The organism is Nonomuraea sp. NPDC004702 (assembly GCF_053601695.1).
In genome coordinates this window covers 109,942-151,756 of sequence record NZ_JBSGCE010000024.1, presented here as the reverse complement: position 1 = coordinate 151,756, position 41,815 = coordinate 109,942, and the positions used below count along the sequence as shown (strand labels likewise).

At 73.1% G+C, this 41,815-nt stretch carries 32 protein-coding genes (1 of these 32 cut by a window edge); 15 read left to right on the top strand and 17 right to left on the bottom strand.

The window, feature by feature from the left end:
- Nucleotides 1-208: 208 nt before the first annotated feature.
- The 4 genes from ACWEJ6_RS28020 to ACWEJ6_RS28005 all read right to left on the bottom strand — a co-directional run bounded on the left by ACWEJ6_RS28020 (nt 209) and on the right by ACWEJ6_RS28005 (nt 5,314).
- Nucleotides 209-1,156 (bottom strand): C40 family peptidase, encoded by a 948-nt coding sequence (locus ACWEJ6_RS28020; RefSeq protein ID WP_387678553.1) that lies wholly within the window; start codon nt 1,154-1,156, stop codon nt 209-211.
- A gap of 234 nt (nt 1,157-1,390) precedes the next feature.
- Nucleotides 1,391-1,879, bottom strand: a complete 489-nt coding sequence (locus ACWEJ6_RS28015) for a universal stress protein (RefSeq protein ID WP_387678556.1) — start codon at nt 1,877-1,879, stop codon at nt 1,391-1,393.
- Nucleotides 1,880-1,910: 31 nt separating this feature from the next.
- On the bottom strand, nt 1,911-3,350 hold the full coding sequence (locus tag ACWEJ6_RS28010) for an MFS transporter (RefSeq protein WP_452427445.1): 1,440 nt from the start codon (nt 3,348-3,350) through the stop codon (nt 1,911-1,913).
- A 1,376-nt stretch (nt 3,351-4,726) separates the two neighbouring features.
- Nucleotides 4,727-5,314: a DUF4396 domain-containing protein gene (locus ACWEJ6_RS28005; RefSeq protein WP_452427443.1), complete on the bottom strand. Its 588-nt coding sequence runs from the start codon at nt 5,312-5,314 to the stop codon at nt 4,727-4,729.
- 345 nt (nt 5,315-5,659) lie between these two features.
- Here ACWEJ6_RS28005 and ACWEJ6_RS28000 point away from each other — a divergent pair, with 345 nt between their 5' ends.
- Entirely contained in the window at nt 5,660-6,265 is a 606-nt protein-coding gene (locus ACWEJ6_RS28000; RefSeq protein ID WP_452427441.1) for a MarC family protein, read from the top strand.
- Between the two features lie 38 nt (nt 6,266-6,303).
- Here ACWEJ6_RS28000 and ACWEJ6_RS27995 read toward each other — a convergent pair whose 3' ends face one another.
- The 3 genes from ACWEJ6_RS27995 to ACWEJ6_RS27985 are packed head-to-tail and all read right to left on the bottom strand — an operon-like array spanning nt 6,304 to nt 8,794.
- Nucleotides 6,304-7,254: a M56 family metallopeptidase gene (locus ACWEJ6_RS27995; protein WP_452427439.1), complete on the bottom strand. Its 951-nt coding sequence runs from the start codon at nt 7,252-7,254 to the stop codon at nt 6,304-6,306.
- A complete protein-coding gene (locus tag ACWEJ6_RS27990; protein ID WP_357972372.1) occupies nt 7,251-7,625 on the bottom strand; it encodes a BlaI/MecI/CopY family transcriptional regulator in 375 nt (124 codons plus the stop codon). Before ACWEJ6_RS27990 ends, ACWEJ6_RS27995 begins: the two co-directional genes overlap by 4 nt.
- Before the next feature lie 26 nt (nt 7,626-7,651).
- On the bottom strand, nt 7,652-8,794 hold the full coding sequence (locus ACWEJ6_RS27985) for an NAD(P)/FAD-dependent oxidoreductase (RefSeq protein WP_452427436.1): 1,143 nt from the start codon (nt 8,792-8,794) through the stop codon (nt 7,652-7,654).
- A 150-nt stretch (nt 8,795-8,944) separates the two neighbouring features.
- Here ACWEJ6_RS27985 and ACWEJ6_RS27980 point away from each other — a divergent pair, with 150 nt between their 5' ends.
- Nucleotides 8,945-9,154 (top strand): heavy-metal-associated domain-containing protein, encoded by a 210-nt coding sequence (locus ACWEJ6_RS27980; RefSeq protein ID WP_358301112.1) that lies wholly within the window; start codon nt 8,945-8,947, stop codon nt 9,152-9,154.
- Nucleotides 9,155-9,302: 148 nt separating this feature from the next.
- On the opposite strand, the gene ACWEJ6_RS27975 is transcribed toward ACWEJ6_RS27980, so the two are convergent.
- The 3 genes from ACWEJ6_RS27975 to ACWEJ6_RS27965 are packed head-to-tail and all read right to left on the bottom strand — an operon-like array spanning nt 9,303 to nt 16,560.
- A complete protein-coding gene (locus ACWEJ6_RS27975; protein WP_452427434.1) occupies nt 9,303-12,062 on the bottom strand; it encodes a hypothetical protein in 2,760 nt (919 codons plus the stop codon).
- A complete protein-coding gene (locus tag ACWEJ6_RS27970) occupies nt 12,059-15,235 on the bottom strand; it encodes a hypothetical protein (protein WP_452427432.1) in 3,177 nt (1,058 codons plus the stop codon). Before ACWEJ6_RS27970 ends, ACWEJ6_RS27975 begins: the two co-directional genes overlap by 4 nt.
- Nucleotides 15,232-16,560: an SWIM zinc finger family protein gene (locus ACWEJ6_RS27965; RefSeq protein ID WP_452427430.1), complete on the bottom strand. Its 1,329-nt coding sequence runs from the start codon at nt 16,558-16,560 to the stop codon at nt 15,232-15,234. Before ACWEJ6_RS27965 ends, ACWEJ6_RS27970 begins: the two co-directional genes overlap by 4 nt.
- 298 nt (nt 16,561-16,858) lie before the next feature.
- Between ACWEJ6_RS27965 and ACWEJ6_RS27960 the strand changes: the two genes are divergently transcribed.
- The gene (locus tag ACWEJ6_RS27960; RefSeq protein ID WP_452427428.1) at nt 16,859-18,544 is read left to right on the top strand and encodes a tetratricopeptide repeat protein; all 1,686 of its coding nucleotides are present in this window, start codon (nt 16,859-16,861) and stop codon (nt 18,542-18,544) included.
- 80 nt (nt 18,545-18,624) lie between these two features.
- Here the strand turns inward: ACWEJ6_RS27960 and ACWEJ6_RS27955 are convergent, their stop codons facing one another.
- Together ACWEJ6_RS27955 and ACWEJ6_RS27950 are read right to left on the bottom strand one after the other, a co-directional pair.
- Entirely contained in the window at nt 18,625-20,175 is a 1,551-nt protein-coding gene (locus tag ACWEJ6_RS27955; protein WP_452427426.1) for an alpha/beta hydrolase, read from the bottom strand.
- A 251-nt stretch (nt 20,176-20,426) separates the two neighbouring features.
- Nucleotides 20,427-23,615 carry an amidohydrolase family protein gene (locus ACWEJ6_RS27950; protein WP_452427424.1) on the bottom strand — a complete coding sequence of 1,063 codons (3,189 nt, stop codon included), beginning with the start codon at nt 23,613-23,615 and terminating at the stop codon, nt 20,427-20,429.
- Nucleotides 23,616-23,919: 304 nt separating this feature from the next.
- Here ACWEJ6_RS27950 and ACWEJ6_RS27945 point away from each other — a divergent pair, with 304 nt between their 5' ends.
- Nucleotides 23,920-24,360, top strand: a complete 441-nt coding sequence (locus ACWEJ6_RS27945) for a hypothetical protein (protein WP_452427422.1) — start codon at nt 23,920-23,922, stop codon at nt 24,358-24,360.
- A 17-nt stretch (nt 24,361-24,377) separates the two neighbouring features.
- Here the strand turns inward: ACWEJ6_RS27945 and ACWEJ6_RS27940 are convergent, their stop codons facing one another.
- Entirely contained in the window at nt 24,378-25,049 is a 672-nt protein-coding gene (locus ACWEJ6_RS27940) for a TetR/AcrR family transcriptional regulator (protein ID WP_387678590.1), read from the bottom strand.
- 266 nt (nt 25,050-25,315) lie between these two features.
- Between ACWEJ6_RS27940 and ACWEJ6_RS27935 the strand changes: the two genes are divergently transcribed.
- Together ACWEJ6_RS27935 and ACWEJ6_RS27930 are read left to right on the top strand one after the other, a co-directional pair.
- On the top strand, nt 25,316-26,539 hold the full coding sequence (locus ACWEJ6_RS27935) for an oxygenase MpaB family protein (RefSeq protein ID WP_452427420.1): 1,224 nt from the start codon (nt 25,316-25,318) through the stop codon (nt 26,537-26,539).
- 276 nt (nt 26,540-26,815) lie between these two features.
- Nucleotides 26,816-27,715 (top strand): aminoglycoside phosphotransferase family protein, encoded by a 900-nt coding sequence (locus ACWEJ6_RS27930; RefSeq protein WP_452427418.1) that lies wholly within the window; start codon nt 26,816-26,818, stop codon nt 27,713-27,715.
- 168 nt (nt 27,716-27,883) lie between these two features.
- On the opposite strand, the gene ACWEJ6_RS27925 is transcribed toward ACWEJ6_RS27930, so the two are convergent.
- From ACWEJ6_RS27925 to ACWEJ6_RS27915, 3 genes are read right to left on the bottom strand one after another with little or no spacing between them, the layout of a single operon-like run.
- Nucleotides 27,884-29,116 (bottom strand): epoxide hydrolase family protein, encoded by a 1,233-nt coding sequence (locus ACWEJ6_RS27925; protein ID WP_452427416.1) that lies wholly within the window; start codon nt 29,114-29,116, stop codon nt 27,884-27,886.
- A 13-nt stretch (nt 29,117-29,129) separates the two neighbouring features.
- Nucleotides 29,130-29,588, bottom strand: a complete 459-nt coding sequence (locus tag ACWEJ6_RS27920) for a MarR family winged helix-turn-helix transcriptional regulator (RefSeq protein ID WP_452427414.1) — start codon at nt 29,586-29,588, stop codon at nt 29,130-29,132.
- A 48-nt stretch (nt 29,589-29,636) separates the two neighbouring features.
- Complete coding sequence (locus ACWEJ6_RS27915; RefSeq protein ID WP_452427412.1) at nt 29,637-30,812, bottom strand: ROK family protein; 1,176 nt, start codon at nt 30,810-30,812, stop codon at nt 29,637-29,639.
- A 202-nt stretch (nt 30,813-31,014) separates the two neighbouring features.
- Here ACWEJ6_RS27915 and ACWEJ6_RS27910 point away from each other — a divergent pair, with 202 nt between their 5' ends.
- The 9 genes from ACWEJ6_RS27910 to ACWEJ6_RS27870 all read left to right on the top strand — a co-directional run bounded on the left by ACWEJ6_RS27910 (nt 31,015) and on the right by ACWEJ6_RS27870 (nt 41,415).
- On the top strand, nt 31,015-32,655 hold the full coding sequence (locus ACWEJ6_RS27910; RefSeq protein WP_452427410.1) for a beta-N-acetylhexosaminidase: 1,641 nt from the start codon (nt 31,015-31,017) through the stop codon (nt 32,653-32,655).
- Nucleotides 32,652-35,024 carry a phospholipase D-like domain-containing protein gene (locus ACWEJ6_RS27905; RefSeq protein WP_452427408.1) on the top strand — a complete coding sequence of 791 codons (2,373 nt, stop codon included), beginning with the start codon at nt 32,652-32,654 and terminating at the stop codon, nt 35,022-35,024. The genes ACWEJ6_RS27910 and ACWEJ6_RS27905 overlap by 4 nt, the downstream gene beginning before the upstream one ends.
- A 70-nt stretch (nt 35,025-35,094) precedes the next feature.
- Nucleotides 35,095-36,342, top strand: coding sequence for an ABC transporter substrate-binding protein (locus ACWEJ6_RS27900; protein ID WP_364336591.1), 1,248 nt, complete (start codon nt 35,095-35,097; stop codon nt 36,340-36,342).
- Between the two features lie 3 nt (nt 36,343-36,345).
- Nucleotides 36,346-37,278, top strand: a complete 933-nt coding sequence (locus ACWEJ6_RS27895) for a carbohydrate ABC transporter permease (RefSeq protein ID WP_452427406.1) — start codon at nt 36,346-36,348, stop codon at nt 37,276-37,278.
- Nucleotides 37,271-38,080, top strand: a complete 810-nt coding sequence (locus ACWEJ6_RS27890) for a carbohydrate ABC transporter permease (protein ID WP_387678612.1) — start codon at nt 37,271-37,273, stop codon at nt 38,078-38,080. The genes ACWEJ6_RS27895 and ACWEJ6_RS27890 overlap by 8 nt, the downstream gene beginning before the upstream one ends.
- Before the next feature lie 46 nt (nt 38,081-38,126).
- Entirely contained in the window at nt 38,127-39,875 is a 1,749-nt protein-coding gene (locus ACWEJ6_RS27885) for a bifunctional metallophosphatase/5'-nucleotidase (RefSeq protein WP_452427403.1), read from the top strand.
- Nucleotides 39,876-39,942: 67 nt separating this feature from the next.
- A complete protein-coding gene (locus ACWEJ6_RS27880) occupies nt 39,943-40,209 on the top strand; it encodes a hypothetical protein (RefSeq protein ID WP_452427401.1) in 267 nt (88 codons plus the stop codon).
- Nucleotides 40,210-40,230: 21 nt separating this feature from the next.
- On the top strand, nt 40,231-40,977 hold the full coding sequence (locus tag ACWEJ6_RS27875) for an alpha/beta fold hydrolase (RefSeq protein ID WP_452427399.1): 747 nt from the start codon (nt 40,231-40,233) through the stop codon (nt 40,975-40,977).
- A 24-nt stretch (nt 40,978-41,001) separates the two neighbouring features.
- On the top strand, nt 41,002-41,415 hold the full coding sequence (locus ACWEJ6_RS27870; RefSeq protein WP_452427397.1) for a hypothetical protein: 414 nt from the start codon (nt 41,002-41,004) through the stop codon (nt 41,413-41,415).
- Nucleotides 41,416-41,480: 65 nt separating this feature from the next.
- On the opposite strand, the gene gdhA is transcribed toward ACWEJ6_RS27870, so the two are convergent.
- Nucleotides 41,481-41,815: the 3' end of an NADP-specific glutamate dehydrogenase gene (gdhA, locus tag ACWEJ6_RS27865; RefSeq protein WP_387678624.1), read on the bottom strand. 1,009 nt of this gene lie beyond the right edge of the window; 335 of the gene's 1,344 nt are visible here — the last part of the coding sequence; its start codon lies off the right edge, out of view; its stop codon occupies nt 41,481-41,483.

Sequence of the window (41,815 nt, the reverse complement as noted above, 5' to 3'; positions counted from 1 at the left end):
CGCGCTCGGCCTGCTCAACCCGATGATCGCGGGGGCCGCGATGGCCTTCTCCAGCGTGTTCGTGGTCAGCAACAGCCTCCGGCTGCGCCGCTTCAAGTGAACAACGGCCTCAAGTGAAGAGGGCTCCGGGCACGACGCCCGGAGCCCTCTTCACGTGCCCGGCCTGTGCACAGCCGGAGCACCCCTGCTCGCCCGCTCGCCGGGCCGGTCAGGGGCGGACCGCGCCGAGCAGCCGGGTGCGCCAGTAGTCGTCGAGGTCGACCACCTTGACGACGTCACCGGTCTGGGGCGCGTGGACCATCTTCCCGTTGCCGGCGTACATGCCCATGTGGCCGAGCCCCTTGCTGAAGAGCAGGTCGCCGGGCTGCAACGCGTCGAGCGAGACGCGTCTGCTCGCGCCCCAGGCCCATTGCGTCCAGGTGGTGCGGGGCAGCTCGACGCCCGCGGTGCGCCAGGCGGCCTGGGTGAGGCCGGAGCAGTCGTAGGAGCTCGGGCCCTCGGCGCCGTACTGGTAGGGCTTGCCGACCTGGGCGAAGGCGAACTGCAACGCCAGGCGGGCGTTGCCGGAGGCCGAGCCGGTGTACCTGATGCCGGCGCTGTTCGGATCGCCCGCCCGGAAGGCGCCCAGCCTGCGCAGGAGCTTCGTCTGCGCCTTGACCAGCTTGTCGACCTTCGCCTTCTCCGCCCGCACCTTGTCGCGCGCCGCGTCGGCCTCGGCCAGGACGGTCCGGGCCTCGTCGCGCCGGGCGCGCAGGTCCTTGGTGGTCGCCTGGAACGCCGCCAGTTTCGCCGCTCTGGCCCGGGAGATCTGCTCCAGGGCGGCCATGCCGCTCAGCACCTCGTCGGGGGTGCCGTCGGCGACGAAGCGGCCCCAGGTCGTGAGCGGGCCCGACTGGTAGTCGCTGACCACCGCCGAGACGAGGTCTTTGCGTAACCCGTCCGCCTGGGCGTTCTTGCGCGCGACCTCGGCGTTGAGCGCGTCGTACTTCTGCTTGGCCTTCTTGTGCGCCTCGGTCGCCTGGTTGTACTGCTCGACCACCTCGTCGGCCCGCTCGTTCAGCTTCACCAGCCTGGCCTTGGCCTTGGCGGGTGACGGGTCGGCCGAGGCGACGCCCGGGATGGAGACCGCCGCGACCGCCGCAAGTGTCACGGCCACTGCCGCTCGCCCCAGCCTCGTCGCCACGACCACTACGATGCCTCCTCGTACGCCTCCATGCCTGAGGCGGAATAGTACCGAAGGTCGCCCTGCTTGTTGGCATTTCGTCCGTACTATCCGGCGTAACAGGCCGTCGTTCCGGCTCGTGTGGGGATACGCGCGCCACGTCCGGCGCGTTCACCGGAACGCCGAAACGCCCGGCTCCCGATGGGAGCCGGGCGTCTCTCGGCGACCTCAGCGGGCCGCGCGGTGCTCGGCGGCGCGACGGGCGTCGGCCAGCGGCTTGGACGGGACGATCAGCGTGGGGCGCGCGGTGGCGTGCATGACGTGGGTGGACGTGCTGCCCGACAGCAGCGCCCGCAGCCCCTGCCGGCCGCGCGAGCCCAGGACGATCAGCGAGGCGTCGGCCTCCTCGGCGGCGTCGACGATGGCGGCGGCGACGACCTCCTCCGGGACCGAGGCGACCCGCGGCTCGGCCCGCAGCCCGAGGGAGCGGGCGAGGTCGGCGCCCTCGGCGGCCAGCCGTTCCGAGGCGTCCATGGTCCTGGCGTCGATGTCCCGCAGGTCCTCCAGGGCGGGATGCCCTTCGAGGTGGGCGGCGAGGCTCTCCAGGGGCTGACGGGCGTACAGCACCACCGCGGACGCGCCGGGGAACAGCCGGGCGGCCTCCTCGACGGCGTGGCGGGCGTCGGGTGAACCGTCGTAGGCGATGAGGATGGACATGGGATCTCCTTCGGAGCTGTGAGCGTCGAGGTCAGCCGCGGGTGGCGGGGGTGGTCTCGGCGGTGTCGGCGGCCTCGGCGGGTGCGGCGCCCCGCGAGCGGAGCGTCAGCGCGGCGATCAGGGCGCCGGCGACCGCGATCCCGGCGGCTCCCACGAAGGCCGAGGAGAAGCCGTCGGTCAGCGCGGGCAGGTTCCCGAGCTGGGCGGCGCCGTTGGCGGCGGCGACGGCCGTCATGGCGGCCAGCCCGAGGGCCGAGCCGACCTGGTAGCTGGTGTTGACGATGCCGGAGGCCAGGCCGCCCTCCTCGGGACGGGCGGAGGAGATGGCGGTGCCGAGCGAGGGGATGAAGGCCAGCGACATGCCGAGCGCGGCCACCAGGCTGGCGGGCAGGACGTCGACCGCGAAGCTGCCCTCGGGGCTGATCAGCGACAGCCAGCCCATCCCGACGGCGAGCAGGACGAGGCCCGCCACCGTGACGGCCTTGGGGCCGAACCGGTTGATGGCGCGCGGCGCCAGGACGATCATGCCGAGCATGATGAGGACGGTCATCGGCACCAGGGCCGCGCCGCTGGGGAAGGCGCTGTAGCCGAGGACCTGCTGCAGGTAGAGGTTCAGGAAGAACCACATCGGGATCCAGGCCCCGCCGAGCAGGAGCTGGGTCAGGTTGGCGGCGGCGAGGTTCGGCGTACGGAAGATCGACAGCCTCATCAGCGGCTCGCGGCGGCGGGCCTGGATCGCCAGGAAAGCGATGAGCAGCGCGATCGCGGCGGCCAGCACGCCCCAGGTCTGGGCGGAGCCCCAGCCGACCTCGGGCGCCCGGACGATGGCGTAGACGGCCGCGCCCAGCCCGGCGGTGACGGTCAGCGCGCCGAGGATGTCGATGGAGCCGCGCTGGGACTGACCGGCGGGCATCAGCGGACGGGTGGCGAAGAGCGCAACGAGCGCGATCGGGATGTTGATGTAGAAGACCCAGGGCCAGCTCAGGTACTCGGTGATGACGCCGCCGAGGAACACGCCCGCGGTGCCGCCCGCCGGGGCGGCCGCGCCGTACAGGGCGAGGGCCTTGGTGAGCTCCTTGGGGTCGTGCCCGAACAGCATCATCAGCAGGGTCAGCGCGGACGGGGCGATCAGGGCCGCGCCGACGCCCTGGACGGCACGTCCGGTGAGCTCGACCCACACCTCGGGGGCGATGCCGGCGACGAGCGAGCCGGCGAGCAGGATGAGCCAGCCGGCGCCGAACAGCTTGCGTGCGCCGAACAGGTCCGAGAGCCGGCCGCCGAGCAGCAGGAGGCCGCCGAAGGCGACGACGTAGGCGTTGAAGACCCACGACAGGTTCTCCTGCGAGAAGCCGAGGTCTTCCTGGATGCGGGGGAGGGCCACGCCGATGATCGACGTGTCCATGATGACGATGAACTGGGCCGTGGCAATCAGGGCCAGGGCGGTCCATCGCCGGGGGGATGGTGCGGACATGAGCATTCTCCAGCGCTACGCCGTACCCCGGTGGGGATGCGGGCGGGTCTTTTGGGTTCCTCGTAAATACCGGTAGGGGGTATCTGGCGATGAACATACATACACCGGGGGGGTATCTGTCAAGTCCGCACGCCGGAGACCATCCAGGCGGCACCGCGTGACAGCGGGCCCACGTGCGCCGGCGATGCGGAAGGGCGACCGCGCGACGACAGCATTCCCGCAGCTCTGACGGCCTATGGCGAGGTGTCGGGGGGTGATGTGTCACGGGGCGGGGACGCGCAAGTGACACATGCACGGTGCTGGGTGTGCGGGACGTTCGGGGGCGAGGGCGTGCGGGGGTGGGGGTGGGCCGGGAGATGTGCCGGGCGGGGGTATGCGGCACGCGCAGAGGACCGGGTGCGCGGGTCAGGCGGCGATTTGCGGGATGTGTGGGGGCCCGGGGTATGGGGATGGGTCGCGCGGCATGCGGGGCGGGGGTATGCGCCACGCATAAGGGACTGGGTGTGCGGGCCGGGCCGCGCCTCCATACCTCACCCTCGCAGCCATATACCCCCCGGCCCCCGCACCCCGGCCCCCGCACCCCGGCCCCCGCACCCCGGCCCCCGCACCCCGGCCCCTGCGCTCCGGCCCCTGCGCTCCAGCCCACACCCGGCCCACACGCCGCGGCCCCCGCATGCCGGGGGTATGCGGAGCGCGCCAGGGGCTGCGGAGTGCGGGGGGTGGGGTATGCGGAGCGGGTCAGCGGGCCGGGGTGTGCAGGGGAGGGGTATGCGGTGTGCGTCACGGGGCTGGGGTGTGCGGGGAGGGGGTATGCGGGGTCCGTCAGGTGGCCTGGGGTGTGCGGGCTTGGCGTGCCCGGGGTGGGTGGGTGTGCGGGTTGACGCGTCGCGGGAGGCGTCGCGTCGGGGGATCGCCGCGCGATCTTGGCTCGACGTCGGGGGCGCCCCTTGCGGCGCAAGGAAATGCCCCGTTCATGGCGGCGAGCCGAGGGACACGCCGAGGTAGCCGTGCCCTCCTGGTTCGGGGGCGGATAGGCCCGCCATGGCGTCAGGGAATTGCCCGCTCATGGCGGTGAGCCGAGGGTATGCCCGGGGTGGCCCTGCCCACCCGGCTCGGCGTTGGTGGGCCTGCGATGGCGCGAGGGAGGGAGATGCCCGGTCGCGGCGGTGAGCTGGGCGTCGTGTCGGGGTTGCCGTGCTCTCCGGGTTCGGCGTCGGGGTCGGCCTGTGTGGGGGCCGGCCTGTGGGGTGGTCGGGGAGGGGCGGTCATGGGGGCGGGGCGGGGGTCTGTGAGCGGGCCCGCCTCTCGTCCGGGATCCGTCGGCGATCGCGGACGGCGGGCGGGTCGGCTCGTGTCGTGACTGGGGTGGTGTCCTGTCAGTGGCCCTGGTGGCCGTGATGGCCCTCGTGTCCCTGATGGCCTTCGTGGTCGTCGTGACCTTGGTGGCCGCCGTGGCCGCCGTGGCCCTGGTGGTACTGGTGGATCACGGCGTGACCCTTGCCGCGGGAGATCAGCCACTTGTTCACCGGCGTCGTCAGCAGGAACGCCACCAGCAGCGACCCGGCCAGCGCCACCCAGAACAGCCAGTTGCCCAGCCCGGCGTCCATGGCGCCCGGCACGGTCACCATCACGGTGTTGTCCAGCACCTCCATCACCGCGATCGAGATGGTGTCGGCCGCCAGCGCCACCTTCAGCGCCGACTTGAAGTCCACCCCGGCACGCAGGACGCCGCGCATGGTCAGCGCGTAGCCGAACACGAAGGCCAGCGCCACCGAGAGGATCACGGTGGTGAGGTTGGACAGGCCGAGCGCGGTGCCGATCACCATGCCGAGCACTTCGCCGATCGCGCATCCGGTCAGGCAGTGCAGGGTCGCCTGGGCGGCCATGGCCCACGTGGCGGCGGGCGGAGCGGCGTGCTGGTGCTCCGACGAGGAGGAGGGAGGATGATGTCCACTATGGTCCATGGTGATACTCCTTAGGTGGGGTGACCGATTTTAGGGGTATGGGGTATGCCGGTAAAGAGGGAGGTGAGCCTCCTGTCGACGGCATGGGGGCGAAGAGGGAGGTCGGGGACCGGATGGGCGCGGACGGTCAGCCTACTATTCTGAATAGTAGAGCAGAGCGGTCCGACGCCATCCGGACGCCTCGGGAATAGCCCGGCCGCCGCCCCCGTTCGGGCGGGCATGAACAGGCGGGAGCACGGCGGCGCGGTGTGGCTGCGCCGGCCCGTGCCCTGCCGCTCCACGGAGATCCGGCCCGGCCCCGCGCGCTGACGCGCGGGGAGCCCCTCCGTACCCGTGGAGCAGGTCATGTCGCTGTTCGTGCAGGCTTTCGTCACGCTGCTGGTCATCTTCGACCCGCTGGCGGCCATCCCGATCTTCCTCACCCTCACCAGGAGCCAGGACCCGGCGGGCCGCCGCCGTACGGCCAGGGTCTCCGTGCTGGTGGCGGCCGGCGTCGTCGCCGTGTTCGCGGTGCTCGGCAACGGGCTGCTCGACGCGCTCGGCATCTCCCTGCAGGCGCTGCAGGTGGCCGGCGGCGTGCTGCTCGCGCTCATCGCGCTCGACCTGCTCAAGGCCGACTGCGCCCGCAACCGGGCCAACGCCGGGAGCGGAGCGGTGGCCTTCGTCCCGCTCGGCACGCCGCTGCTCGCCGGGCCGGGGGCCATCGCGGCGACGATGCTCTACATGGAGAAGGCGGCCACCGCCGCGGCCGTGACGGCGGTCGTCCTGGCGCTGGCCGCGGCGCTGCTCCTGACGTGGCTCACGCTGCGCTTCTCCTCCGTGATCGGCCGGCTGCTCAAGGACAACGGGCTCAACCTGGTCACCCGGGTGATGGGACTGCTGGCCGCCGCCATGGCGGTGCAACTGGTCGCGGCGGCCGTGCAGCACTGGACGCGCTGGGGCGTCGCCTGACCCCGTCCGGCCACCTGGCTACTAAGGGAAGTAGTACGTCAGAGCGACAGCAGCGAGTGGCAGTGGTGGGCCAGGAACGAGCCGACCCCCGGCGCCAGCGCCACCGCCGCGGGCCCGCCGAGCAGCGCGCTGACCGCCAGCAGCCCGGTCAGCCGTTCGCGGCGGCCGAGCGGCTGCTCGGGGCCGAGCAGCCGGCGTACGCGGCTGAGCGCCGTCTCCCCGCCCGCCCCGAGCGTGAACGCGGGCGCGCGACCGGTGGCCAGGCTGACCAGCGCCGCGGCGATCTGGGCGCGCGGGTGGCGGCGGGCCGCGACGTCGTCGGCGAGCAGCTCGACCAGCCGCGCGATCTCGGTCCTGGCCCGCTCGAACAGCGGCACCCTGGGAAACGCCCGGACCAGGGCCTCGGCCCAGGCCAGCACCAGATGATGGCGGCCGCGCAGGTGCGCCCGCTCGTGCGCCAGCACGGCGGCGATCTGCTCCGGCGTCAGGGCCCGCAGCGCGCTCGTGGTGATGACCGTCTGAGCGCGCCGGCCCGGCACGCAGTACGCCAGCCGCTCGTCGTAGTCGATCACCACCACGCCCAGCTCGGCGTCGCGCCGCCCGAGCAGCCGCAACATGGCGGCGTGCCGGCGACGTTCCACGGCGGCCCGCACCAGCACCGTCACGCCGCACCAGAGCACCCTGGACAGCACCGCGCCGGCCGCCAGCATGGCCGCGAACCCCACCCGGGACACACTGGAGCCGTCGCCGAGCATGTCGGCGCACGCCTCGAACAACCCCGCCAGCCCATGGCCGACGATCTCGGCCGGCACGGCGAAGGCCAGCGCGGCGAGCACGGCCGAGGCCACCACGGACGCCGCTCCCGCCTGCCACAGCGCGATCGCCAGCCGCGGCGCCCGGTCGGACCACTTGGCGGCCCGCTGCCCCAGCACGGGCAGCCAGACGGCCGCCACCACCGTGTAACAGGCCAGGACGACGGCGGCGATCATGCGGGACGGCCCCGGTGCGGGTAGACCTGAAGGGCCGCCTCCAGCGCCGCGGCCTCCTCGGGGGTGAGCCGTTCGAGGAAGTGCACGAGGGTGGCGGCCTGGTTGCCGCTGCCCGCGAGCGCGCGGCGCATCAGGTCGGCGGTGTACGCCTCCTTGGAGGCGACCGGTTCGTAGACGTAGGCGCGACCGACGGCCTCGCGCCGGAGCATGCCCTTGGTGTGCAGCTTGTCCATCACGGTCATCACCGTGGTGTAGGCGATGGTCCGCCGCTGCTTGAGGTCTTCGAAGACGTCGCGGACCGAGGCGGGACGCCGCCTGGCCCACATCCAGTCCATGATCGTGGATTCGAGCTCGCCAAGGCCACGCATCATGCCGGTCATGCTACCCGCGGTCGTAGTCAGATCGCCTCGCCCGCGGCGATGGACCGCTTGAGCCTGATCAGGTCCTTCGGCGCGTTGACGGCGACCGCGCCGACCAGCACGCCGTCGCGGGCGAAGGCCACGGCGAAGCGGTCCTCCTCCGGGTCGCCGGCGACGACGCGCGCCTCGTCGGCCAGGTGGGGCAGGCCGGCCGTCTGGATGCGGGCGCCGTGCACGTGGGTGGCGAAGTTGGGCACGTCCGCGAACGGCTGCGCCTCGTCGGGCCCGGCCAGCAGGTTGCGGGCGGCCACCGCGCCCTGCTCGTTGGCGTTGGACCAGTGCTCGACGCGGATCAGGGCGTCGCCGTACAGGCGATGCGGCCAGCGGGCCACGTCGCCCGCCGCGACGACGTTCACCGAGCCGGTGGCGTACAGCGTCGGCTCGCACAGCACGCCGTCGTCCACGGCCAGGCCGCTGCCGTCCAGCCATTCGGTGTTGGGCGTCACGCCCATGCCGCCCACGACCAGGTCGGCGGACAGCACGCGGCCGTCGTCGAGCCGCACCTGGCCGCCGGTCACCTCGGTGACGCGCACACCGGTGACGAGTTCGACGCCGTTGCGCTCGTGGTGCCCGGCCAGCCAGCGCGCCGCCTGCGCGCCGAGGCCCGCGTGCATGGGGTGCGGGCCGGAGTCGACCAGGGTGACCTTGCGGCCGAGCTGCCTGGCCGTGGTCGCCACCTCGCCGCCGATGAACCCGCCGCCGATGACCAGCACGTGCTCGTGGCCGGAGTCCAGCTCGGCGCGCAGGGCCAGGGCGTCCTCAAGGGTGCGCAGGGTGTGCACGCCGTCGAGCCGCCTGGGACGGGCGCCGCTCGCGACGACCAGGCCGTCGTAGCCGAGCTCGGCGCCGTCGTCGAGGACGACCGTGCGGCTCCTGGCGTCCAGGCGTACCGCCCGCCTGCCGCGCAGCCAGTCGTCGCCGAGCTCTTCGGCGCCGGGGAGCGTGACGTCCTCGTCGCCGCGCAGGACGCTCTTGGACAGCGGCGGCCGGTTGTACGGCACGTGCGCCTCGGCGCCGACCAGCGTGAGCTCGCCGTCGAAGCCCTCCCGGCGCAGGGTCTGGACGGCCCGCAGCCCCGCCAGCGAGGCGCCGACCACAACGATCTTGTCAAGGGTTCTCATGCGAGGCAACGATACCGGGAGGGGGTATGGGTGCGGCAATGTGACGCGCGTCTCACATACCCCTCCGCGGTATGGCTTGCCTTTCCGCAAGATCGGGCGTACGTTCTCTTCCGACATACCCGGCCGGGGTATCACGAGAGGAGCGAGGCGATGAGCACGAAGACCTACACGGTGTCCGGAATGACCTGCGGCGGCTGCGCGGGCACCGTCAAGACCGAGATCGGCAAGGTCGCCGGGGTCTCCTCGGTCGACGTCGAGCTGGCCACGGGGCAGGTGACCGTCACCTCGACCGACGCCCTCGACGACACGAAGATCAGGGACGTCGTCGAAGAGGCGGGCTACGAGCTGGTGGCCGGCTGAGCCGTCAAGACCACCGAAGCGGCGCCGGGCCGACCCCGGCGCCGCTTCGGCATGCCCGGTGCTGACCCCACCGCCGGTTCGGCTTGGTCGGCGGGAGCGGCGCCGGGCCGGTTCAGGGCTTCCGGGGCAGGGCCGGTTCAGGGCCGGTTCAGGGCTCCCTGGTCAGCGCCTGGTGCAGGCCACGGCAGGCGCGGGTGAGCGCGGTCGAGCCGCGTCTGCCCGCGTGGGCGGCGACCTCCGGGATCTCGCCGCGCGCCCCGGCCCACATGGCGACGTCCGTGGCCAGCACGACGGCGTCGGTGTGCGCACGCCGGGCCCGCTCGCCCCCGCGCGGGAGGAAGACGGCCAGGAAGTGGCGCAGGATCGTCCACACCTCGGCGTGCGCGCCCTGCCGGGCGGCCAGTTCCAGTGACGGCAGGGCGAGGTCGGCCCCCACGCCGCCGCGGCGGCTCAGCATGCCCAGCGCACGGCCCGTCCCGGCGGCGGGCAGTGCGCCCTTGGCCGCCAGTTCGAGCAGCGGGGGCACCGCGTCGTCGCCCTCCGTGGTGAGCACGGAGGCCAGGACCAGGGCCGTGGCCGGACCGGACTCCCCGCCGGCCAGCGCCAGGCCGCGCAGGTCGTCGACTCCGGGCGGGACCGAGTAGTCGAGCAGGCAGAGCGCCAGATGGGCCGCCGCGAGCTCCCGGTGGTGGGGCATCTGGCGCGGCCAGAAGTCACGTGACCCGCGCCGGGAGAAGCCTCTCCCGGAGGGCGCGGCCAGCAGGGCGTCGACGCGGGCGAGGCCGGTGGGCTCGGCGGGCGGCCAGCTCACGGCGGCGATCCCGCGCCGGCCGGGGACCTGCTCGTGGGGCGCCGAGCCGAGGTCGGGGGTCCAGGTCACCTCGACCCGCGGCGGCGGGGGCGCGCCGCGCCCGAGCCGGCGGGCCACCGCGGCGGCCGCCTCCGAGCCGATGCCCCGCGCGCGCTCGGCCAGGTCGGGGGCCGGATCGGGGGGCAGCCGCAGCAGGGCCTGCGCCAGGTCGAACGGCAGCGGTTCGCGGCCGGAGCGCGCGCACCCGGCCAGGCGGGTGAGCAGGGTCTCGGGGTCGAGGTGGCCATCGGCGCGGGTGGGCGTGGCCAGCACGACCGGGGGCAGGGCGCCGGCCTTCGCGGCGCGCAGCAGCTCGTCGAGGCGGGACAGCAGGAAGGCGTGGGGGCCGGCGCATTCCTCCGGGCGGGGGAGGCGGTTCCACTCGGCGGGCGCCGGTCGGGCGCCGGGGGCGTAGAGATCGGTCTCGACGTCGTCCGTCCGCAGCAGCTGCTCCTGCACGTCGTCGGGCAGATCGTGCAGCGGGAGCATCGTGCGCAGGCCGGGGAGCAGCCGGAAGGCCGTGGCCGCGAGGTTCACCATGCCGTCGTACAGGGCCTGCCCGACGTCGCCGGGCGTGCTCCGGTACGGCGGCCACTCCCGCGGCGGACGCGAGCCGGGCGGCCCCGGATCCTCGCCCGGGTTGACCAGCTCCCTGGCCAGCGCGGTGCACCAGTCGCGCGGCGACTCCCACACCGGCATGTCGTAGAGCACCGGTCGCAGCTCCTCGCCGAACCGCCGGGCCAGCGTCTCACGCAGGGATCCGGGGTCCGCGTGGGCCTCCCGCACGACCGCCGCCAGCCACGCCTCGACGGCGATCCAGCCTGCCTCCGCCGGCGGGCCGGCCTCCGGGCCGCGGACCGGGAACGGGCCGGGCACGGTGGCCTCGGGCAGCCGGCCAGGGGTGAAGTCGCCGGTCCGGCCCGCGCCGAAGCGCTCGTGGAGCCGCCGGGCCGAGGCCGGGGGCAGCAGTTCGGCCCCCTCCAGGAGCGCTGTGGGGTCGGTGACGTGACCGGCGTGCTTGAGGGTGAGGGCGACCGCGCGGTCGCGCACCTCGTGGGAGGCGTGCCCGTACGCGTTGGTCAGCGCCCTGACGTGGTCGTTCACCCGTTCCGGGTGAGAGCCGAGGGCACGGTCGAGCCAGGTCAGGCCCTTCACCGCGAGCCCGGCCTCCGGGCGGAAGGTCATCGACTCGACGGCCTCGGCGACGTCCGCCGGGTCGAGCCGGGCCGCGCGCGCCTGCCGCCAGGCCAGTTCGGCCACCGGGCCCGGCGCGGTGGCCAGCAGCCGCAGGTAGTCGCGCAGCCGTCCGGCCGACTCCGCCGGCGTGGGCGCCACCAGCGTGTGCAGCCGGACGAAGAAGCGCAGGTCACGCGCGTCGCCGCCGAGCAGGAATCGGCGCACGCAGCCCGCGATGACCTGCTCGCGCGGCAGCGCGCGGCCGGTCAGGGCCAGCCAGTGGGACGGCTCGGGGGTGAGCTGCTCGTCGGCCAGCGCCCGGCCCGCGCCGGCCGCCTCGAAGATCCGCGGAAGCAGGTGGGGCGTCAGCGGGTCGTCAGCCACGGTCGCCGCCGACAACCAGGCCGCCACCAGCGGCTCGTGGTCGGGCGGGGGAACCGGGCCGTCGCGCAGCAGCGCCAGCGCCAGCGGCACGACCCGGTCGTCGGGACGGCGGACGCGGCGCGCGAGCCGGACCGCCAGATCGGCCCGCCAGGCCGCCGGGCGGCCGGAGACCGCCCTGACCAGCCGGTGCGGGCTCGGCGCGCCGGACGTTCCCGGGTCGAGGTCGCGCTTCATCAGCCAGGTGGCCGCGCCGGCCGGGCCGGGAACGGTCGCCGCGCCCACCATCATCAGCGCCTCGGAGTGACTGGTGGGCTGGTCGAAGGCGTTCCAGCGGGCGGCCAGCAGTCGCGGGCGCAGCTCGGCGAGCAGGCCCGGCAGCTCGGCGGCGACGGCGGCCCGCTCGGCGCCGGTGAGGCCCGGCAACCGGGAGGCCAGCCGCTCGGTGTCGCGGGCGAGCACGAGGCGCCTGATCTCGGCGCGGACGTCGTCGGCGGTCATGACGTGGCTCCGGTGAGCTGGGCGTGCAGGCGGCGGCAGGCGTGGGCGAAGCGGGTCGTCCGGCGGCCGCCCGCGAACTCGGCGACGACCGGGATCTCCCCGCGCGCGCCGGTCCAGAGGGCCACGTCGGTGGCGAGGGCGACGAGCCGGGTGTGGCTCACGGTGACGCGCCGCCCCTCGCCGGGCGACATCACGGGCAGCAGGGCCCGCATGACGCGCCACACCTCGTGGTGGCCACCGGCCTCGGCCAGCCGGGTCAGGGCCGCGATGGCGGGGGTGGTCTCCTGCCAGGTGCGGCGCAGCACCAGCGCGAGCTGACGGCCCATCTCCTCGGCGGGCAGTTCGCCCCTGGCGGCCATGCGCAGGACCAGCGGGATCAGGTCGGGCACACCGCCGGCCAGGAGGAAGGCGAGGACCAGCGCGGTGGACTCGCCCATCGGCCCCTGGGCGAGCTCCAGGCCGATGATCTCCGCCGGAGCGCGCCAGACGCCCCAGTGGCCCTGCAGCAGGTAGGGCAGGAAGTTGACGGCCACGACCTCGCGGTGGGAGGGCAGAACGGCGGGCCACGCCCCCAGAATGTGGCCGGACTCGCTGCCCGCCCGGTCGGACGGCTCCCGCAGCACCACCTCGTCGATCAGCCGATGGCCGGTCGGGGCCGTCACCCGCAGCACGGGCCGCAGCCTGACCTCGGTGAAGTGCTCCGGGTCGCCGTCGCCGAACTCGACCATGGACGCGTCGACCATGTGCCGCCACCCGTGGCCGCACTCGGGGTCGGCCATGCCGTCACCGGCGAGCCAGCGGGCGGCCGACCGCGCCGCCTCCGACTCGACCTTGGCGGCCCGCTCGGCCGCCGCCGGATGGCGGCCCCGCGGCAGCCGCAGCAGCGCCTGCGCCAGGTCGGCGGGGAGCGGTTCCACCCCGGCGGCGGCGCACGTCTCCAGCCGGCCGACCAGCGCGTCGGGGTCGAGGTGGCCGCTCGTCCAGGTCGGGGTGGCCAGCAGCACCGGCGGGAGGGCGTCCTCGCGGAGGGCCGCGGCGAGCTCGGCGTAGCGGTGCAGCAGGAAGTCGTGGAGCGGGGCGACACGGCCGGCGCGGGGCAGGCGGTTGCGCCGCCGCCACTCGTCCTGCTCGGACAGCGCCTCGGGCAGGTACGAACGCCGCCGCGGCGGGACGAACACGACGGTCACCCGCGCGAGCGGCTCGTCCGGGCCCGGCGGGGGCACCGGTTCCCCCAGTCGCATCGCCGCGACCCGGGCGGGGTCCACGCCGAGCGCCGTCATCTCGTCGTAGGCGCGGTCGAGGAGGTGGTACGGCATGGCCTCCACGGAGTCGTCGTACAGGACGCCGGGCCTCTTCCGCACCGGGCGATCATCGGGTTCGTTCAGCCGGATCCGGCCGCCGGCGAAGGGGATCTCCTGGTCGCCCTCGCGGACCACCGCCTTGGCGGGACCTTCGTCGCTGGTCCAGGTGATGGAGAAGGCGCGCAGCGGGGCGTCGTCGTCGAGGAAGCGGCCGGGCCGGCGGCCGCCGCCCACCATGATCCGCCCGGTCGGCGGCTCCTGGCCGGGCTCCTGCCCGCGGGGGACGACGCGCACTCCCACGGAGTGGGCGGCGCGCTCCCAGAACCTCTCCGGCTGGATCGGCGGGAGCTCCGGCACGCTGCCGGGCGTGACGAGCTCCGCGGCCAGCGCCGCCCGCCATTCGCCGGGATCGAGGCACACGTCCTTGAGCCGCCGGCGGCCGTGGGCCTGCTCGGCGTGGGCCTGCTCGGCGTGGGCCTGCGCGACGTGCGTCTGCTCGACGTGGGGGGCGAGCCTGCGGCGCAGCTCCGCGCGGTCGTCGGCGACGCCGGTGACGAAGGCCGCCAGCCAGCGCTCCTCGTCGATCCAGGGCTCGTGCCCGCCGGGGAAGATCGACGGCTCGGGGAAGGGCAGCGCCTGCGCGGGCTCGGGCAGCGGCGGGAACTCCTTGGGCTCCAGCAGCTCCTCGACCGGGGTCTCCCCGCCGAACCGCCCGGCCAGCTTCGCGCCCAGGTCGGCGGGCAGGTCGCGGACGGCGTCGAGGATCGCCTCGGCGTGTTCGGTGAGCAGGCCGGCGTGTTTGAGGGTCAGCTCGACCGCGCGGTTGCGCACCTCGAAGGACGTGTGCGCGTACGCCGTGGTCAGCGCGGCGACGAAGTCGGCGGCGGTCTCCGGCGTGGCCCGGATCGCCTGGTCGAGCCAGCGCAGCCCGGTGGCGGCGAGCTTGGCCTCGGCCCGGAAGGTGAGCGCGTCGACCGCCTCGACCAGGTCGGCGTGGTCGAGCGGCATCGCGGCGCGCACCCGCGCGGCGGCCGACTCGGCGACCGTGCCCGGTGCGGACGGCAACAACCGCAGGTAGTCGCGCAGGCGGGCAGCCGACTCCGCGGGCGTGGGGTCGAGCAGCGTGTGCAGCCGGACGAAGAACCGCAGGTCCTGCTGGTCGCCGCCGCGCAGGAACCGGCTCACGCAACCGTCGAGGGCCTGCTCCCTGGGGATCTCGCGGGCGACGGCGGCCAGCCAGCGGGAGGGCCGGGGCTGCAGCGACTCCTCCCGCAGGACGCGGCCGGCGCCGTCGGCGTCGAAGACCCGGGGCAGCAGCACGGGGGCCAGCGGGTCGTCGGGCACGGTCGGCTGGAACAGCCAGGCGGCCACCAGCGGGTCGTGGTCGGGCGGCACCGCGCCGGACTGGCGCAGCAGCTCCAGGGCCAGCGGCGCGACGCGGTCGGCGGGACGGCGCACCCGCCGGGCCAGCCGGACCGCGACGTCCCGGCGCCATTCCGGCGGACGGGCGGCCGCCACCCGGCACACCTGGTCGACCCTGATGTCCGGCCCCCAGCGGCGGTTGACGTCGCGGCCGGTCATCCACGTCACCGCGGCGGCCGGGCCGGTGATGAGCCCGACGCCGGCCACCAGCAGCGCCCTGGCGATGCCGGTGAACAGCTTCTCGACCTCCCAGGAGACCATCTCCCCGAAGTCGTCGGGGTGCTCGGCGCGCACCTGCTCGGTGCGGACCCGGCGCAGCTCCTTGACCAGGCCGGGCAGCTGCCCGGCCAGCTCGGCGCGCTCCTGCTCGGTGAGCGTGACCAGCCGGTCGGCCAGGCGGCCGGACTCGTTGCGGACGACGAGGTCGCGGATCTCCGTCCAGGTGGTCATCGGGAGACCTCCACGGCGGCGCGGGCGACGATCCGGGCGGCCAGCACGTGCTTGCACGGGCCGCGGGAGCCGCGGTGGTCCCACCACCACTCGCAGGTGCAGGAGCCGTCGGCCAGCGAGACCTGACGCGTGCCGCCCGAGGTGCGGACGGTGGCCGAGTCGCCGTCGAGCCGCACGGCGCCCGCCTCGACGAGCCTGCGCGCCTTGGCCAGCCGCGGGTTGAGCACGGTCACGTTGTCCTTGTCGTAGGGCAGCTCGCGGTGGAAGTGGGCGGCCTCGGCCAGGTCGTAGCCGACCCGGCCGGCGACGCCGAGCTGCGTCAGCGCGGCCCGCACCCGGTCGGCGGGGATGCCGGCGCGGTCGGCCAGCAGGCCGATCTCGACCTCGGGCTCGAAGTTGAGCAGCATGCCGACCACGTCGGCGTCGTTCTCGGCCTCGTCGGTGGCCAGGTCGTCGAGCACCGCGCCCTCGCCGGAGAAGCCGCGCCAGCGCTCGGGCGACAGGGTGAGCGTGTAGCGCATGCCCGGCAGCTCCAGCTCCCAGGCGCTGGAGGCGGCGTCGGACGGGCCGTACACCCGCAGGGCCTTGGCGAAGCGGAGCAACGGCAGCAGGGTGGCGAGCCGGTTGGGGCCGGCGAGCTGGACGGATCCGGCGACCGGGCGATCGGAGACCTTCAGGTCGCGCCCCACCTGGGCCACCCACACCGTGCCCTTCCTGGGCAGCCCGCGCAGGAAGCGCACCGCCGCCATGCCGGCCAGCTCGCCGCGCTGGTCCATGCCCGAGGCGATGACCTGCACCTCGGCGAACCCGCGCAGCCAGCGCTCGGGCAGCGGCACCTTCTTCTCCACCACCGCGCCGTCCGTCGTGGTCACGACCAGCTCGTCGAGGCCCACTCCCAGGTGCAGCGGGTCGCGCGCGCCGATGCGCGCCAGCGCCTCCCGCAGCGGGGCGTTCACGTCGACGTTGGTGGTGCCCCGGTCGAAGACCTCGCCGTCGAGCGCGCCCTGCAGCAGGTCGAGCCGGGCGTACGCGCCGCCGCAGGCGGAGAACGACTCGAAGCGCAGGCGGTCGCCGTTGCACGTCACCACCGGGTCGCGCACCCAGCCGGGTCGCTCCTGCGGCTGGTGGTAGCGGGCCAGCGCCACGTCGGCGACGCCGAGCAGGGCCGCCGCGGCGGGGGCGGCCTGGGTCACCACGCCGCTGAAGAAGCGGGGGGCCACGGCGGGGCCGGACAGGGCACGGCCGCCGGAGGTCGCGAGCCCGAGGCGACCGTCGATGAGCGAGGAGGGCGCGGCGTACGTGTACGCCTGCGTCGCTGAAGTCATGGCCGGGACGATAGATCGCGCCACCGACAAGATCTCCGCTGCGCGTTCCGCCGGTTTTGAGGCCAGATCATCTTTGATTCCGGATGCTCTACTCATTTCGGACAAGCCGGTTTATGCTCTGGGCAACCTGAAGTGGATCACCCCCCCTGGGAGGCGCCCATGAAGAAGATGACCATCCGCCGCAAGAGCACGCAGCGCCTGATGGCCGGGGCCCGCCGGCTCTGGATCGAGTGGTGCTGGTAGGTGCCGAGACGGCGGGCGCTCTCGGGTGCCCGCCCCTGCGGTTCCCGGTGCGGCCGTGAACCGCTACGACTGCCATCGCGGCCACGGGCCCTATGCCGGGGTCGCCGGATTCCTCGCCACGATCGCCGCCGAGCGTCCCCGCCTGGCCGCCCGTCATCGGGTCGAGCTGTACGCGATCGCCCCCTGGCTCGACCGTACGGCGCGGCCGGCCGCCGAGGAGGAGCCGATCAGGTTCCACCCCGCCCGCCGCACCGCCTGCCTGGCGTACGGCGCCGCCGAGTTCGCCGCCGCCTGGGCCGGCACCCTCCGCCGCCCGGTCACCGTCACCTTCGACCACGTCGCGAACGCCGACGAGACCACCGCCGAGCTGCTGGACGTCCTGGTCCCGCGGACCGCCGCCACCCCGCTGCGCCTGGACCTGCGTGCCGACGGTCCAGCCGAGCCGCCGCCGCTGCCCACGGCCCCGGACGCCGTCCGCGCCGCCCTCGGCGACGGCCTGGCCCGCGGCTTCTACCACCACGCGGCCCGCGTCGCCGCCCACGGACGCGCCCTCGTCACCCCGGACGGCGACCTGCGGCAATGGTGGGCCTGCAGCACCGGCCTGGCCACCGCGCTGGCGGCGCTGGAGCGCGCCGAGGAGGCGCTCGATCTCTACGACGAGGCCCGCGCCGCCACCGGCGACCCGAAGATCAACATGTCCGCCGCGTACGCCACCGCCATGTTGTACGCCCGCCACCTCCCGGCCGCCCGCCAGGACCCCGCGCAGGCCCGGCACTGGCTGGAACAGGCGCTCGACCTGGCGCAGAGCCTGGACGACCCGCGTCACCGGGTGATCTCCACCGTCTTCTACGAGCAGGGCCTGGCGTTGCTGGACGCCAAGGCGGGCGCGCCCGACCGGGCGCTGCGGCTGGTCGACGACGGGCTGGCCAGGCTGACCGCGGTGCTCGCGCCGGGCGAGCACCCGCAGCACCTGGCCCGCCTGCGGCACAACCGCGCCCAGGTGCACCTGGCGCTCGGCGACCCGGAGCGGGCCCTGGCCGACCTGGACAGCGTGATCGCCCACGACCCGGACAACAGCGAGTACTACGTGGACCGGGCCGCCCTGCACCGGGCGGCCGGTCGCGTCCAAGCCGCGATCAAGGACTACGGCACCGCCATCAGCCTGGGGCCGCACCTGCCCGAGGCCTACTACAACCGCGCCGTGCTGCACCTGGAACGCGGCCGCGACGACCGGGCCCGCGAGGACCTGGAGCACGCGCTCGCCATCGACCCCGGCCACCTGGACGCCCGGATCGCCCTGGTCAACGCCCACCTGGAGCGCGGCGCGCTCGACGCCGCCGAACGGGACGCGCTGGCCGGCCTCGAACTGGCCCCCAAGGACCCCGCGCTGCTGTGCACGCTCGGCCTGATCCGCTCCGAGCGCGGCGAACCGGCCGAGGACCTGTTCACCCAGGCTCTGGAGGGCGACGAGACGCTGGTCGAGGCGTGGACCAATCGCGCCGCCGTCCGCTTCGAACGCGGTGAGGTGACCGCCGCCGTGGCCGACCTGGACCGGGCGGTGGCCCTGTCGCCCGCGCCCGAGCCGCGCTACAACCGGGGCACCGCGCTGGCCCGGCTCGGCCGCTGGGAGGAGGCGGCCCGCGACTTCACCGACGCGCTCGCCCAGCCGGGCCTGGACCGGGCGCTCCGCCGCGACCTGCGCGCCGAGCTGGACCGCTGCCGGCGCGCCCGCTCCGGCTGACCTCCGGCGGGGTCAGCCCGCCGATCGATCCGCGGCCGGGGTTCCCCCGGCCGGTCCCGCCTGTCGATCCGCGGCCGGGTTCATCCCCGGCCGGTCCCGTCGCAGGTGGTGTCCTCGGCGGGCAGGACGCCGTCCACCAGGTACCGGTTGACGGTGGCGTTCACGCAGGCGTCGCCCGCGGCGAGGTAGGCGCCGTGGCGGTAGGCGCCGCGCAGGGTGATCATGCGTGAGCCGGTCAGCGCCCGGTGCATGGACCGCTGGCCGGGGAAGGGGGTGACGGGGTCGCCCTCGGCCCCGACGACCAGCAGCGGGACGTCGTTGCCGAGCGCGGTGGGCGCCTCCACCGGCGCGACCGGCCAGAAGGAGCAGGGCCCGAGGTTGCGGGTCATCGGCCCGAACAGCGGCTCGTCCGCGCGGTGGGCCTGGATGTCGCGGTAGTAGGACTCCAGGTCGCGGGAGGCGGCCCGGTCGGCGCAGAGGATCGGGGTGCCCGCCCGGTCCTCGGCCGACCCCGACCCGGTGAACAGGCCGTCGAGCGTCTCCTGCAACGACGCCGGGACGGTGACCGCGTCGCCGCGGGCGGCGCGGGCCAGCGTCCGCACCTCCGCGGCGAAGCTCGCGTACGCCTTGGCGCTGTCGTCGTAGAGGCGGATGAACAGCAGGTAGGGGACGTGGTGGGCGTCGATCCGGTACCCGCCGACGCGCAGCGGACGACGCGACGCGGCCCGGTTCACCCGCTCCACGGTGGCCAGGACGTCGGCCTCGGTGGCGCCCAGGCCGTACTCGGCGTCGCGGGCGGCGGCCCAGGAGGCCCAGTGCCTCAGCGCGGCGTCGATCGCCGGGCCGGTCGCGGACAGCAGGTCGGGGCCGTAGACGTCCGGGTCCACCGCGCTGTCCAGCACGAACCGGTCGGCGCGGCCGCCGAACAGCTGCGCGTAGACGGCGCCCAGGTAGGTGCCGTAGGAGTAGCCGAGGTAGGACAGTCTGGGCTCGCCGAGCGCGGCGCGGATGACGTCCATGTCGCGGGCGGTGTTGCGGGTGGAGGCGTGCGGCAGCAGGTCACGGTTGCCCTGGACGCATCCGGCGGCCAGCTCCTTCATGAGGGTGGCGCTCTCGCCGAACGTGCGGCGGGTCGGGCCGGCCGACCGGGTGGGGGTGTCGGTCGTCCACCGGCAGCGGATCGGCGTGCTGCGGCCGACGAAGCGCGGATCCATCCCGATCAGGTCGTAACGGGCCGCGACGGCGGGCATGAGCCTGCCGAGCAGCGGCTGTCGCAGCCCGCTCCCGCCCGGACCGCCGGGATTGATCAGCAGGACGCCCCGGCGCGCGCCGGGATCGGCCGCCTTGATCCGTGAGATCGCCACCGACACGGTCCGCCCCCGGGGCCTGCGGTAGTCCAGCGGAACGGTCACCTCGGCGCACTGGGCGCCCGCCGCGTCCAGAGCCGCGCCGGCGTCGTCGGCCGGACCGGTCGAGCAGCGGTGCCAGGCGAGCGCCTGGCGGTGGAACCCCGCCAGGGCGTCGGTCCCGCTGTCACGTCTGACGTCCGCCGACGCCTGGCCGGTGACCGCCATCCCCGCCATCAGGGTCGCGCTCGCGGCGACGGCTGTGACGATCTTTCGTGCACGCACAGAAAGCCCCCTTTTCTGATGATGTCGGCACCGACGCTAGGGGGCCGCGCGATCGACCTTGATCGGCCGAACGGCCGACCAAGATCGGCCGTACGGCCATTCCGGCGTCCTGCTCCGGACGGCCTGACCCGCAGCGGGCACGCCCCCCGGCATCCGCGCCGACCCGCCCCTGGACGCGGCTGGATGCGCAGGGGACCGCCCGGCGCGACGTGATGTTCCGACCTACGCGGACATGAGCGGCCGGGGCTGGTTCAGTGGCCGTCGCAGCAGGCGGTGCGGGCTTCGGCGAGGTGGGCGGGGTCGTTCCACCAGTGGCCCGCCGTGCTCGGATGGACGGGGACGCGGGCCTTGACCCGCCCGGCGGGCGCGGCCGCCCCCTGGTCGGCGGCGGCGGCGGCGGCGGCGGCGGTGGCGGCGGACGGGTAGGGCGCGAGAAGCTGCTCGACGGTGTGGTGCCTGCCGCCGACGACGACGGCGGTGACGTTGGCCGCGTCCTCGATGCGGGACAGCGGGTCGCCGTCGACGATGGCCAGGTCGGCGTACATGCCCGTGGCGATCCGGCCCAGCGGGAGGCCCAGGTAGGCCCCGGACGTGCTGGTCGCTGCGGTGAGCGTCTCGCGCGGGGTCAGGCCGTACCGGACCATGGCCCGCAGGTTCATGTGCAGGCTGAGCCCGAGGTGGTCGATCGGCGCGTCGGTGCCGGCGGTGACCACGCCGCCGCCGCGGATCATCGCCGCGAGCTGCGCGACCTGGTTGGCGAGGTTCGTCCGGACCACCTGGACCGCCGCCGGGTCGGCGGTCTGCGCCGCGGTGACCGTCGCCCGGAGCGCGGCCATCCGCCAGTTCGGGTAGAGCCGGCGCACCCGTTCGTCGGTGACCAGCGAGGTGTCCTCCCGGTACAGGGTCGAGGAGGCGAACAGGGTCGGGGTCCTGGCCATCTTCGAGGCGTTGAACATGGAGATGACGTCGGAGTAGGCCGAGCCGACGTTCGTGACGGTGCGCGAGTAGCCGAACCGGTTGGTGGCGCCGACGTGCTCGGTCTGGTCGCCGCCCATGGCGATCGCCGGGTAGTGGTAGTGCGAGCTGACCGGCTTGCCCTGGCGGTGGGCCCAGTCGATGACCTCCCGGTGCCAGACGACCGGCAGCCGCACGTAGCACTTCAGCAGGTCGTAGTCGAGGGCGGCGGCCCGCCGCAGTTCGAGCCGCAGCTGCTCGTGCGAGTACGTCGGGCGCATGAAGTTGTAATAGATGCGCGCCCCGTCGATGGCCTCGCCGGTGCCCAGGTAGCGCGGCGCGAGCCGGGCGCCCGACTGCACCGACTCCCGTTCCTCGACCATGTGGTACGCGGGCGAGCCCGGCGAGCGGGTGGTGGTGACGCCCAGCGCCAGCCACAGCGGGCCCTGCCGCGACCCGTAGGCGTAGCCCTGCATCTCGCGGTGGTGGTGGATGTCGATCAGGCCGGGCATGACGAACCTGTCGCGGGCGTCGATCAGGTCGCCGGGCCGTCCGTCCCGGTGCGGCTCGATCGCGGCGATGCGCTGGCCCCGCACGACGATGTCGACGTCACGGACGACGCGGCCGGAGACGCCGTCCCACATGCGGCCCGCGTGAATGACGACCTGGTCAGGGCCGGGGTCGTTGCGCCAGGTCAGCCGCACCGGGACCGGCTGGGCGGGCCTCCCGTCGAGGCTCGCCCGCTTGAGACGTCCCTCGTTCAGGTAGAGGAGGGTGGCAGAGTCGCCGGCCCAGACGGGGGCGTCGGAGACCTCCCGGGTGACCTGACGGGCCGCTCCGGTGGGCCGGCCGGTCCGGTCGACGGGCAGCACCCACAGGACCGACTCCATGGCGAAGGCGAGCATCGTGCCGTCGGGCGACCAGACGGGGCCGTCGTCGCCGCGGGTCTGCAGGGACCGGTGGGGCGCGGGGTCGACGTACGTGCCGGCGCCGGTGGCCCGGTCCACGAGCAGGATCTTGGACAGCCCCTCCCGGTAGCGCCGCGAGTACGGCACCACCGCGGCCATCGCCAGCGTCCTGCCGTCGGGGGACCACGTCGGGCGGCCCGGCTCGAAGGTCGCGTCGTAGATCTTCTGGCGGTCGCCGGTGGAGACCTCCACGACCCACAGGGCGCCGTCCTGGTCCAGGTAGGCGATCTCGCTGCCGTCCGGCGACCAGCGGACCGACAGGGCGGCGGAGTCGGTCAGCCGGGTCACCTGCCGGTCGGCGCCGGTGTCCAGCTCGCGGACCCAGACGTTGAGCGTGCCGGTGCGGTCGGTGACGAATGCCAGCCGCCGCCCGTCGGGGGAGAAATCCGGGTCGGCTTTCCACCAGCGGTCCCGGAAAAGCGGTTCCGGGGTGCCGCCGGCGCGCATGAGATAGATGTCGTTGAGCGCGCGGAAGGCGACGAGTGAGCCGTCCGGCGAAACGGCCGGGCTGCCGATTCCGACGACCGGGAATGAGCCCGGCCGGTCGAATACCCGGACCTTTTTCCGGTACTTCGGAGTGGTCGTGGTCAGCGCGGCGGTGAAGCCGACCGTGCCGGCGGTGGGGGAGCCGAGGCGGCGGACCTTGATGGTGCCGGCGGAGGTGTAGTAATAGCGTCCGTCCGGGGCGAACCGGGCGCGGAACGGGAACACCTCCTCGCCGGTGACGAGCGCGCCCGCGGTGCCGGCCAGGTCGTTGGCGCCCGCGTGGAAGTGGTGGTAGGCGAGGTCGGCGCCGTTCGGCAGCCAGGACGGCTGATGGACGACCTGCCCGGCGGGCACCGTGACCGCGGTGGCGCGCGTGCCGGTGGCGACCTCGACGACGTCGATCCTGGTGTCGGCGACGACGAAGGCGATCTTGCTTCCGTCGGGCGACCAGGCCGGCTCGTACTCCTCGGCGGAGCCGTCGGTCAGGACGCGGCTCGCGCCGGTGGCGACGTCGAGCAGGTGGATGCCGTAGCTGCCGCCCGCGTCGGAGGAGTAGGCGATGGTGCGGCCGTCGGGGCTGTGGCGGGGCTCGCGGTGGTCGTACGGGCCGGTGGTCAGCTTCCTGATCGCGGATCCGTCGGGCCGGATCGTCCACAGGTCGAAGACGCCGTCGCGGTACGACTGGAACACGATCGTCTCGCCGTCGGGGGACCAGTCGGGCTGGGCGATGTCGTACAGGTCGCTGGTGAGCCTGCGGGCGGCGCCGCCGGAGGCCGAGCAGACCCACAGGACGCCGAGCAGGTCGAGGGCGAGCAGGCGGCCGTCGGGCGAGGGCGCGACGGCGAAGTCGGTGCCGGAGGTGACGGCCGTCCGGCCGGCGTCCCGCGCCACGCGGGCCCGCGCCGGTGCGGCCGGGGCCAGCGCGGCGGCGAGCGCGGCGCCGCCACCGGCCAGGACGGCCCGCCGGGACGGCCCTGACATCGATCCGGACGGGGCGGCGGAGACGTCGGAGGGAACCGGTGCGTGAGACATCGCGAATTTCCATTCCACTGTTCAGATGGTCGGCGAAAGGCTGAACACGACGACGCGCGATTCATGGTCCCAGACGAAATGCCTAATCGCCTCGGAGTTCATCTGATCGGCCAATGTTGCGTGGCTGGAAAATGCCTTCAGGAAAGTAGATATGTCGGTCAAAAGAATAAGTCAAGAGGGACGGGCGGGACGGGACCGCCTGCAGAAGTGGGGCCAGCCCCACCCACCCGTACGGCCAACCCCATGTTCGGCCCGGTGGGTGCTTCCTAAGCTCGCTGCCACAACGACATGGAGGAGACAGATCATGGCGAACACCGGCGACACCCCGACCGCGACGACGGCCCTCGGCGACGCCCGTGCCCAGGAGGCCCTCGCCACGGTGAGGAAGTGCGTCACGCTCTTCGGGGCCGTCGGTGTCATCGTCCTCGGCGTGGTCGCGGTGATGGCGTTCACCGGCGGCGAGGCGTCCGGTTTCATGTGGGTCCGGGGGGTCGTGCTGGTCGCGATGGCTGCGCTGATCCACCGGATGACCGTCCGCGCCGCGGAGGGGTCGTACAAGGCGTTCGACCGGGTGCGCACCCTGTCCACCGTCATGCCGATCGCGATCATCGGCGTGGACCTGATCCCCGGACTCTGCCCGGCCTGGTACGCCGTGCTCCAGGGCCTGTCGGCGCTGGCCCTGGCCGGCGTCGCCGTCATCACCCGCGGCGCCGCACTGCGCGCCGCCTTCGCCGGCGGGAAGTGAGGCCCGGGCCCCGCGGGTCAGGCGGGCGGCTGGAGCATGGGCACCAGGAAGCGCCTGGCCACCTCGGCGAGCTGCCCGTCGTCGTCGAGGTCGATGACGGCGCTGGGGATCGCCAGGAAGGAGGTGGAGATGCGCACCATCATCTCCGCCACGAGGTCGGCGTCGAGGCCGTCGGACACGTTGCCCGCGCGCTGCTCCCGGCGGAGCTGGCCGGCGACGAACTGCCGCACCGTGGCGAGGGTCTGGCCGCCGTCGGTCATCAGGGACGGCACGAGCAGATCGGGCTCGGTGGCGATGAGACCGCCGATCAGCGGGTTGCCGCGGATGGCCCGCAACGAGCTGACGAAGCCGAGGACCACCCGGTCGGCCGGTGTGTGCGCCTGCTCGATGTCGATGAGGAACCGGTCGAAGTAGCGGCGGAACTCCCGGCGCACCACGTGCTCGACCAGCGTGTCCTTGGTGTCGAAGCGCCGGTAGACGGTGATCCGTGACACCTTGGCCAGGCGTGCGACGTCCTCCATGGTGGAGCGCCTGATGCCCATCCGGCAGAACTGCTCGTAGGCCGCGTCGAGGATGCGCGTCCGCAGCTCGTCGGGGTCGCCGACGCGTTCGACGGCGTCGACGAAGGCGCGCTCCAGCAACGACTCCGAGCCCGACGGCGCCATGAAGCCGGACAGCACGGATTCCACGATCACCTCCTGGATCGATTCTGCCTCAGGGGCGGGTCTTGTGATGTCCATCACAACGTGCTCTCATGATGATACACAGACTCATGGTTTGTTTCTCAGTATCACCCACTTCTCGGCCCCGGGCGAGAAGGAGGAAGCGGCGTGGGAGAACTCAGCAGGCGTGATTCCGGCGACGGCGCCGACACGCGCTCCCTGTTCGGTGGATCTCCGGCGAGCCGATCGAGACTGCCCTGAGCGGGACCCCCCATCTCGAAGGAGTGCAGAGCATGGCAGAGCTGAGCAGGCGCGAGATACTGATCTCGGGCACCGCCCTGGGAGCCCTCGGCGCGCTGGGGATCACCTCCCCGGCCCAGGCCAAGGCCCTCGCCGACGGCTGGGAGTGGCCGGCCGCCGGCTCGGTCGCGGGCTCCGGCACCGGCGCCGACCCTCGCTGGGTGTGGGACGACGTCGCCGACCCGCTCCTCGCCTCGCTGTTCGACCGCGGGGTCATCCCCGAGGTCAACCGGCTGCTCTACGACTGGAACCGCAACGACCAGCCGCTGCCCGCCGGGCTGCCGGCCGACCTGCGGGCCTTCATCGAGCAGGCGCGTCAGCTCCCGTCCTGGGCCGACCAGGGCAAGCTGGACGCCGCGTCGCGGTTCCACGCGCTCAAGGGCAACTACATCGTCGTGCTCACCATCGTCGGGGCCGGCATGCTGGCCACCGCCATCCCCAAGGAGGCCCGCGCGGTCTACTACTCCGCGGGCGGCGCCGACCTGAAGGACCGGGTCGCCAAGACGAACGTCCTGGCGTACGCGGTCAGGCCCCAGAACGCCTGGGGGCCCGGCGGGACGGCCGTGGTCGAGGCCGTCAAGACCCGGCTGGTGCACGCGGCCGTGCGGCACCTGCTCAAGTCGTCCCCCCACTGGCCGGGGCCCATCCCGATCAGCCAGGAGGACATGCTGGTCACGTGGCACACCCTGGCGACCTACTCCATGCGCGGGATGCGCGAGTGGAAGGTGCGCATCTCCGCCGCCGAGTCCGCGGCGTACCTGCACTCGTTGCAGCTGCTGGCGCACATGCTCGGCATCAGGGACGAGTTCATCCCCGCCACCTGGGACACCTCCTACGCCCAGTCGGACATCGTCCTGCCCAGGAACATGGGGCCGACGCCGGAGGGCGTGGAGCTGAACGACATCCTGCGCGACATGCTCGCGGAGCTGACCAGTCCGGGCAGCATCGACAAGCCGCTGGTCAACGCGTTCTCCAGGTACCTCACCGGCAACCAGGCGGCCGACTGGAACGGCATCCCGCGCGAGCCGCTGTGGGACCCGGTCGTCAAGACCGCCTGGCCGCTGCTGGTGGCGTTCAGGGAAGGGGTGATCGGGCTGCCGCTGGTGCCGGCCGCGGCCTGGCTGCTCGACGAGATGATCAAGAAGTGGACCACGTTCTACCTGACCAAGGGCGCGCAGACCAAGATCGTGATCCCGACCGGCAACCGCCCCGGCTGACCCCGGCGGCTCCGCCCCGGAAACGCGTACCGGACGCGGGCGACACCCGTGGGGCAGGCGCAACCCGCCCCACGGGCCCGCCGGGTTCGAGCAGGCTTCGGGCGGCTGCACCTCTCACGGGCGCGCCGGGTTCGATCGGGCTTCGGGTGCTGAACGGGGGCGCGGCCTCGCGCCGGGCGGCGGGCCTTCGATAATCGGGTCGACACGCGGGCCCGCGGTGCACTGTGATGGTCCGGCCGCCCGCCGCACGGTGCGGGCCCGTCGCTGGAGTCGTCCTTGGCAGTCCCGGGAACCGCGCCCGTCCGCCCCACGATCGACGCCGCCCTGGTCAGGAGGCTGGTCGACACGCAGTTCCCGCAGTGGGCCGCGTTGCCGCTGCGGCTGCTCGACCCGGCGGGCTCCGACCACGTGATCTACCGGCTGGGCGACGAATTGTCCGTCCGGCTGCCCCGCCACGCCGACGCCGTCGGGCAGGCCGACAAGGAACACGAGTGGCTGCCCAGGCTCGCGCCGAGGCTGCCGCTGGCCGTACCGGTGCCGGTGGAAGTGGGTGAGCCCGGCTTCGGCTATCCGTGGCGGTGGGCGGTGTCCCGCTGGCTGGCGGGCGAGGTGGCCACCGTCGAGGCGCTGGCCGGCTCGTCCGTGGCCGCCGAGAGGCTGGCGGAGTTCCTGGTCGCGCTGCAGCGGTTCGCGCCCGAGTCCGTCCCGTCCCTGAAGACCCGTCCCGACCTCGCCCAGCAGCCGCTGGCGGGCCGGGATCGCGCGACGCGGGCCGCCATCGCGGCGCTCGGCGGCGTGTTCGACCGCGCCGCCATGACCGGGCTGTGGGACGCGGCCATGAGCGCCCCCGGCTGGGACCGCGCGCCGGTCTGGTTCCACGGCGACTTCCACACCGGCAACGTGCTGACCGTCGGCGGCCGCGTCAGCGCGGTCATCGACTTCGGCGGGCTCGGCATCGGCGACCCGGCCGCCGACCTGATGATCGCCTTCACCCTGATGTCGGCCGGCAGCCGGGCCGCCTTCCGTGCCGCGCTCGGCGTGGACGAGGCCACCTGGACCCGGGGCCGCGGCTGGGCCCTGGCCACCGGCCTGAACGCGTACACCGCCTACGCCGCCGTCAGCCCGAGGGTCGCCGCGCAGACCACCCGGCAGATCACCCAGGCCCTCGCCGGTTAGCCCGGTTCGCCGGAAATACGAACCGGGATGTAAGAAAACCGTCCTTCGGACCACATGTTCTACGAACGACTCATCCGCGACCGAAGGAAAACCCTGATCACGCCCCACCGAGACGCTGGTCCGGCCAGGTCCGGGCCGGGCCGGACGGCGCCCGATGGCAAGGAGGGGTCAGCGGTGGGGGCGGAAGGTGCGGCGGAGGTCTGCGACCCATTCGTCGGGGATCTCCCATGGGATGAAGTGCCCGCCGCGAGCGTGGCAGGTGATGCCGGCGTGGTTGTACCAGGCGGCCCGGTCGCCGTCGAGGAAGCCGCGGATCCGCTGGTCGCCGGTCGTGACGCCGGGCGGGTTCTCGAAGTCGACGAACGTGATGCCCGTGGGCGCCTCGACGACCGGCCACCGGTCGTGCGACGGCGTCCAGGGGTAGCGGTTGTTGTTGGCGTAGGTGCGGATCGAGCTGTCGATCGTGTTGCCCGCCCAGAAGATCGTCGCGTGGGTGAGCAGGTCGTCCTTGGTGAAGACGTTCTCGACGTCGCCGTGGTTGTCGGACCACTTCGTCCAGCGTTCCAGGATCCAGGCCAGCATGCCGGCGGGGGAGTCGGCCAGGCCGTGGCCGAGCGTGGACGGCGCGAGCATGTGCGCCGCCAGATGCACCGCGAACCGCCGGTCCAGCTCGACGAACCGGGCGTGCACGTCGGCGGGCAGGCCGTCCGGGATGGGCATGCCGCCGCTCAGGTCCCAGGCGCGGTCGCCGTTGAAGAAGGTGAGCTTCTGCGCCGAGCCGATGTGGATCGCGTACAGCTCGTCGGCGTACTTGTGGCCGAGCTGCCCGGTGACCAGCGCCCCGACGTCGCATCCGGCGGCGGCGTATCGGTCATGGCCGAGGACGCCGGTCATCAGCTCGTGCCACACGTCGGCGATCTTCCAGAAGTTCATGTCCGGCCGGCCGTCCAGCGGGGCCGAGAACCCGAAACCCGGCAGTGAGGGCACGATCACGTCGAACGCCTCCGCCGGATCCCCGCCGTGGGCGCCGGGGTCGGCGAGCGGGTCGATGACCTTCGACCAGTGCCAGAACGTCCAGGGCCAGCCGTGGCTGAGGATCAGCGGCACGGGGGCGGGGCCGACGCCGGGCTTGCGCATGAAGTGCACCGGCACGCCGCCGACGTCCACCCGGTAGTGCTCGTAGGCGTTGATCGCCCGTTCCGCCGCCCGCCAGTCGAAGCCGTCGGCCCAGTAGGCGACCAGCTCGCGCAGGTACGCGCCGGGCACGCCGTAGAAGCCGTCGTCGTTCCCCGCGGACGGCGCCCATCGGGTCAAGGTGAGCCTGCGGCGCAGGTCGTCGAGCACCTCGTCCGGTACGTGCAGCGGTTCAGGGCGCAACGGGAAGGGAGTCGAGCGAGCCAAGGGAACCGTCCTCCTAGTCTTCGACACGCGCGGCGATCTCGGTCAGGCGGCCGAGGACGCCCGCGTACCGGGCCAGCTCCGCGCGCTCGTCCTCGCTCAGGTGCGCCACCAGGCGGGCGACCCGCGCCACCCGGTCGGCGCGCCGGGAGCGGACGATGTCCCTGCCCTCCTCGGTGAGGCTCAGCAGGACGGCGCGGCCGTCGCGCGGGTCGGGGCGGCGCGCGACCAGCCCGTCCCGTTCGAGCCGGGCGACCAGGCTGGTGAGCGCGGGCTGCTTGAGCTGTTCCGTCGCCGTCAGGTCGGTGAGCCGCATCGGACCCTTGCCCGCCAGCGTGTGCAGCACGGACAGGGTCGAGAAGCTGAGCCGCCGCACCGAGGGCAGCCGGATGAAGTACGCGTTGAAGTCCTCGATCGCGCCGACGAGCGCGTCGAGGTCGAGATCGGGGCCGGGGTCCGCCTGAGAGGATGCCACGCGCCCATTTATATCGAAGTTCGATGTAAATGCACTACATTCGGTGAGCTACACCATTAATGAGGACGGAGGCGCCGCGACCGACAGGTCGATCTCCGGGTCGAAGAGCACCTTGGCCAGATGCTCGACGCCGTGGCACACGGCCCCGATGGCCACGCACTCGTCGCCGAGCACGGAGGCCCGCAGCTCGGGCGTGCGCAGGCACATCGTCTCCAGCTCGATCCGCAGCGGCTCCATGAGCACGTCGGCCGAACGCGAGAACCCCCCGCCGAGCACCACCAGGTCGGGGTCCACGGTGAGGGCCATCGCGGTGGTGGCCAGCGCGAGCACCTTGACGTAGCGCAGGACGGCCCGGCGCGCCTCGACGTCACCCTGCCTGGCGGCCTCGAACACCGCCCCCGCGACCGCCTCCGGCGGCGTGCCGGGCTCGACCGACGGGACGGCCTGCAGCAGCTCGCCCACGTGACCGAGGTTGAACAGCGGATGCACGCCGATCTCCCCGGCGGCGCCGCCGCTGCCGCGCAGGGGGACCCCGTCGAGCACGACGGCGGCGCCGGCCCGGCGTCCGACGTGCAGGAAGATCAGGTTCCGCGCGTCGCGGGCGATGCCCCTGCGGCACTCGGCCAGCGCGGCGAGCCTGCTGTCGTTCTCCACCAGGACGGGGCAGCGCAGCCGGTCGCCGAGGTGGTCGGCCAGCGGCACGTCCGACCAGTCCTGGATGGCCCGCGAGAGCACGACGCGCCCCTGCAGGTCGACGTAGCCCGTGCTGCCCGCGACCGCGAGCCAGACGTCGGCGGCGGCGGTGCCCGAGCCGGTCAGGCAGCCGTCGATGGCCCGGTCGACGGCGGCCAGCCGCTCGCCGCGCGGCTGCTCGGGAGTGACCGGCTCGCGCGTGGTGTGCAGGACGTTGCCGTCGAGGTCGGCCACGACCGCGAGCACCTTGTGCGCCCCTATGTCGAGGCCGAGCACCCGGCCCGCCTCCGCGTGGAACCGGTAGCGGCGCGCGGGCCTGCCCTTCTCGCCGCCGCTCGGATCCATCTGGACCACCCAGCCCAGCTCCATGAGGTCCTTGACCACCACCTTGATGGTGGCCCTGGCCAGGTCGGCGCGCTCGGCGAGCTGGGTCAGCGTCGCCGGCCCGCCGGCGCGCAGGGCCGAGAGCGCGGCGAGCGCGTTGAGCCGCCGGAGCCGCTGGAGGTCGCCGCCGGTCACGGAGAGCGTCACTGATGACCCTTCTTGACGAATCTTAATGGTGAGCTCCATCATAAATCCTGATCGAGGCTCTCACCCAGAAAAAAAGAGGCCAGATCACGGGCATGGCCGCGGGCGGCTCGCGGCGACCGGAAGCCGAGCGCCATGCTACGACCCGCCGCCCGCCCTGTCACCGACCGACGATCCCGCCCCCGAACCCCCCCAGGGACCTGTCTTGCTGCTGCCACGACCCGTCCATGTGACCCCAGACGGCGGGGAACCCTTCGCCCTCACCGCGACCACAGTGATCGCCGCCCCTCCCGGCCTGTCGCGGGTGGAGGGCTGGCTGCGGGCCGCGTTGTCGCCCGCGACCGGCCTGCCGCTGCCCGCCGGAGCGCCGGGGCCGGGGGCGATCGAGTTCGCCCTGACCGCCGGGCTCGGCCCGGAGGGTTACCGCCTGACCGTGCGTCCCGACGGGGTGCGCGTCGAGGCGGGCGACGCGGCCGGGGCGTTCTACGGCGCGCAGACCCTGCGCCAGCTCCTCCCGCCCGCGGCCTTCCGCAGGGGCGCGGTCGGCGAGCAGGACTGGCTGCTCGCCCCGGTCACCGTCGCCGACCGGCCGCGCTTCCGGTGGCGCGGCTGCCTGATCGACGTGGCCAGGCACTTCCTGCCGAAGCCCGACCTGCTGCGGTACATCGACCTGCTGGCCGCTCACAAGCTCAACGTGCTGCATCTGCACCTCACCGACGACCAGGGCTGGCGGCTGGAGGTCAAGGGGTATCCGAAGCTCACCGAGGTCGGCGCCTGGCGCAGGGAGAGCCCGCTCGGCGACCGCCGGCACGGCGTGTTCGACGGCCGCCCGCACGGCGGCTTCTACACCCAGGACGACCTGCGCGAGATCGTCTCGTACGCGGCCGACCGGTTCGTCACCGTGGTGCCGGAGATCGAGCTGCCCGGCCACTCGCAGGCGGCCATCGCGGCCTATCCGGAGCTGGGCAACCTCGACGAACGGCTGGAGGTCGCCACCGGGTGGGGCGTCTCGCCCAACGTGCTCAACGTCGAGGACGCCACGCTCGCCTTCTACCGGGACGTGCTCGACCAGGTCATGGAGATCTTCCCCGGCGAGTACGTCTGCGTGGGCGGCGACGAGTGCCCCAAGGAGCAGTGGCGGCAGAGCCCGTCGGCCCAGCGCCGCATCGCCGAGCTCGGCCTGCGCGACGAGGAGGAGCTGCAGAGCTGGTTCATCGGCCAGTTCTCCGACCACCTGGCGGCGCGCGGCCGTCGCCTGCTCGGCTGGGACGAGATCATCGAGGGCGGCCTGCCACCCGGGGCGACGGTGGCGTCCTGGCGCGGGACGTACGGCGCGGTCGCGGCGGCGCGGGCCGGGCACGACGTGGTCACCTGCCCCTTCACCGAGCTCTACCTGGACTTCCGGCAGTCCGACCGGCCCGACGAGCCGGTCCCGATCGGCAACGTGATCTCGCTGCGCGACGTCCACGGCTTCGAGCCGGTGCCGCCGGAGCTGACCGAGGCCGAGGCCGCCCGGGTCCTCGGCGCGCAGGCCAACCTCTGGACCGAGCACATCGACTCGCCCCGCGGGCTCGACTACATGGCCTTCCCGCGGCTGTCGGCCTTCGCCGAGGTCGTGTGGAGCCCCGCCGGCGGCGACTTCGACGACTTCCTGGCGCGGCTGCGCCACCACGAGCGCCGGCTGGCCGCGCTGGGCGTGGAGTACCGCAAGGAGACCGGCCCCGAGCCGTGGCAGACCCGGCCGGACGTCCGCGGCCGGCCCAAGGAGCGGGCGGAGACCGAGGCCGAGGTGGCGGCCTGGACCCGCGGCCTGCGGCGCAACCTCAGCGAAGGGAAGCGAGCATGATCAAGCGTCTGTCCGTCGTCCTCGTCGGCCTGTCCTGCTTACTCGGACTGGTCACCCCGGCCCAGGCGGCGGCTCCGGAGCTGTCGGCGTACTTCAGCAGGCCGAGCGTGGACGGCACGCTCGCCGACCCCCTGCCCGCGAAGGTGCTGGAGCTGATCGGGCTGGCCGCCCCGGACTCCACGCTGCGCGTGGCGACCTTCGTGCTGGAGATCAAGGCCGTCAAGGACGCGCTGGTGGCTGCGCACGCCCGGGGGGTGGACGTACGGGTGGTGTCCGAGGGATCTGGGCACAACGCGCTCCTGGACGAGCTGGCCGCGGCCGGCGTGCCCGTCACGCTCTGCGACAGGGGCTGCAACGGGCCGGACACCGACATCAGCCACCACAAGTTCCTCGTGTTCAGCCGGCTCACGGACGGCAGGACCGACGTGGTCGTGCAGAGCTCGCAGAACCTCGCCCCCGACACCGGCCTGCACCAGAACATGCTGATCAGCTCGGGCGACGCCGCGCTGGCCGACGGCTACCGGCAGGTGTTCGACACGCTGGCCTCCCAGGTGCGCACCTCCTGGCGGGCGCCGTTCACCGCCACCAGCGGCAAGGTCACGGTCTGGATGGAGCCCCGCGACACCGCCTACGACCAGAGCGCCTACGGCAGCGCCGACCTGGTCGCGGCCATGATCCGGGACGTGGGCTGCCCCGGCTCGATCCGCGTGGTGCAGTCGCAGTTCGCCACCGACCGGCCGCTGGTCATCGCCGAGCTCAAGGCCAAGAAGCAGCAGGGCTGCGACGTCCAGGTGCTCGTGGCCGAGGGCAACCAGACGGCCGCGACCGCCGCCGAGCTGGCCAAGGGCGGGATCGTGGTGCACACCTTCCGGCCCGGCGGCTGCCACTACCCGATCGGCGACACCTGCGCGCCGGACAGCATCCACTCCAAGATCATCCTGGTGGATGGGCCGTCGGCGGCGGCGGGCGGCGCGCGGCGCAGCTACGTCTACACCGGCTCCCACAATCTCAACGGCGGCTCCCTGACCGCCTCGGACGACTCCTTCGTCCGCGTCGACGACCCGGCCGTCTACGCGGCGTACGACGCCGACTTCGCCGCCATGAAGGACGAGGTCGTCAAGATCGTCCCCAGGGCCTTCCCCGGGGCCGGACTCCAGATGACCGCCAACGGCCCCGACGACCAGCGCGCGCCCAGGGCCGCCGCCATGCGGTCCGGCTACACGGCCGTGGCCTGGGAGGACGACCGCGACCGCGCCTCGGTGGAGGGCGCCGAGGTCTACGCGCGCATCTACCGAGACGGGCAGCCGGTGACCGGCCCCGTCAAGGTCTCGATGGGCGGCGTCGGCTGCGCCGCCGGCTGGAACCACGTGCAGCCGTCGGCCGGCGTCGACGACGCGGGCAACGCCTACGTCGCCTGGGCCGAGGACGGCGACTGCCGGGGCGAGCACAACATCGCGGTGCGCAGGCTCTCGCCGTCGGGCACGCTGAGCGCGACGATCTGGGCCAACGACCCGCAGTGGAGCGGCGACCAGACCCGGCCGAGGATCGCGGTCCGCGGCGCCGGCGGGTTCACGGTGGCCTGGGAGGACGGGCCGACCGGGACCGTCCGCGCGGCCGGCTACGCCTCGCTGACCGCCCGTTCCTTCGCGCCGCTCCAGGTGGGCACGGGGGACCGGCCCGACGTGGCCGTCGACGGCGCGGGCACCGCGACCGTGGTCTGGCAGCAGGCGCCCAACGTGTACGGCAGGCGGATCTCGGCGACCGGCGCGACCGTCGCCGCAGCCACCCGGATCAACACCAACGCCGCCACCCAGCACCTGGCCCCCGCCGTGGCGACGACCCCCGGCGGCGACAGCGTCGTGGCCTGGAGCGACAACGTGGCGGTCACCGGCGGCGACGTGACGACCGTCTGGCGGGTGCGGACGCGCGGCCTGACGCCCACCCTGGGGCAGAGGTTCGCGGAGCTCCCCGTCGCGTTCGGCAGGTACGCGCCGAACACGCCCTCCGACGGCGGCAAGGAGTACCCGCCGCTCTGCGGAAAGGTGGACCAGACCTACCGGTGCGCCGTCCAGGGGTCGCCGTCCGTGGCCGTCGACGACACCGGGCGGTTCGTGGTCGGCTGGACCGAGTCCGACCTGTGGAACGCCGGCCGCTCCCACGAGGTGTACGCCCGCGGGTTCAACGCCGACGGGACGACGACCGGCCGCTTCCCCTGCGAGCGCATGAACCCGAACACCGCCGGCGACCAGTCGGGCACCGCCGTCGCCGCCGACGGCAGCGGGTTCCACCTCTTCTACGTCGAGGACTTCGACGCCAACGGATACGGCGACGTCGTGGCCAGGACCGGCTTCACCAACACCGGACTCTGAGCCCGCCGCCCGCCGCGACCGAGACCCTGATCACCATCCCCCGACGCCTTCTAGAGAAAAGGAACTGCCCGTGCGCCTGCGTATGGCACTCGCCGCCGCCCTGGCGATGACACTGGCCGGTTGTGGCTCCGGCTCCGACACCACCGCCACCAAGCCAGGAAAAGTCACGATCAGCTACGCGATCTGGGAGAAGAACGACCAGCCCAGCACCCAGAAGATCATCGACGCCTTCCAGAAGCAGCACCCCGACGTCACCGTCAAGCTTGAGATCACCCCGTGGGACCAGTACTGGACCAAGCTCCAGACCGCGGCCACCGGCGGCGCGGCCCCCGACGTCTTCTGGATGAACAGCCTCAACGTGCGCATGTACGCCAAGGGCGGCGTCATCGCCCCCTTCGAGAACGCCGACGTCAGCGCCTTCCCGCAGGCCATCGTGGACGGCTACCGCTACGACGGCAAGCTCTACGGCATGCCGCGCGACGTCGGCGTCCCCGTGCTCTGGTACGACAAGGAGCTGTTCGACAAGGGCGGCGTCGCGTACCCGACCGCCGACTGGACCTGGGACGACCTCAAGGCCGCCGCCAAGAAGCTGACCGACCCGGCCAAGAAGCAGTACGGCCTGCTGGCCCCCCTGTGGGACCAGGGCGGCTTCTACCCCACGATGATCCAGGCCGGCGGCCACGTCATCTCCGCCGACGGCAAGAAGTCGGGCTTCGACGAGCCCGGCTCCATCCAGGGCCTGGAGTTCTGGACCGACATGATCAACAAGGACAAGGTGGCCCCGCCCGCCCAGGCGACCACCGACACCAGCCCCGTGCAGCTGTTCATGACCGGCAAGTACGCCATGTACTACGGCGGCTCATGGCTGGCCAGCACGTTCAAGACCAACACCGAGCGCGGCGGCAAGGTCGACGTGGCGCCCCTGCCCAAGGGGCCGGCGCAGGAGGCCGTCATCCTGCTCGGCCTGGCCAACTCCGTCTCGGCCAAGAGCGAGCACCCGGCCGAGGCCGCGCAGTTCGCCACGTTCCTGTCCTCCGACGAGGCCGAGAAGATCCTCAGCGACTCCGGCGGCGCCTCGGTCTCCTCGCGGGCCGGCACCCAGGACGGCTGGTTCGCCGCCTTCCCGGACTACCACCTGAAGGAGACCTTCGACGCCTCGATCCCGAACGGCGTGCCGTACCCCGTCTCGCTCAACACCGCCAAGTGGCAGGACGTGCAGAACAAGCTCCTGGCCGAGGCGTGGGCGGGCAAGCGGCCGACCGCGGAGGCGGCCAAGGAGATCGCCGCGCAGATGAACGAGATCCTGGCCAAGGAGTAGCCGATGGTGCTGACCGAGGAACGGGCCGCCGCCGTCAAGGCGGCGGCCCCGCCGGGGCGGCGGTCGCGACGCGACTGGCTGTGGGGTTACGGGCTGATCGCGCCCATGGCCCTCGGGCTGGCCGTGTTCTACCTGTGGCCGATCGTCCAGACGCTCTACCTCAGCTTCACCGAGTCGGGCGTGTTCGGCGGGCAGACGTGGGTGGGCCTGGACAACTTCATCGCCCTCCTCGGCGACGAGGAGATGGCCGGCGCGCTGCGCAACACGCTGCTCTACTCCGTGCTCGTGCTGGTCGGGGTGCCGCTGTCGATCGTGATCGCGGCGTTGCTGAACGTGCCGGGGCTGCGCGGGCTGGGCTTCTACCGCACGCTGTACTTCCTGCCGGTGGTCACCATGCCCGCGGCCGTCGGCCTGACCTGGCGCTACCTGTACAACGGCGACTTCGGGCCGATCAACTACCTGCTCGGCCTGGCCGGGATCGACGGGCCGTACTGGGTGTCCGACCCCGAGTTCGCGATCTACGCGGTCGCGGTGGTCGGGATCTGGACCTCGCTCGGGTACAACGCGGTGTTGTTCCTGGCCGGGTTGCAGGGCATCCCCAAGCACTACTACGAGGCCGCCTCGATCGACGGCGCGGGCCGGGTGCGGCAGTTCTTCCGCATCACGCTGCCGCTGCTCACGCCCACCACGTTCTTCGTCGTGGTGATCACGCTGATCAACACGCTGCAGGTCTTCGACCTGGTCTACCTCATGATCGACACCAAGAGCCCGGCGCTGGCGGGCAGCCGCACGATCGTCTACCTCTTCTACGAGCAGGGCTTCGTGCAGAACAGCCGCGGCTACGCCGCCGCGATCGCGGTCGTGCTGCTGGCCCTGATCCTCATGCTGACCGCCGTCCAGTTCCGGCTGCAGAGGCGGTGGGTCCACTATGAGTAGGCGCTGGATCGTGCACGCGGTCCTGCTCATCGGCGGTCTGATCATGGTCATGCCGTTCGTCTGGCAGCTCGTGGTCTCGCTGCAGACCATGACCGAGTCGATGCGGGTGCCGCCCACGGCGGTCCCCTCCTGGCAGTGGCACAACTTCGCCGACGTGTTCCGGACCGTGCCGCTCGGGCGGCAGTTCCTCAACACGGTGGTCGTGACGGCCGCGGTGACGGCCGGGCAGCTGCTGCTGTGCTCGCTGGCGGCCTTCGCCTTCGCGCGGCTGGACTTCCCCGGGCGCGGGCCGATCTTCATGCTGTTCCTGGCCGTGCTGATGGTGCCGGGGGAGCTGTTCCTGCTGCCCCGGTACGAGATCATGCAGGGCCTCGGCTGGCTCAACACCCTCCAGGCGCTCATCGCCCCCGGCGTCTTCGGCGCGTTCGGCACGTTCCTGCTGCGGCAGTTCTTCAAGACCCTGCCCAGGGAGCTGGACGAGGCGGCGCGGCTGGACGGCGCCAACCCGCTGCAGATCTACTGGTGGATCATGTTGCCGCTGGTCCGGCCCGGCCTGCTGGCGCTCGGGCTGCTGACCGTCATGTGGTCCTGGAGCAGCCTGCTGTGGCCGCTGGTGGTCAACACCGATCCGGAGATGATGACGCTCTCCGCCGGGCTGGCCTCGCTGCGCGGCCAGTACCTGACGAACTACCCCATCCTCTTCGCCGGGTCCGTCGTGGCCTCGCTGCCGGTGATCGTTCTCTTCGTGGTCATGCAACGGCAGCTGATCGCCGGGATCGCGTTCACCGGCTCGAAGGGCTGATCCGCAAGTCTTTTCTCCCGCTATATCCCCTTATTTAGGAGTCTGCGTGTCTTCGTTCCGTAAGTGGATCATTGTCGCCTTAGGCGTCACTCTGGCCTCGTCCGCGTCACCGGCACTGGCCGCGCCCAAGCCCGTGGACGTGCAGTTGCTGTCGCTCACCGACTTCCACGGCTACATCACCCCGCAGAGCAACGCCACCGACGGCACGATCAAGGATCCGCAGGGGAAGACGCTGGTGGTGGGCGGCGCGCCGTACCTGGCGGCGCATCTCGACCGGCTCCGGCAGGGGCACGAGAACACGGTCACCTTCTCCAGCGGCGACAACTTCAGCGGCTGGCCCACCGAGGTGTCGTACCACGCCGACGAGCCCACGATCGAGTTCCTGAACAAGATCAAGGTGGAGTTCACCACGGTCGGGAACCACGAGCTGGACCGGTCCCTGGAGTTCCTGCGCGACCACATGGGCAAGGGGGAGTGCTTCGGCGAGGTCGGGCTCGACAGCTGCTTCACCGACTCCGACGGGCAGCCCTTCCAGGGCGCCGACTTCGACATCTCCACGGCCAACATCACCATGAAGGGCGACACCCGCCCGGTGCTCCCGCCGTACGTGATCAAGCGGTTCCAGGGCATCCCCGTCGGGTTCATCAACCTGACCACGCCCACCACTGTGGACGGCTCCACCTCCTACCAGCCGTCGCTGGACAACCTGCCGCTGGTGGAGACGGCCAACAAGTACGCCGAGATCCTCAAGCGCCGCGGCGTCAAGGCCATCGTCGCCAACGTGCACGAGGGCGGCAAGGCCGGCGAGGACTACAGCGGCTGCGCGGACCAGAAGGCCGGACCCATCTGGGACTTCGCCAAGAACGCCTCGCCCGACATCGACGCCATCGTCACGGGCCACTGGCACTGGTACTTCAACTGCTCGATCCCCGACCCCGCGGGCAACCCCCGCCCGGTCGTCGAGGCCGCCAACCACGGCCGCCTCATCAGCGAGATCAACCTCAAGCTCGACCGCCGCACCCGCGACGTCATCAGGACCGCGACCACCGCGGCCAACCACCCGGTGACCCGCGACATCGCGCCCGACCCCGCCATGGTGAAGCTGGTCGACCACTGGAACGCCATGCAGAAGGAGACCTACGCCAAGCCGTACGGGACCATCACCGGCGACCTCACCAGGACCCGCGACGTGACCGGGCAGAGCACGCTCGGCAACACCGTGGCCGACGTGGAGTACTTCGACTCCCAGCAGACCGAGGGCGGCAAGGCCGACCTGGCCATGGTGGCCGTGGCGCCGACCAAGGGCTCGAACTCGCTGCGCGGCGACCTGAGGTTCGCCAAGGGCGCCAACGCCGCCGACGCCGACGGCAAGGTGCTCATGGGCGAGTCGTGGGCCGCCTGGGGTTACGCCAACCCGGTGGTCACGGTCTCGGTCAAGGGCTCGCAGCTTGAGCAGGCCCTGGAGCAGCAGTGGCAGACGCAGGCCGACGGCACCGTGAAGTTCGCCCCGCTGGCCGTGTCGAAGAACGTGCGCTTCTCCTACTCCCCGAACCGGCCCGTGGGCGACCGGATCAACCCCGCCGACGTGGTCATCAACGGCCAGCCGCTCGACACCGGCCGGACCTACCGGCTCGCGGCGCTGGCGTACACGCTGCTCGGCGCCGACGGCTACACCGCCTTCGCCGGGTACACCGACGCGGTGCGCGGCAGCCGCGACTACGAGGCCATGCGGGCCTACCTGCGACAGGGCCCGCTGACCCCGCCCGCCCTGGACCGCGCGGTGGCCCTGCCGTAGTGCTCTGGGCGCGGGGGGCCGCACGGCCCTCCGCGCCCCGGAGTTGGGGCATGCTCCGATCACCGGTATGTATCGTCGGCATGACTCCCAGGGCGATGCCGAGGCGGAGCGGTTGCGGCACAACGCCGACACGGCCACGGCCCGGCTGCGCGGCCTGCCGGGGGCGTTCGGCGGCTGTCCGTGGCGTTCGCCGGGCCGGGGAGGTCGTTGTGACGTCCCTGGAACGGCCTTGCCGGGGGTGCTGGCGGCCGTGGTGCTGGGCGTGACGGCCTGGATGGCCAGGGTCGCCGGAAATGCCCCGGCGCCGTCTCGCGTGGGACAAACCGGTCAGTGAATGACTGGTAACGTCTGCGCGATGACGATTTCTTATGACGTGGCAGGCGACGGACCGGCCCTGCTCCTCCTGCACGCGGGGGTCTGCGACCGGCGCATGTGGGACCCCCAGTGGGAGCCCCTGGTCGCCGCCGGCTTCCGGGTGGTCCGGTGCGACCTGCGCGGCTTCGGGCAGAGCCCACTGCCCACCGAGCCGTACAGCAACTCCGGCGACGTGCTGGGCCTCCTCGACAGCCTGGGCATCGACCGGTTCTTCCTGGCCGGTTGCTCCTACGGCGGGAAGGTGGCGCTGGAGGTCGCCGCGAGCAGCCCCGAGCGGGTGGCGGCGCTGATCCTGCTCTCCGCCGCCCTGCCGTGGCGGGAGCCGAGCGCAGAGCTGCGCGCGGTCGGCGAGCGCGAGGACGCGCTGGTCGAGGCCGGCGACCTGGCGGGCGCCGCGCAGCTGATGGTCGACCGCTGGCTGGGCCCCGACGCCGACGAGAAGGCCGGGCGGGCCGTGCACGAGATGCAGCTGCGCGCCTACGAGCTCCAGCTCGCCGAGGGGGTCGTCGGCCCGGTCAAGGTCCAGGTGGACCCGGCGGCCGTGACGATGCCGTGCCTGGCCGTGTCGGGCGCGCACGACGTCGCCGACTTCCGGCACACCGAGGCCGACCTGCCCGCCGCCCGCAACGTCGAGCTGCCCTGGGCGGCCCACCTGGCGAGCATGGAACGGCCGGACGAGGTCACCGAACTGATCGTCGGGTTCCTGCGCGAGCAGACCCGCGCCTGACGCGCCAGGTCACGAGGAGGAGCAGTGAGCCCGCACGTCGACCGCGAACTCGTCCAGGCGGCCGCGGAGGTCGCCCGCACTCGCTGCCGGGGTGACAACCACACCATGGCGGCCGCCGCGCGCACCCGCGACGGCCGGATCGTCACGGCGGTGAACGCCTACCACTTCACCGGCGGGCCCTGCGCCGAGCTGGTCCTCATCGGCACGGCGGCCGCCCAGGGCGCGTACGAGCTGGACACGATCGTCGCGGTGGGGGACCGGGAGCGCGGGGTCGTCCCGCCGTGCGGCCGGTGCCGTCAGGTGTTGCTGGACTACTTCCCGGCCCTCCAGGTCATCGTGGGCGACGGCGACCGTCTCCGTACGGTCCCCGTCACCGACCTGCTGCCCGAGACCTACGTCTGGGCCGACCACCAGCTGCCTCCCGGCGCCCCGGCCTGACCTCTCGCGCATGCCGCGCCGGGAGGGCGGCCGGGGCGGGAGGGCAGGCCGAGGCGCCGGCGCGGTCAGATGAGGCCCAGCGCCAGCATGGCGTCGGCGACCCGGCGGAAGCCGTCGATGTTGGCGCCGGCCACGTAGTTGCCCGGCATGCCGTACTCGTCGGCGGTCTGCAGGCAGCGGCCGTGGATGTCCTGCATGATCTCCTGGAGGCGGCGCTCGGAGAACTCGAACGTCCAGGAGTCGCGGCTGGCGTTCTGCTGCATCTCCAGCGCGCTGGTCGCCACCCCGCCCGCGTTGGCCGCCTTGCCCGGCCCGAACGCGACGCCCGCCTCCAGGAACACCTTGATGCCCTCCGGCGTGGTCGGCATGTTGGCCCCCTCGCCGACCGCGACCAGGCCGT

Bases quoted from the DNA above. Each gene is read 5' to 3' on its own strand.
- ACWEJ6_RS27905 (WP_452427408.1), top strand. From the start codon at position 32,652: ATGATCAAGCGTCTGTCCGTCGTCCTCGTCGGCCTGTCCTGCTTACTC.
- ACWEJ6_RS28015 (WP_387678556.1), bottom strand. From the start codon at position 1,879: ATGTCCATCCTCATCGCCTACGACGGTTCACCCGACGCCCGCCACGCC.
- ACWEJ6_RS27875 (WP_452427399.1), top strand. From the start codon at position 40,231: ATGACGATTTCTTATGACGTGGCAGGCGACGGACCGGCCCTGCTCCTC.
- ACWEJ6_RS27890 (WP_387678612.1), top strand. From the start codon at position 37,271: ATGAGTAGGCGCTGGATCGTGCACGCGGTCCTGCTCATCGGCGGTCTG.
- ACWEJ6_RS27995 (WP_452427439.1), bottom strand. From the start codon at position 7,254: ATGATCGCCGCCGTCGTCCTGGCCTGTTACACGGTGGTGGCGGCCGTC.
- ACWEJ6_RS28000 (WP_452427441.1), top strand. From the start codon at position 5,660: ATGTCGCTGTTCGTGCAGGCTTTCGTCACGCTGCTGGTCATCTTCGAC.
- ACWEJ6_RS27990 (WP_357972372.1), bottom strand. From the start codon at position 7,625: ATGATGCGTGGCCTTGGCGAGCTCGAATCCACGATCATGGACTGGATG.
- ACWEJ6_RS27985 (WP_452427436.1), bottom strand. From the start codon at position 8,794: ATGAGAACCCTTGACAAGATCGTTGTGGTCGGCGCCTCGCTGGCGGGG.
- ACWEJ6_RS27935 (WP_452427420.1), top strand. From the start codon at position 25,316: ATGGCAGAGCTGAGCAGGCGCGAGATACTGATCTCGGGCACCGCCCTG.
- ACWEJ6_RS28010 (WP_452427445.1), bottom strand. From the start codon at position 3,350: ATGTCCGCACCATCCCCCCGGCGATGGACCGCCCTGGCCCTGATTGCC.
- ACWEJ6_RS27975 (WP_452427434.1), bottom strand. From the start codon at position 12,062: ATGACCGCCGACGACGTCCGCGCCGAGATCAGGCGCCTCGTGCTCGCC.
- ACWEJ6_RS27945 (WP_452427422.1), top strand. From the start codon at position 23,920: ATGGCGAACACCGGCGACACCCCGACCGCGACGACGGCCCTCGGCGAC.
- ACWEJ6_RS28005 (WP_452427443.1), bottom strand. From the start codon at position 5,314: ATGGACCATAGTGGACATCATCCTCCCTCCTCCTCGTCGGAGCACCAG.
- ACWEJ6_RS27980 (WP_358301112.1), top strand. From the start codon at position 8,945: ATGAGCACGAAGACCTACACGGTGTCCGGAATGACCTGCGGCGGCTGC.
- ACWEJ6_RS27880 (WP_452427401.1), top strand. From the start codon at position 39,943: ATGTATCGTCGGCATGACTCCCAGGGCGATGCCGAGGCGGAGCGGTTG.
- ACWEJ6_RS27970 (WP_452427432.1), bottom strand. From the start codon at position 15,235: ATGACCACCTGGACGGAGATCCGCGACCTCGTCGTCCGCAACGAGTCC.
- ACWEJ6_RS27895 (WP_452427406.1), top strand. From the start codon at position 36,346: ATGGTGCTGACCGAGGAACGGGCCGCCGCCGTCAAGGCGGCGGCCCCG.
- ACWEJ6_RS27965 (WP_452427430.1), bottom strand. From the start codon at position 16,560: ATGACTTCAGCGACGCAGGCGTACACGTACGCCGCGCCCTCCTCGCTC.
- ACWEJ6_RS27950 (WP_452427424.1), bottom strand. From the start codon at position 23,615: ATGTCTCACGCACCGGTTCCCTCCGACGTCTCCGCCGCCCCGTCCGGA.